Annotated in this window: 49 protein-coding genes and 1 pseudogene (1 of these 50 running past the window's edge); 16 read left to right on the top strand and 34 right to left on the bottom strand. The window is 73.1% G+C overall.

What is annotated here, in order from left to right; all coding sequences use genetic code 11:
- Positions 1-247 precede the first annotated feature (247 nt).
- The 3 genes and pseudogenes from ACFY4B_RS31715 to ACFY4B_RS31725 all read right to left on the bottom strand — a co-directional run bounded on the left by ACFY4B_RS31715 (position 248) and on the right by ACFY4B_RS31725 (position 2,166).
- The gene (locus tag ACFY4B_RS31715; protein ID WP_387973805.1) at positions 248-1,054 is read right to left on the bottom strand and encodes a DUF3710 domain-containing protein; all 807 of its coding nucleotides are present in this window, start codon (positions 1,052-1,054) and stop codon (positions 248-250) included.
- Positions 1,055-1,056: 2 nt separating this feature from the next.
- Positions 1,057-1,591, bottom strand: a pseudogene (dut, locus tag ACFY4B_RS31720) (dUTP diphosphatase).
- Complete coding sequence (locus ACFY4B_RS31725) at positions 1,588-2,166, bottom strand: PaaI family thioesterase (RefSeq protein ID WP_049657100.1); 579 nt, start codon at positions 2,164-2,166, stop codon at positions 1,588-1,590. The pseudogene dut and the gene ACFY4B_RS31725 overlap by 4 nt, the downstream one beginning before the upstream one ends.
- 134 nt (positions 2,167-2,300) lie before the next feature.
- On the opposite strand from ACFY4B_RS31725, the gene ACFY4B_RS31730 reads away from it, so the two are divergent.
- Positions 2,301-2,750 carry a DUF3093 domain-containing protein gene (locus ACFY4B_RS31730; protein WP_049657093.1) on the top strand — a complete coding sequence of 150 codons (450 nt, stop codon included), beginning with the start codon at positions 2,301-2,303 and terminating at the stop codon, positions 2,748-2,750.
- A gap of 269 nt (positions 2,751-3,019) precedes the next feature.
- Here the strand turns inward: ACFY4B_RS31730 and ACFY4B_RS31735 are convergent, their stop codons facing one another.
- From ACFY4B_RS31735 to ACFY4B_RS31750, 4 genes are all read right to left on the bottom strand, one after another.
- Complete coding sequence (locus ACFY4B_RS31735) at positions 3,020-3,319, bottom strand: DUF4193 domain-containing protein (RefSeq protein WP_030285479.1); 300 nt, start codon at positions 3,317-3,319, stop codon at positions 3,020-3,022.
- A gap of 472 nt (positions 3,320-3,791) precedes the next feature.
- Positions 3,792-4,775, bottom strand: a complete 984-nt coding sequence (locus ACFY4B_RS31740; RefSeq protein WP_074005648.1) for an acyl-ACP desaturase — start codon at positions 4,773-4,775, stop codon at positions 3,792-3,794.
- 229 nt (positions 4,776-5,004) lie between these two features.
- Positions 5,005-6,303 (bottom strand): cell wall metabolism sensor histidine kinase WalK, encoded by a 1,299-nt coding sequence (locus tag ACFY4B_RS31745; RefSeq protein WP_074005649.1) that lies wholly within the window; start codon positions 6,301-6,303, stop codon positions 5,005-5,007.
- A 73-nt stretch (positions 6,304-6,376) separates the two neighbouring features.
- Entirely contained in the window at positions 6,377-7,030 is a 654-nt protein-coding gene (locus tag ACFY4B_RS31750) for a response regulator transcription factor (protein ID WP_049657097.1), read from the bottom strand.
- 444 nt (positions 7,031-7,474) lie between these two features.
- Between ACFY4B_RS31750 and ACFY4B_RS31755 the strand changes: the two genes are divergently transcribed.
- Entirely contained in the window at positions 7,475-7,660 is a 186-nt protein-coding gene (locus tag ACFY4B_RS31755) for a hypothetical protein (RefSeq protein ID WP_030057688.1), read from the top strand.
- A 190-nt stretch (positions 7,661-7,850) separates the two neighbouring features.
- Here the strand turns inward: ACFY4B_RS31755 and ACFY4B_RS31760 are convergent, their stop codons facing one another.
- On the bottom strand, positions 7,851-8,669 hold the full coding sequence (locus ACFY4B_RS31760) for an inositol monophosphatase family protein (RefSeq protein ID WP_387973808.1): 819 nt from the start codon (positions 8,667-8,669) through the stop codon (positions 7,851-7,853).
- A gap of 78 nt (positions 8,670-8,747) precedes the next feature.
- Positions 8,748-9,905 carry a ferrochelatase gene (locus ACFY4B_RS31765; RefSeq protein WP_387973811.1) on the bottom strand — a complete coding sequence of 386 codons (1,158 nt, stop codon included), beginning with the start codon at positions 9,903-9,905 and terminating at the stop codon, positions 8,748-8,750.
- A 131-nt stretch (positions 9,906-10,036) separates the two neighbouring features.
- On the opposite strand from ACFY4B_RS31765, the gene ACFY4B_RS31770 reads away from it, so the two are divergent.
- Complete coding sequence (locus ACFY4B_RS31770; protein ID WP_074005651.1) at positions 10,037-11,305, top strand: MFS transporter; 1,269 nt, start codon at positions 10,037-10,039, stop codon at positions 11,303-11,305.
- Positions 11,306-11,408: 103 nt separating this feature from the next.
- A complete protein-coding gene (locus ACFY4B_RS31775) occupies positions 11,409-12,731 on the top strand; it encodes a D-arabinono-1,4-lactone oxidase (protein ID WP_387973814.1) in 1,323 nt (440 codons plus the stop codon).
- Here the strand turns inward: ACFY4B_RS31775 and ACFY4B_RS31780 are convergent.
- Positions 12,728-13,609 carry a hypothetical protein gene (locus ACFY4B_RS31780; protein WP_387973817.1) on the bottom strand — a complete coding sequence of 294 codons (882 nt, stop codon included), beginning with the start codon at positions 13,607-13,609 and terminating at the stop codon, positions 12,728-12,730. The genes ACFY4B_RS31775 and ACFY4B_RS31780 overlap by 4 nt on opposite strands.
- A 517-nt stretch (positions 13,610-14,126) precedes the next feature.
- Between ACFY4B_RS31780 and sepH the strand changes: the two genes are divergently transcribed.
- Positions 14,127-15,209, top strand: a complete 1,083-nt coding sequence (sepH, locus tag ACFY4B_RS31785) for a septation protein SepH (protein WP_074005654.1) — start codon at positions 14,127-14,129, stop codon at positions 15,207-15,209.
- Positions 15,210-15,265: 56 nt separating this feature from the next.
- Here the strand turns inward: sepH and ACFY4B_RS31790 are convergent, their stop codons facing one another.
- Positions 15,266-16,144, bottom strand: coding sequence for a sulfurtransferase (locus ACFY4B_RS31790; RefSeq protein ID WP_387973820.1), 879 nt, complete (start codon positions 16,142-16,144; stop codon positions 15,266-15,268).
- A gap of 251 nt (positions 16,145-16,395) precedes the next feature.
- Between ACFY4B_RS31790 and ACFY4B_RS31795 the strand changes: the two genes are divergently transcribed.
- The gene (locus tag ACFY4B_RS31795) at positions 16,396-17,139 is read left to right on the top strand and encodes a VOC family protein (RefSeq protein WP_310593192.1); all 744 of its coding nucleotides are present in this window, start codon (positions 16,396-16,398) and stop codon (positions 17,137-17,139) included.
- 11 nt (positions 17,140-17,150) lie between these two features.
- On the opposite strand, the gene ACFY4B_RS31800 is transcribed toward ACFY4B_RS31795, so the two are convergent.
- The 4 genes from ACFY4B_RS31800 to ACFY4B_RS31815 form a co-directional block, all read right to left on the bottom strand.
- Positions 17,151-17,807, bottom strand: coding sequence for a thymidine kinase (locus tag ACFY4B_RS31800; protein WP_074005657.1), 657 nt, complete (start codon positions 17,805-17,807; stop codon positions 17,151-17,153).
- Between the two features lie 61 nt (positions 17,808-17,868).
- A complete protein-coding gene (locus ACFY4B_RS31805; RefSeq protein ID WP_049653320.1) occupies positions 17,869-19,056 on the bottom strand; it encodes an alkaline phosphatase family protein in 1,188 nt (395 codons plus the stop codon).
- Positions 19,057-19,100: 44 nt separating this feature from the next.
- On the bottom strand, positions 19,101-19,700 hold the full coding sequence (locus ACFY4B_RS31810; RefSeq protein WP_049653318.1) for a DUF5998 family protein: 600 nt from the start codon (positions 19,698-19,700) through the stop codon (positions 19,101-19,103).
- Between the two features lie 91 nt (positions 19,701-19,791).
- Positions 19,792-22,608 carry a GNAT family N-acetyltransferase gene (locus ACFY4B_RS31815; RefSeq protein WP_387973823.1) on the bottom strand — a complete coding sequence of 939 codons (2,817 nt, stop codon included), beginning with the start codon at positions 22,606-22,608 and terminating at the stop codon, positions 19,792-19,794.
- Positions 22,609-22,835: 227 nt separating this feature from the next.
- Between ACFY4B_RS31815 and ACFY4B_RS31820 the strand changes: the two genes are divergently transcribed.
- On the top strand, positions 22,836-23,117 hold the full coding sequence (locus tag ACFY4B_RS31820) for an HPr family phosphocarrier protein (protein WP_049653316.1): 282 nt from the start codon (positions 22,836-22,838) through the stop codon (positions 23,115-23,117).
- 88 nt (positions 23,118-23,205) lie between these two features.
- On the opposite strand, the gene ACFY4B_RS31825 is transcribed toward ACFY4B_RS31820, so the two are convergent.
- The 3 genes from ACFY4B_RS31825 to ACFY4B_RS31835 form a co-directional block, all read right to left on the bottom strand.
- Positions 23,206-24,399, bottom strand: a complete 1,194-nt coding sequence (locus ACFY4B_RS31825; RefSeq protein WP_117489766.1) for an RtcB family protein — start codon at positions 24,397-24,399, stop codon at positions 23,206-23,208.
- Positions 24,400-24,720: 321 nt separating this feature from the next.
- The gene (locus ACFY4B_RS31830; RefSeq protein WP_387973939.1) at positions 24,721-26,085 is read right to left on the bottom strand and encodes a M16 family metallopeptidase; all 1,365 of its coding nucleotides are present in this window, start codon (positions 26,083-26,085) and stop codon (positions 24,721-24,723) included.
- Between the two features lie 20 nt (positions 26,086-26,105).
- Positions 26,106-27,455, bottom strand: a complete 1,350-nt coding sequence (locus tag ACFY4B_RS31835; protein WP_049653313.1) for a pitrilysin family protein — start codon at positions 27,453-27,455, stop codon at positions 26,106-26,108.
- Positions 27,456-27,752: 297 nt separating this feature from the next.
- Between ACFY4B_RS31835 and ACFY4B_RS31840 the strand changes: the two genes are divergently transcribed.
- The 6 genes from ACFY4B_RS31840 (at position 27,753) to ACFY4B_RS31865 (ending at position 34,754) form a co-directional block, all read left to right on the top strand.
- The gene (locus ACFY4B_RS31840) at positions 27,753-30,203 is read left to right on the top strand and encodes a DNA topoisomerase (ATP-hydrolyzing) subunit A (RefSeq protein ID WP_387973826.1); all 2,451 of its coding nucleotides are present in this window, start codon (positions 27,753-27,755) and stop codon (positions 30,201-30,203) included.
- 191 nt (positions 30,204-30,394) lie between these two features.
- Positions 30,395-30,688: a type VII secretion target gene (locus tag ACFY4B_RS31845; protein WP_147409165.1), complete on the top strand. Its 294-nt coding sequence runs from the start codon at positions 30,395-30,397 to the stop codon at positions 30,686-30,688.
- A 30-nt stretch (positions 30,689-30,718) separates the two neighbouring features.
- Complete coding sequence (locus ACFY4B_RS31850) at positions 30,719-31,981, top strand: WXG100 family type VII secretion target (protein ID WP_387973829.1); 1,263 nt, start codon at positions 30,719-30,721, stop codon at positions 31,979-31,981.
- A gap of 12 nt (positions 31,982-31,993) precedes the next feature.
- Complete coding sequence (locus ACFY4B_RS31855; protein ID WP_387973831.1) at positions 31,994-33,064, top strand: hypothetical protein; 1,071 nt, start codon at positions 31,994-31,996, stop codon at positions 33,062-33,064.
- A gap of 17 nt (positions 33,065-33,081) precedes the next feature.
- The gene (locus ACFY4B_RS31860; RefSeq protein WP_387973834.1) at positions 33,082-33,813 is read left to right on the top strand and encodes a hypothetical protein; all 732 of its coding nucleotides are present in this window, start codon (positions 33,082-33,084) and stop codon (positions 33,811-33,813) included.
- 38 nt (positions 33,814-33,851) lie between these two features.
- Positions 33,852-34,754: a sucrase ferredoxin gene (locus ACFY4B_RS31865; protein WP_049650779.1), complete on the top strand. Its 903-nt coding sequence runs from the start codon at positions 33,852-33,854 to the stop codon at positions 34,752-34,754.
- 57 nt (positions 34,755-34,811) lie between these two features.
- On the opposite strand, the gene ACFY4B_RS31870 is transcribed toward ACFY4B_RS31865, so the two are convergent.
- Genes ACFY4B_RS31870 through ACFY4B_RS31880 form a run of 3 tightly spaced genes read right to left on the bottom strand, consistent with a single transcriptional unit; the run spans position 34,812 to position 37,625 of the window.
- Entirely contained in the window at positions 34,812-35,873 is a 1,062-nt protein-coding gene (locus ACFY4B_RS31870; RefSeq protein WP_074005667.1) for an ABC transporter substrate-binding protein, read from the bottom strand.
- A 35-nt stretch (positions 35,874-35,908) separates the two neighbouring features.
- A complete protein-coding gene (locus tag ACFY4B_RS31875) occupies positions 35,909-36,826 on the bottom strand; it encodes an ABC transporter permease (RefSeq protein WP_387973837.1) in 918 nt (305 codons plus the stop codon).
- Entirely contained in the window at positions 36,816-37,625 is an 810-nt protein-coding gene (locus ACFY4B_RS31880) for an ABC transporter ATP-binding protein (protein ID WP_049650781.1), read from the bottom strand. Before ACFY4B_RS31880 ends, ACFY4B_RS31875 begins: the two co-directional genes overlap by 11 nt.
- Positions 37,626-37,906: 281 nt before the next feature.
- Here ACFY4B_RS31880 and ACFY4B_RS31885 point away from each other — a divergent pair, with 281 nt between their 5' ends.
- Positions 37,907-39,502, top strand: a complete 1,596-nt coding sequence (locus tag ACFY4B_RS31885; protein ID WP_375876179.1) for an ATP-binding protein — start codon at positions 37,907-37,909, stop codon at positions 39,500-39,502.
- The gene (locus tag ACFY4B_RS31890; RefSeq protein WP_074005669.1) at positions 39,502-40,188 is read left to right on the top strand and encodes a response regulator; all 687 of its coding nucleotides are present in this window, start codon (positions 39,502-39,504) and stop codon (positions 40,186-40,188) included. The genes ACFY4B_RS31885 and ACFY4B_RS31890 overlap by 1 nt, the downstream gene beginning before the upstream one ends.
- 95 nt (positions 40,189-40,283) lie before the next feature.
- On the opposite strand, the gene ACFY4B_RS31895 is transcribed toward ACFY4B_RS31890, so the two are convergent.
- The 6 genes from ACFY4B_RS31895 to ACFY4B_RS31920 form a co-directional block, all read right to left on the bottom strand.
- Positions 40,284-42,065, bottom strand: coding sequence for a cation acetate symporter (locus ACFY4B_RS31895; RefSeq protein WP_234348313.1), 1,782 nt, complete (start codon positions 42,063-42,065; stop codon positions 40,284-40,286).
- Complete coding sequence (locus tag ACFY4B_RS31900; RefSeq protein ID WP_181970691.1) at positions 42,062-42,511, bottom strand: DUF485 domain-containing protein; 450 nt, start codon at positions 42,509-42,511, stop codon at positions 42,062-42,064. The genes ACFY4B_RS31895 and ACFY4B_RS31900 overlap by 4 nt, the downstream gene beginning before the upstream one ends.
- A 320-nt stretch (positions 42,512-42,831) precedes the next feature.
- Positions 42,832-43,524, bottom strand: coding sequence for a response regulator transcription factor (locus ACFY4B_RS31905; RefSeq protein WP_049650785.1), 693 nt, complete (start codon positions 43,522-43,524; stop codon positions 42,832-42,834).
- A complete protein-coding gene (locus tag ACFY4B_RS31910) occupies positions 43,521-44,717 on the bottom strand; it encodes a sensor histidine kinase (protein WP_387973840.1) in 1,197 nt (398 codons plus the stop codon). Before ACFY4B_RS31910 ends, ACFY4B_RS31905 begins: the two co-directional genes overlap by 4 nt.
- 9 nt (positions 44,718-44,726) lie before the next feature.
- Positions 44,727-45,212, bottom strand: a complete 486-nt coding sequence (locus ACFY4B_RS31915) for a DUF1453 domain-containing protein (protein ID WP_387973843.1) — start codon at positions 45,210-45,212, stop codon at positions 44,727-44,729.
- Positions 45,213-45,368: 156 nt separating this feature from the next.
- Entirely contained in the window at positions 45,369-47,480 is a 2,112-nt protein-coding gene (locus ACFY4B_RS31920) for a type IIA DNA topoisomerase subunit B (protein ID WP_049650787.1), read from the bottom strand.
- Positions 47,481-48,018: 538 nt separating this feature from the next.
- On the opposite strand from ACFY4B_RS31920, the gene ACFY4B_RS31925 reads away from it, so the two are divergent.
- Complete coding sequence (locus ACFY4B_RS31925; protein WP_049650788.1) at positions 48,019-48,252, top strand: hypothetical protein; 234 nt, start codon at positions 48,019-48,021, stop codon at positions 48,250-48,252.
- A gap of 311 nt (positions 48,253-48,563) precedes the next feature.
- Here the strand turns inward: ACFY4B_RS31925 and ACFY4B_RS31930 are convergent, their stop codons facing one another.
- The 7 genes from ACFY4B_RS31930 to ACFY4B_RS31960 form a co-directional block, all read right to left on the bottom strand.
- Positions 48,564-49,364 carry a trypsin-like serine protease gene (locus ACFY4B_RS31930; protein WP_049650795.1) on the bottom strand — a complete coding sequence of 267 codons (801 nt, stop codon included), beginning with the start codon at positions 49,362-49,364 and terminating at the stop codon, positions 48,564-48,566.
- A gap of 302 nt (positions 49,365-49,666) precedes the next feature.
- Positions 49,667-51,319, bottom strand: a complete 1,653-nt coding sequence (locus ACFY4B_RS31935; protein WP_387973846.1) for an RNA polymerase sigma factor — start codon at positions 51,317-51,319, stop codon at positions 49,667-49,669.
- Between the two features lie 587 nt (positions 51,320-51,906).
- The gene (locus ACFY4B_RS31940; protein ID WP_049650790.1) at positions 51,907-52,839 is read right to left on the bottom strand and encodes a FadR/GntR family transcriptional regulator; all 933 of its coding nucleotides are present in this window, start codon (positions 52,837-52,839) and stop codon (positions 51,907-51,909) included.
- 189 nt (positions 52,840-53,028) lie between these two features.
- Entirely contained in the window at positions 53,029-53,934 is a 906-nt protein-coding gene (locus tag ACFY4B_RS31945; RefSeq protein WP_387973849.1) for a hypothetical protein, read from the bottom strand.
- Between the two features lie 3 nt (positions 53,935-53,937).
- Complete coding sequence (locus ACFY4B_RS31950; protein ID WP_387973852.1) at positions 53,938-55,572, bottom strand: ATP-binding cassette domain-containing protein; 1,635 nt, start codon at positions 55,570-55,572, stop codon at positions 53,938-53,940.
- Positions 55,573-55,891: 319 nt separating this feature from the next.
- Positions 55,892-56,170 carry a hypothetical protein gene (locus ACFY4B_RS31955; RefSeq protein WP_387973855.1) on the bottom strand — a complete coding sequence of 93 codons (279 nt, stop codon included), beginning with the start codon at positions 56,168-56,170 and terminating at the stop codon, positions 55,892-55,894.
- Positions 56,171-56,377: 207 nt separating this feature from the next.
- On the bottom strand, positions 56,378-56,834 hold the 3' portion of the coding sequence (locus ACFY4B_RS31960; protein ID WP_049659772.1) for an NUDIX domain-containing protein. 302 nt of this gene lie beyond the right edge of the window; 457 of the gene's 759 nt are visible here — the last part of the coding sequence; its start codon lies off the right edge, out of view — the gene reads right to left on this strand; its stop codon occupies positions 56,378-56,380.

A 56,834-nucleotide genomic window follows, 5' to 3' on the forward strand; every position in this document is an offset into this window, starting at 1 on the left:
TCGGACCGCCTTCCAGCGGACCCTCCGGGCTTCGTTCTTTCGTGTTTCCAGCTTATCAGATGTTTTCCGCTCCGTTTTCCGGAGTTTCATTCATCGGATTCACTTTCCGTTTTGCCGCCCCGGTCTCCCGCGGCGACTCCGGAACTGTACGGGCACCGGCACGTCACATGCAAATCGCCCCTGCCCGGGCTCCCGGGCAGGGGCGATCAGTGCCGATCAGGGCCGACCGAAGCCGGCCCGAGCCGGGTCAGCGAACCTCGGTGATCTCCGGGCCGCGCGCGAACGGGTCGAGCGCGGTACCGCCGAAGCGGTTCTCGCCCTCACCGGCGGCGGCGGCGGTCGCCCCGCCACCGTCGGCGACCATCTGGGCGTCCTCGGGAAGCTTCAGGACGATCGGGTCGCGGGGAGCCATCGGGGACTCGCCGCGCACGACGACCGTCTGCCGGAAGACCTGCTCCAGGATCCCGGCCATCTCCGGCTGCACGGCGGCCTGGCCCGAGATCACGCCGCGCAGGAACCAGCGCGGACCGTCGCAGCCGACGAACCGCACCAGCTGCACGCCCTGGGTGCCGTCCGGCAGCTGCACGGGGACCCGGGCGCGGAGGTGCCAGCCGAGCGGGCCCTCCTCCTCCTCGATGAGGCCGCCCTGCGAGGTGATGCCGTTGGCGATCTCCTCCCGGACCTCCCCCCAGATGCCCTCCGACTTCGGGGCCGCGAAGGCCTGGAGCTGGATGGCGCTGTTTCCGAGCACAAGGGTTGCTGCCACGATCGCGTCACCGGCGACCTCGACGCGCAGCTCCATGCCCTCGACGCCGGGGACCAGCAGACCCCCGAGGTCGACGCGCCCCTCCTCGGGGTTCTCCAGCTCGGAGTGGTCCCACGGACCGTCCGGCCGGGGGGCCGGCGGCAGGCCGACCCTGTCGGCCGGGTCCAGCTCGGTCACGTTCTCGCTCTCGGCGGAACCTTCGACGTCATCGGCCGTCTCGTCGGCGCTGATGGCGTCGTCGGCGAGCTGCTCGACAGCGTCCTCGCTCTTCTGGCGACGACGGAACACGGTCACTGCCCTTCCCGGTCCAAGACCGATGCGAATGCCTGCTCGGCTTCCTGCGAGGCCGCGGGCATGCTAGACCGCGGCATGGCCGCCGGTCGACCCGAACCCGCCCTCGGCGCGTGCCGACCCAGGCAGCTCCTCCACCTCGTGGAAACGGGCCTTCTCGACCTGCTGGATCACCAGCTGGGCGATTCGGTCCCCTCGGCGGAAGCTGACCCCCTCGCGCGGGTCCAGATTGACGACGATCACCTTGATCTCTCCACGGTACCCGGCATCGACCGTCCCCGGGGCGTTCACGAGGGCAACACCGCAACGAGCTGCCAGGCCCGACCGGGGGTGGACGAAGGCCGCGTAGCCGTCCGGCAGGGCGATGGCGATGCCGGTGGGCAGCATGACCCGCTCGCCGGGGGCCAGCTCCGCGTCGACGGTGGTGCGCAGGTCGGCACCGGCGTCCCCGGGCTGCGCGTAGGCGGGCAGCGGCAGCTCGGGGTCGATGCGCTTGATCAGGACGTCCAGCTGCGGGCGGGGGGTGTCGCTCAAGGGTTCACCTCAAAGGCTCGTGCGCGCTTCATCAGATCCGGGTCGTCGAGGACCTTCTCGATGTCCTCGGGACGACCGTGCGTGGTGAAGTGTTCCAGCTTTACCTGGATGAAGAGGGCCTGGGACCGGACGGCGACCGGCCCGTCCGGTCCGCCGATCCGCGCCTCGGCGGCGCTGTAGATCTTGCGGCCGTGCACGCCGGTGATCCAGGCGCGCAGGTGCAGCACCGAGTCGACGGGCACCGGGCTGAGGAAGTCGGTCTCCAGCCGGCCGGTCACGGCGGGGGCGTGCAGCAGCCAGTTGAGCGTGCCGAGGGTCTCGTCCATGGCGGTGGTCAGCAGCCCGCCGTGGGCCAGGCCGGGGCCGCCCTGGTGGGCGTCGCGGACGGCGAACTCGGCGGTGACGTCGAGTCCCTCGCCGGCGACCGCGTCGATCCGCAGGCCGCCGGGGTGCTGCGGGCCGCAGCCGAAGCAGTGCTCGTAGTGGGAGCCGAGCCGGGTGCCGGGGGCGGGCGCCTGGGGGTGGCGCTCCGGCAGGACGGCGTCCGGCGGCGGGGTGGTCGGGGACGGCGGTATGGCGGGCGCCGGCCGGTCGGTGGGGGTGCTGGGGGCTGTCGTACCGGTCACGGGGCCCCAGCCTACCCAGGGGTAGCGGGCCTCCGGTGGGGGTGGCGTCCCGGGCCGGACGTCAGGGCGACCACAATGGAGGCATGTACGACGAACGCCTCACGGTGCCGCGCTCCTGGTGGCTGCTCCCGATCGCGCTGGGTCTCACGTTCGCGCTGATCCTGATCCGGGTCAGCGGTCCGGCCGCGCTGATCGGACTGGTGGTCGGCATCGCCGCCGGCGCGGTCGCGATCAGCAGCTACGGCTCGGCCCGCATCCGCGTGGTCCAGGGCTCCCTGGTGGCCGGCCCGGCCCGGATCCCGGTGGACGCGCTCGGCGACGCGCAGGCGCTGAGCCCCGCCGAGGCGGCGGCCTGGCGCGGCCGGAAGGCCGATCCGCGCGCCTTCATGCTGCTGCGCAGCTACGTCCCGACGGCGCTGCGGGTCGAGGTGACCGATCCGACCGACCCGACGCCGTACCTCTACCTGTCGACCCGCTCGCCGATGAAGCTGGCGGAGGCGCTGGAGGACGCCCGGCGCGGCGCCCGCACCTGAGGCGGACCGGGCCGGGCCGCGAGGCGGTCGGGCCCGGACACGGGCCGGACGGAAGAGGCCGGACAAACGGAGAGGGACGGTTCCGCTGCTGCGGGACCGTCCCTACGACTTTGTCCTGACCGGTCGACCGGCCGACTCCGTCCTCCCGGGCCCGTCCAGACGGACGATGCCCGGACCTGCCGTCCGGCCCCGCTGCCCGGGGCCGGAAGGAGCGGTGTACCGGTCCCGCGGGCGCAGCCGCGGGCACCGGGTCCTGTCCGCCGCGGTGCTCAGGCGCCGCAGTCCCGGCAGATCGGGTTGCCGTTCTTCTCGCTGTAGAGCTGGCTGCGGTGGTGCACGAGGAAGCAGCTCATGCAGGTGAACTCGTCCGCCTGCTTCGGCAGGACACGGACGGCGAGCTCCTCGTTCGAGAGGTCGGCACCGGGGAGCTCCATGCCCTCGGCGGCGTCGAACTCGTCGACGTCGACAGAGCTGCCGCCCTTGTCGTTCCGCCGAGCCTTGAGCTCCTCGATGCTGTCTTCGTTGAGCTCGTCGTCGGTCTTGCGTGGGGTGTCGTAGTCGGTTGCCATTTTTCGCTCTCCCCCTCCGGGTTGTGCGGTGTGTGCGGTATCTCCAGCGCACGTAACGCATGGGGGGTCGGTCTTGTGCCCGACCCGAGGCGGAGATTTTGCCTTACTTCAAGCCCTGTTACTCAATCGACACTCAGCCCGGGCTCCATCGGGGTGATCCCCAGGGCTGTGGAAGGCCTCACGCTGGGCCATCACCAGCCTTCCGGGGACCCGGTAAACCGACCACGCACAGTGAGCACAATCGGTGTGGATGTCTGGGGAATCCCTTGTCCATCAGGGATGCCGACCGATTCCGCGGACCGACCGGTGACCGGAATCCGGTCACGGACGGCGATCGACACCCCTGATCAGGTGATCACTCTCCGGGGTTGCCCGGAATCGTGGAGCGACACGGTGTGAGCTTGGTCACGTTCAGAATCATCCAGGGCAAACCGCGGGAAATCCACCCACTCCGACCGCTCGGTCCAGCATCTCAGCCGGCGTTCTTCCGGGCCTCCCGGCGTGCCAGCAGGGCGGCCTGGCGCTCCTCGAACTTCCGGGCCTGGCCGTCCAGCCCGTCGAGGAAGACGCCCAGCTCGTTCTGCGCCAGCAGGCCCTCCGGGCCGAGCCCGCCGATCTCCATCACCTTGAGGTGGCGCAGCACCGGCTGGAGCACGTCGTCGTGGTGGATGCGCAGGTTGTACACCCCGCCGAGGGCGATCTGCGCGGCGGCGCGCTCGAAGCCGGGGATGCCGTGGCCGGGCATCCGGAAGTCGGTGACCACGTCGGCGACGGCCCGCATGGCCTGGTCCGGGGCGATCTCCAGGGCGGCCTTCAGCAGGTTCCGGTAGAAGACCATGTGCAGGTTCTCGTCGTTGGCGATCTTCGCCAGCAGCTGCTCGCACAGCGGGTCGCCGGCGTACCTGCCGGTGTTGCGGTGCGCGATGCGGGTGGCGAGCTCCTGGAAGGCCACGTACGCGACGGAGTGCAGCATGCTGTGCGCGTTGTCGGACTCGAAGCCCTCCGACATGTGGCTCATCCGGGCCCGCTCCAGCTCCACCGGGTCGACCGCGCGGGTGGCGAGCAGGTAGTCGCGAATGGCTATTCCGTGCCGGCCCTCCTCGGCCGTCCAGCGGTGCACCCAGGTGCCCCAGGCGCCCTCGCGGCCGAACATGGTCGCGATCTCGTGGTGGTAGCTGGGCAGGTTGTCCTCGGTCAGCAGGTTGACCACCAGCGACACCCGGCCGACCGGGGTCACCTTGGAGTGCTCCAGCGACCAGGCCTCGCCGCCCAGCACGCCGTCGAAGTCGCGGCCCTGGCTCCACGGGACGAACTCGTGCGGCATCCACTCCTTCGCCACGCCCAGGTGGCGGTTGAGCTCCTTCTCGACGACCTCTTCGAGGGCGAGGATCAGCCGCGCGTCGGTCCAGCCGCTCGCGACGAGCGGGGAGCTGCTCTGCACAGGGGCGATGGTCACGGTGGTGCTCCTGAGGGGACGGCACGCGCTGGGACGGGCGCGCTGGACGGGGACACGTCGTGGACCCGTCGGCGGGGCGCCGACGGACTCACCTACGGTTGCGTAGGTTACGACACCGTAAGTTGCTCGGGCCGGAAAAGACAAGCCGCCCCCGCCAGGCCTTATGTCGTCTTGACGGGCCTGGCGGGGGCGGCTGGAAACGGTCGCCCGCGGAAGGGGCGTTCGACCCTTACGGCGAGGGGATGCGGACCCTCATGGTGAGGCCGCCGCCGGCGCGCGGCGTGGCCTCGATGGTGCCGCCGTGGGCGCGCACCACCGAGCGGACGATGGACAGGCCGAGCCCGACCCCCTTGTCGCTGCGGGTGCGGTCGGCGCCCTTGACCCGGCGGAACGGCTCGAAGATGTGCTCCAGCTCGTACCCGGGCACCACCGGGCCGGTGTTGGAGACCACCAGCTCGCCGCCGCCGGGCACCGCGGTGGTGGCCAGCTCGACCCAGCCGCCCGGGGTGTTGTACCGGACGGCGTTCTGCAGCAGGTTGAGCGCGAGCCGCTCCAGCAGCACGCCGTTGCCGGCGGCCATCGCCGGATCGAGTTTCGAACGCAGCTCGACCTCGCGCTTGTCGGCCTCGCCCCGGGTCTGCTCCAGCGCCCGGGTGGCCACCTCGGACAGCTCCACCGGGCGCCGGTCGGTCAGCTCGTTCTCGCTGCGGGCGAGCAGCAGCAGGCCCTCGACGAGCTGCTCGCTGCGCTCGTTGGTGGCCAGCAGGGTCCTCCCCAGCTGCTGGAGGTCGGAGGAGGTCGCCGGGTCGGAGAGCTGGACCTCCAGCAGGGTGCGGTTGATCGCCAGCGGGGTGCGCAGCTCGTGCGAGGCGTTGGCGACGAAGCGGCGCTGGGAGTCGAAGGAGCGGTCCAGCCGGTCCAGCATGCCGTCGAAGGTGTCGGCGAGCTCCTTGAGCTCGTCGTCCGGGCCGTCCAGCTCGATCCGGCGGTGCAGGTCGGAGGAGGCCACGTCGCGGGCGGTGCGGGTGATCCGGCCGAGCGGGCGCAGGACCCGGCCGGCCATCGCGTAGCCCGCCGCGAAGGCGATCACGGCGAGGCAGAGCAGCATGGTCAGCGACTTGCGCAGCAGGGTGTTGAGCGCGGAGTCGGAGCGCGCCAGGAAGTCGGCGGCCTGCAACTGGTTGTAGCTCGTGCTGTTCATCGTGGAGTGGACGCCGTCCGGGCCGGTGACCTGGATGCTGCCGTCGAAGACCAGGTTGCGCGGCGCCAGGTACGAGACGGCGTCCTGGAAGAACACGTACATCAGCAGCAGCAGCACCACGCCGGCCATCAGGAACATCCCGCCGTAGAGCAGGGTGAGGCGCATCCGGATGGTGGGGCGGAAGGGGAACCAGGCGAGCATGCCGTCGCCGGGGACGTAGGGCCCGGGGCGGTGGACGCGCGGCGGGGTCAGGGGCTTCGGCGGGACGGCACGCGGGCCGCCGGCGGGCGCGCCGGAGGCCCCGCCGGCCGGGGGCGGGGTGGTCATGATGGTCCTCTCGGGGCGTCCGCCGGGGCGGGCGCTTACGGCGGGGAGTCTCGGGGTGGGCGGACTCCGGTCGTCAGATCCGGTAGCCGGAGCCCGGCACGGTGACGATCACCGGCGGGTCCCCGAGCTTGCGGCGCAGCGTCATCACGGTGACGCGCACGACGTTGGTGAACGGGTCGGTGTGCTCGTCCCAGGCCTTCTCCAGGAGCTGCTCGGCGGAGACGACGGCACCGCCGGCCCGCATCAGCACCTCCAGGACGGCGAACTCCTTGGGGGCGAGCTGGACGGTGCGCCCGTCGCGGATCACCTCGCGCCGGCCGGGGTCGACCGAGATGCCGGCCCGCTCCAGTACCGGGGGCAGCGGGATGGTCGCGCGGCGGCCCAGCGCCCTTACCCGGGCGACGAGTTCGCTGAAGGCGAACGGCTTCGGAAGGTAGTCGTCCGCGCCGATCTCCAGGCCCTCGACCCGGTCGCTGATGTCGCCGGAGGCGGTCAGCATGATCACCCGGGTGGCCAGGCCCTGCTCGACCACCTTGCGGCAGACGTCGTCCCCGTGGACCAGCGGAAGATCGCGGTCCAGGACGACGACGTCGTAGTCGTTGACCGCGATGCGCTGGAGCGCGGCCTCCCCGTCGTACACAACGTCGACGGCCATCGCCTCGCGGCGCAGACCGGTCGCGACGGCCTCTGCAAGCAGCTGCTCGTCCTCGACGACGAGAACCCGCACGGTCGTTGTCCCTTCTCCAGGCCGGCCCCGGAAGCGGACGCACGGCTCCGACGGTGCCTCCATCCTGCCTGGTCGGGCGGTAAAGCAGCGATAAGCTGCCCCTCGGGCACGGAACCCGGGTCCGCGGCGGTCACTGTTCGCATCCGCACCACTCCGCTTGGACTGTGACACGGGCAACTTTCTCGCGCCGAAAGGTTTCCCCGCCCTGGGGGCGGGGAGGACAGCTGCACACCCGCGATCTGGCTGACGGCCGATCGCACCCACCCGCCGTGCGTTCATCCGCGCCGGCCCTGGGGCTGGGACATCACCGGGAGCGGCCGAAGGGCCGTCTCCGCACCCGTCCGGACTGCCACCACCTTCCGGCCTGGGTGCTTTCACCGGCTGGACCTTCCCCGGGGCGGAGAGCGCACGACCGTGCACGTCCGACACAGTAAGGGGGCCCGTATGGACGCCTTCAAGGCCGGAATCCTGCAGCGCATAGCCAACGCCGAGCAGGACCTGCACCGCGCGATCGAGGCCGGGGACGAGTTCCTCGCCGAGGTGGAGCAGTCCGAGCTGGACGACCTCCGCCGACTCGCCGCCGAGCACGGCGTGGACACGGTGCTGGAGCGCCACCGCACCGCTGCCTGACCCGTCCGGCACACCGACCCGTCGCCGGACCTCCGGCACCAGCGGCCCTACGGGGGCCGTGCGAAACCCAGGCCCTGGCATCCCCCGTATGTCAGGGCTCTTCGCATGTCCGGGAGCCTTCGCACCCGGGCCCGTCGCACGTCCGGGCCGTCCCGCCGCCGGGGTTCCGGCGGCGGGACGGCGGAACCGGTCAGTCCGCCCAGGCGCGCAGCGCGGCCAGCCGCTCCTGGAGCGGCTGGTACACGCCCGGAGCAGCGGCCACGGTCAGCTCGCCGTCCGGCCCGTGCCCGGGCCGGCCGCCGACCAGGGCGCCGGCCTCGGTGGCGATCAGGCAGCCGGCCGCCCGGTCCCAGGGGGCCAGGCCGCGCTCGTAGTAGCCGTCCAGCCGCCCGGCGGCGACGTCGCACAGGTCCACCGCGGCCGCCCCGCCCCGGCGGATGTCCCGCACCTCCGGCATCAGCGCCAGCAGCACCTCGGCCTGCCGGACCCGCACCGGCTGGACGTAGTTGAAGCCGGTGGCGATCAGCGCCTGGCCCCAGGGCGGGGCCGGGCGGGCCGAGAGCGGGCGGCCGTCGAGGCGGGCGCCGCGGCCCAGGACGGCGTGGAACAGCTCGCCGCGGGCCGGCGCGTACACCACGCCGACGACCGCCCGGCCGTCCACCTCGGCGGCCACGCTGACCGCCCAGGAGGGCAGCCCGTAAAGGTAGTTGACCGTTCCGTCGAGCGGGTCCACGACCCAGCGGACCCCGCTGGTGCCCGACCGCTCGGCGCCCTCCTCGCCCAGGTAGCCGTCCTCGGGGCGGCGGTCGGTGATCAGCTCCAGGACGAGCTTCTCGGAGGCGAGGTCCATCTCGGTGACCACGTCGACCGGACTGCTCTTGGTACCGGCCACGCCGAGGTCGGCCGGGCGGCCGTCGCGCAGCAGGGCGCCGGCCTGCCGGGCCGCGTCCAGGGCGACCTCCAGCAGGTCGTCGAGGAGGCCGTCGTCGGGCAGGGCGGGGGTGGGCACGGGGGTTCTCCTCCGGGGCGACGGGACGAGCGGGACGGGCAGGACTGGCGGGACGGGTGGAGCGGGTGGAGCGGGCGGTCAGCGCTCGGCGACGGCCGGACGCGGGGCCCGCGGATTGGCGCAGCAGGCCACCGCGCACACGTCGTGGCTGGGGCCGAGGGCGCCCAGGGCGCAGCGGGTCACCGGCTCGCCGCGCTCGGTGGCGGCGCGCTCCAGGACGAGCTCGCGCACGGCGGCGGTGAACCGGGGGTCGGCGCCGACGGTGGCGGCGCGGGAGACCGGCAGGCCGATCTCCGCGGCCTTGGCGACGGCCTCGGTGTCGAGGTCGTACTTGACCTCCATGTGGTCGGAGACGAAGCCGATCGGGACCATGACCACGGCGGGCGCGCCGTCGGCGTGCTGGGCCTCCAGGTGGTCGCAGATGTCGGGTTCCAGCCACGGGATGTGCGGGGCCCCGCTGCGGCTCTGGTACACCAGCTCCCACGGCCGGTCGGCCACACCGGTGCGCTCGGCCAGCGCGGCGGCGATCAGCCGGGCCACGTCCAGGTGCTGGGCGACGTACGCGCCGCCGGGCTCACCGCGGGCCGGGTCGTCCGGGGCGCCGGAGGACTCGGCCATGGAGTGCGGGATGGAGTGGGTGGTGAACGCCAGCCGGGCGCCGGCGCGGACGGCCTCGGGCAGCTCGTCCAGGGCGGCCAGGGCGGCGTCGACCATCGGCTCGACGAAGCCCGGGTGGTTGTAGAAGTGCCGCAGCTTGTCGACCCGCAGGGCGGGCCCGCCCTCCTCGGCGAGCGCGGCCAGCGCGTCGGCCAGGTTCTCCCGGTACTGGCGGCAGCCCGAGTAGCCGGCGTACGCGCTGGTGGCGAGCACGGCGATCCGGCGGTGCCCGTCGGCGGCCAGCTCCCGCAGGGTGTCGACCAGGTAGGGCGCCCAGTTCCGGTTGCCCCAGTAGACCGGGAGGTCCAGCCCGTGCTCGGCGAAGTCCTCGCGCAGCGCGGCGAGCAGCTCGCGGTTCTGCCCGTTGATCGGGCTGACCCCGCCGAACATGAAGTAGTGCTTGCCCACCTCCTTCAGCCGCTCCTTGGGGATGCCGCGGCCGCGGGTGACGTTCTCCAGGAACGGGACGACGTCCTCGGGGCCCTCGGGCCCGCCGAAGGACAGCAGCAGCAGGGCGTCATACGGCTGCGGCGCTGCCGGGGCGGCGCCGGACGGGGAGGGTTTGCGCGCGTCGGACATGGAACCGATCCTGCCACTGAGGGACCGGGCACCGTCGCCGGGGCCGCGCGAGTGCCCGGAAAATACCGTTTGCCAACGTACGTAAGCTGTGTTTGCCAGCCTTGTTCCTTACTCCCCCGCCCGGAGCTCCCGTGCTGTCCAGCTACCGCCAGATATTCGCCTCCCCCGGCACTCTGGCCTTCTCCACCACCGGCTTCGTCTCCCGACTGCCGATCTCCATGACCGGGATCGGCATCGTGACCATGCTGTCCCAGCTCCGGGGCTCCTACGGGGTCGCCGGCCTGGTCTCGGCCTGCCTCGCGGTCTCCGCCGCGATCCTCGGCCCGCAGGTCTCCCGGCTGGTGGACCGGCACGGCCAGCGCAGGATCATCGTCCCCGCCATGGCGCTCACCATCGTCGCCGTCACCGGCCTGCTGCTCTGCGCCCGGCTGGAGGCCCCGGACTGGACGCTGTTCGTCTTCGCCGCCGGCATGGGCGTGATGCCGAGCACCGGCGCGATGGTCCGCGCCCGCTGGGCCCACCTCTACCGCGAGGACACCGGCAAGCTGCACACCGCCTACTCCTTCGAGGCCGTGGTCGACGAGGTCTGCTTCATCGTCGGCCCGATCCTCTCCATCGGCCTGGCCACCTCCGTCTTCCCCGAGGCCGGCGTGCTGCTCGCCGGGATCTTCCTCGCCGTCGGCGTCCTGCTGTTCGCCGGGCAGCGCTCCACCGAGCCGCCGGTCCATCCGGCCGCCCGGCAGGAGGGCGGCTCGGTCATCCTCAACCGCGGCCTCCAGACGCTGATCCTGACCTTCGTCGCCACCGGCGCGATCTTCGGCTCGGTCGAGGTGGTCACCGTCGCCTACGCCGAGGCCCAAGGCCACAAGTCGATCTCCAGCGTGATCCTCGCCCTGTGGGCGCTCGGGTCCTGCCTGGCCGGGGTCGTCTTCGGCACCCTCAAGCTCACCGGCTCGATGGCGGTCCGCTTCCTCGTCGGCGTCCTGTTCATGGCCGTCAGCATGGTGCCGCTGCTGCTGGTCGCCCACGCGGTGCACGGCATCGGCGGGCTGGTCGTGGTCGGAGCCGCGCTGCTGGTCGCCGGCATCGCCATCTCCCCCACCCTGATCACCGCGATGGCCCTGGTCGAGCGGCTCGTCCCGGCCGCCCAGCTGACCGAGGGCATGACCTGGACCACCACCGGCCTGGCCCTCGGCGTCGCGGCCGGCTCCTCGGCCGGCGGCTGGGTGATCGACGCCTCCGGCGCCGCCGCGGGCTACTGGGTGCCGCTGGCCGCCGGCCTGCTCGGAGTGGTCGCCGCCCTCGCCGGCCTCGGCCGGCTGCGCGCCGGCCTGACCGCCGAAGCCGGCGCCGGGACGGCCGCCGAAGGGGCCGGACGGACCGTAGACGCCGAACGGTGAACTGACTAGCCTCGCCCTACCCACGGGGCTACCCATGGGTAGGGCGGCTGCGCCGCCCCGGACCGCGCCGAACCCGTTCGGCCACGGAGCAGGAGGCAGCGCAATGCCCCAGGCCAGTACCGCGACCCCCACCCGGTGGACCAACTGGGCCGGCAACCAGAGCACCCGGCCCGCCCGGGCCGCCGCCCCCGGCACCGTGGAGGAGCTGGCCAGGGAGATCCGGCGGGCCGCCGAACAGGGCCGCACCGTCAAGGCCGTCGGATCCGGCCACTCCTTCACCTCGATCGCCTCCGCCGACGACGGCGTCCAGATCCGCCCGCACGCGCTCACCGCCGTCCGCGAGATCGACCGCGAGGCCGGCACCATCACCGTCGAATCCGGCCTCCCGCTGCACCGGCTCAACCGCGTCCTCGCCGCCGAGGGCCTCTCGCTGACCAACATGGGCGACATCGAGGTCCAGACCGTGGCCGGCGCCACCAGCACCGGCACCCACGGCACCGGCCGCGACTCCGGCTCATTGGCCGCCCAGATCCGCGCGCTGGAGATCGTCCTCGCCGACGGCACCGTCCGGCACTGCTCCCCCACCGAGAACCCCCGGCTCTTCCAGGGCGCCCGGCTCGGCCTCGGCGCCCTCGGCGTGATCACCGCGCTCACCTTCGGCGTCGAACCGGCCTTCCTGCTCACCGCGCACGAGCAGCCGATGGGCTTCGACGAGGTGCTGGAGCGCCTGGACGACCTCACCGCCGTCAACGAGCACTTCGAGTTCTACTGGTTCCCGCACACCGACCGCTGCTCCACCAAGCGCAACAACCGCAGCCAGGGCCCGGCCGCCCCGCTGCCCCGGTTCAAGGAGTGGCTGGAGGACGACTTCCTCTCCAACACCGTCTGGGAGGGGGCCTGCCGGGTCGGCCGGCGCTTCCCCGGCTCGATCCCCTCGATCGCCTCGCTGGCCAGCCGGGCCTGGTCCGAGCGCAGCTTCACCGACACCGCGTACAAGGTGTTCACCAGCCCGCGCAAGGTCCGCTTCGTGGAGATGGAGTACGCGGTGCCGCGCGCGGCCGTCGGCGAGGTGCTGCGCGAGCTGAAGTCCCTGGTCGAGCGCTCCGACTGGAAGGTCGGCTTCCCCGTCGAGGTGCGCTTCGCCCCCGCCGACGACCTCTGGCTCTCCACCGCCTCCGGCCGGGACAGCGCCTACATCGCCGTCCACCTCTACCGGGGCACCGCCGACCAGGGCTACTTCACCGGCGTGGAACAGCTGATGACCGCCCATCAGGGACGGCCCCACTGGGGCAAGCTGCACACCCGCGACGCCGCGTACCTGGCCGACGTCTACCCGCACTTCGGCGACTTCACCGCACTGCGCGACGAGGTCGACCCGCGGCGGCTGTTCGGCAACGACTACCTGCGCCGGGTGCTGGGCGACTAGGGCGTCGCCGCGTTGTTGCCCTCGGCCGGCGGCGGGACCACCGGCGCCTTCGCCGGTTCGTTCGCCGGGGCGCTGTTCGGCGCCGTCGGCTGCGGGGTCGCTCCGCCGGTGGGCTTCCCGCCGCCCGCCGACGGGGAGGCGCCGGCCGACGGGGTCGCGCTCGGGCCGGCCGAGGGCGAGCCCGTTCCCGCGCCGGTGCTCGGCGTGTCGACCGGCTCCCGGCTCGGCCGGGTGGTCGACGGGGCGGAGGCGCCGCCGGAGGGCGCGTTGTCCTGCCCCTGCTTCCCGTTCCCGCCCGGGGACGGCCGCTCCGGCGGGGCGTCCTGTTGCCGGGAGGACTTGGGCGCCACCGAGCCGCCGAAGGACGTGCCGTTGCCGGACTCGCCCTTGACCGTCGCCGACACCGGCTGCCCGGTGGCCAGTTCGAACACCACGATCGGCGTCATCGCCAGCACGAAGACCAACCCGGACACCGCCGCGTACGTCTTCCAGCCCCACCGGCGACGCGCCCGGACCACCTGCGGCTCGTTCCACTCCGAGGTGATCACCGGCGGCTGCACCCGCGTCTGCGGCAGCTCGGACTCGACCGGCACCTGGCGCAGGGTGTTGGCGGCCTGGTTCGGCCCCCGGTCCACCGCCTCGCGCAGCTGCTCGCCGGTCCGCTTGAAGATGTGCTGGAACACCGCGCCGCCGGTGGTGGCCCCGATGCTCACCACCGCGGCGCCCAGGATCGTGCCGTACACCCCCAGTTCGGAGGCCAGCAGCGCACCCACCACCGTGGCCAGCGCACTCGCCGCGACCTGAGCCACACTCAGATCGATGCGCCTGCGCTCCTCCTTGGCCTTGCCGCCCTCCTCGGCGGGGCTCCGCTCCGGCATCAACATCCCTCGGTCCCTACGGCTGTTCTTCGTACAAGGCTCTCCATCTTGCCCAAAGAAGGACACAAGGGACGAAAATGCGGTTCTCGGCGCCCGGATTGTGTGAAGATGATCACCGTCCGTCCGGCGGTGGTCCGCCATCGGGGGAGCACGCTCTTGAGATTCCCGTGAATCGCGGGAGACTTGAGCGGCGAGCCGCCCCTGTGGATGCCACGAATGGAGTACTGTTCGTAAAGCCCGAGCCTTGGGTCGACTTGTCGACTGCGCCCCCACCGGCAGCTTGACAAGGAGACACGGACCGGGCACGCACGGCGACGCCCGTCCCGGAACGTCGCGTTCACTGCGCGTGCGAGGACGGCCGGGACACCCAGGCGCGACGTCAACCGATGGCGTGGCAAAAAGGCAACCGTGCCACAGCGGCGTGCGCGGGCGTAAGCCCGACACGCCGGGGAACTCAGCAAGGTTGTGGCCAGTCGCGAGTGGGCAGGCCACACTCAGTACGGGAGCAGCGACGCAGGTGACGTCGGCAGGCACCACCCGGGAGGTAACCGTGCCCGAACTGCGGGTTGTGGCCGTCAGCAACGACGGCACACGGCTGGTGCTCAAGGCTGCCGACAGCACGGAGTACACCCTTCCCATCGACGAACGGCTGCGCGCCGCCATCCGTGGCGACCGGCCGCGCCTCGGCCAGATCGAGATCGAGGTCGAGAGCCACCTCCGCCCCCGGGACATCCAGGCGCGGATACGAGCCGGTGCCTCCGCGGAGGAGGTCGCCCAGGCCGCCGGGATCTCCGTCGACCGCGTCCGCCGCTTCGAGGGCCCGGTGCTCGCCGAGCGCGCCTTCATGGCCGAGCGCGCCCGCAAGACCGCCATCCGCCGCAACGGCGAGTCCCCCGGCCCGCAGCTCGGCGAGGCCGTCGCCGAGCGGCTCGCGCTGCGCGGCGCCGAGAAGGAGACCGAGCGCTGGGACTCCTGGCGGCGCGACGACGGCACCTGGGAGGTCATCCTCTCCTACCGGGCCGACGGCGAGGGCCGCAGTGCCTCCTGGACGTACGACCCGCCCCGGCGCCTGGTCCAGCCCAACGACGACGAGGCCCGCGCGCTGATCGGCGAGAACGTCGAGCGCGAGGAGGAGTCGGTCTTCCCGTTCATCCCGCGGATCGCCCGGCTCCCCCAGGACCGGCCGCCCCGCCCGATGATCGACCGGCCCTCGGCCGACCGCATCATGTCGTCCCGCGAGGTCCGCGAGTCGCGGGAGGCCACCGCCGACGCCCGGGACTCGCTGACCAGCCTGCTCGACGTGGTCCCCGCCTTCCGCGGCGACCTCGCCGTCGGCGCCCCCGCCCCGATCGAGCCGGTGCCCGCCGAGGTCGCCGAGGAGACCGAGGAGTCGGCCGCTGCGGCCGCCGCCCCGGCGGTCGGCGCGGGCTCGGCCTACGCCGACATCCTGATGCCGCGCGCCGTCGCCCCGCACCGCGAGCGCCTGGTCGGCACCACCGACCGGCAGGCCGAGGCGGACGGCGTCCGGCCCGGTCGCCGGGCCACCGTGCCCAGCTGGGACGAGATCGTCTTCGGCAGCCGGCGCAAGAAGCAGGAGTAGCGACGTCGAAGGGGCGGGAGGCTCGGCCTCCCGCCCCTTCGGCATGCCCGGGGAGATCAGCCCGGCTGGTCGGTGACCGCCACCGGCCGCGCCCCGTCGCTCGACCACTCGCTCCACGAGCCCGGGTACAGCGCGGCCGGCAGGCCCGCCACCTCCAGCGCCAGGACCTGGTGCGCCGCCGTCACGCCCGAGCCGCAGTACACCGCCGTCTCCCGCTCCCCCGCGCCCAGCCCACGGAACCGGGCGGCCAGCTCGGCGGACGGCCGGAACCGGCCGTCCGGGCCCACGTTGTCGGCCGTCGGCGCCGAGACCGCGCCCGGGATGTGCCCGGCCCGCGGGTCCACCGGCTCGGTCTCGCCCCGGTAGCGCTCCCCGGACCGGGCGTCCAGCAGCAGGCTGCGGCGGGCCCAGGCCGCGGCGCCGTCCCCGTCCACCGTCGGCAGCTGCCCCGGCACCGGCTTGAAGTCGCCCTCGCCGGGCTCCGGCAGCTCGGCCGTCACCGGCAGCCCGGCCACCTGCCAGGCCGCGAAGCCGCCGTCCAGCACCCGGACGTCCCGGTGCCCGGCCCAGCGCAGCAGCCACCAGGCCCGGGCCGCCGCCATCGAGGCCGCGCCGTCGTACACCACGACCGGGCGCCCCGCGCTCACCCCGAAGCGGCGCATCGCCGCGCCGAACTCCTCCGGGTCCGGCAGCGGGTGGCGCCCGCCCCGGCCGGGGGCGCCGGGCGGGGCCGCCAGGTCCCGGTCCAGCTCCACGAAGTGGGCGCCGGGCAGGTGGCCGGCCCGGTACTCCTCGGCCGCGGTCGGGCCGCCCGGCGCGGCACCGACCAGCTGGTAGCGCACGTCCAGCAGCACCGGCGGCAGCGCGGAGGCCAGCGCCTCCCGCAGCCCGGCCGCGGAGATCAGCGGGGAACCGTCGTTGTAGGTGGTGGTCATGGCGGCCATTGTCGCGCAGCGCCGCCCCGGCGGTGGGTGATCGGGATTCCCGCCGCCCCCGGACCCGACGGAATCCGACGCGAATCCGGCGGGAATCCGCGGGACACGCCCGACCCGTCGCTCTTTGTGGGGTCTTTGCCGGACTTTCCGCGCGGCCCGAGGGTTGGGCGCCCGCCAGGGTGGAAGCATCACCCTCGCGCGCGAGGATTTCCGTGCGCCAACCACCCACGAGGAGGCCCGCATTGCCCGCGGTGGAACTCCGACTGGCCCAGGGCACGCCCTGCTGGGTCAGCCTGCTGACCGACGACCTGCCCGGCGCCCGCGCCTTCTACGGCGCCCTGCTCGGCTGGACGTACACGCCCGGGCCCGGCCAGCTCGGCGACTACGTCCGGGCCGAGCTCGACGGGGCACCGGTGGCCGGCCTCGGCGTCTCCACCGCCACCGGCTTCCCGGTGCAGTGGACCACCTACTTCGCCGTGGACGACGCCGACCGCACCGCCCAACTGGTCCGCGAGTGCGGCGGAACCGTCGCCGTCGGGCCGCTCCAGGCCGAGCGCGCCGGGCGGATGGCCATCGCCGCCGACGTCTCCGGCGCGGTCTTCGGCCTCTGGCAGGGCGAGGAGCACCTCGGCCGGGAGGCCGGCCGCGAACCGGGCGCCCCGGCCTGGGCCGAACTGCTCACCCCCGACGCGGAGGGCGCCGCCGGCTTCTACTCCACCGTCCTCGACCGCCCGGTCCGCTCCGGCCCGGAGGAGACCGCGCTGCTGGTGGACGGTCGGCCGGTCGCCGGCATCCGGCACCGCGCCGAGCTGCGCGGCCACCCGCCGCGCTGGCGCACCCACTTCGTGGTCCGCGACGCCGAGCTGACCGCCCGGCACACCCTCGGACTCGGCGGCCGGGTCCTGGTCGAACCGCACGACACCGCCCGCGGCCGCGCCGCCCGGCTGGCCGACCCGCAGGGCGGGCACTTCTCCGTCCTGGAGGTGCTTCCCTAGGGCCCCGGCTCTCAGGCCTGCTGCTCCTCGAAGGGCAGCACGTCCGGGGAGAGCACCGAGGCGTGCGCCGTCGCGGCGGTCAGCCGGCGGCGGTGGTGGCGGCGGCACAGCACCTCGTAGCCGACCTCGTCCCGGTCCACCGAGATGTCGCCGATCACCACCTGGGCGCCCTCGACCACCATCACCCCGCCGACCGTCCGGGCGTTGTGGGTGGCCCGCGCACCGCACCAGCAGAGCGCCTCGACCTGGAGCACCTCCACCCGGTCGGCCAGCTCGATCAGCCGCTGCGAGCCCGGGAACAGCCGGGTGCGGAAGTCCGTGGTGATCCCGAAGGTGTAGACGTCGATGTCCAGTTCGTCCACCACCCGGGCCAGCTGGTCGACCTGCTCGGCGGCGAAGAACTGGGCCTCGTCGCAGATCAGGTAGTCCACCCGGCCGCCGGCCGACAGCCGGTGCACCACGTGCGCGTGGAAGTCGAAGTCGTCCGTCACCTCGACCGCGTCGGCGCGCAGGCCCAGCCGGCTGGAGATCGTCGCCGCGCCCGCCCGGTCGTTGCGGGTGAGGATCACGCCCTGCCGGCCGCGCGCGGTGTGGTTGTGGTCCATCTGCAGCGCCAGCGTCGACTTGCCGCAGTCCATCGTGCCCGAGAAGAACACCAGTTCAGCCATGGGTGGAGCAAGGGCCTTTCACATCAAGGGAATTCGGGCGCAGAAGAGTCGATCGAGCGGCTCAGCCGCGGACTTCGAGCAGCGGCACGAACTGCTCGACCGGGGTCATCGAACCGTGCAGACCGATCATCGCGGACTCGCCGGGCTCGTTGCGGGAGGCGGTGATCGCGATGTCGTCGCGCGCCGCGGCGACCACGTCGCCGATCCGCGCGTACACCCGCTCGTCCACGGCCGGGCCGAACCAGCCCGCCGCGATCGCCTGGTCCCGGGTGGCCACCCACATCCGGTCGCCCAGCACCTCGCTCCAGACCGCGTGCACGTCGGCCGCGGCCCCCGGCACCGCGTACACGTGCCGGGCCCGGCCCTCGCCGCCGAGCAGGGCGACGCCGGCGCCCAGCTCCCAGTCCTCGTCGAAGTCGATCCGGTCCTCCGGGGCGATGTCGATCATGCCGTGGTCGGCCGTCACGTACATCGCCGAACGCGGCGGCAGCTGCGCGGCCAGCCGGCGGGCCAGCCGGTCCACCGCGTCCAGCGTCATCCGCCACTCGTCCGAGTCCACGCCGAAGCGGTGGCCCGCCCCGTCCAGCTCGCTGACGTACGTGTACACCAGCGCCCGGTCGTGCTCGGCCAGCCAGGAGGCCGCCAGGTCCATCCGCTCCTCGCCCGTGGTGCGGCCGAGGAAGGTGCCGCCGGACAGCGCCACCCTGGTCAGCGGGGTCTGGGCGAACAGCGGGGAGGAGACCTGCGCGGTCGCCACCCCGGCCTGGTGGGTGCGCTCGAAGACCGTCGGGTACGGCTGCCAGGCGTGCGGCTCGGTCGGCGGCTGCCAGCGCAGCTGGTTCATCAGGTAGCCGGCGCCCGGCACCGCCACCGTGTACCCGGCCAGGCCGTGCAGGCCCGGCGGCGTACCGGTGCCGACCGAGGCCAGCGAGGTCGCCGTGGTGGACGGGAAGCCCGCGGTCAGCGGACGGCCGCTGCCCCCCATCGAGCTCCCGGCCAGCGAGGACAGGAACGGCGCGTACTCGGGGTGGCGCAGCAGCAGCTCCCAGCCCAGGCCGTCCACCAGGAACACCACCACCCGGTCCGCCGGGGCGATCGGGAGCGTCGCGGTGAACCCGGGGACGCCCAGCCCCGCCGCCACCGAGGGCAGCAGGTCGCACAGCGAACCACTGCCATACGGGGGCGCGGGGGCCGTGGCCGGGTCAAGGATCTCGAAGGCGTCGTAGCCGTCGGCAGGAACGAAGGACATGGAACCGGATTCGTAGCGGTGCGGTCGGTCGGAAGCGGCGGAACTCAGACCCGCGGGCCGGTGCTGATCGTCGCGTCGGACAGCGCCCGGGCGAACACCAGCGCCTGGGACACCGTCTCCGGGCCGTCGCCGGCCTCGCTCACCCGCAGGGAGAGGTCGTCGGCCGTGGCCGAGCCGGTGTAGCCGTGGTCGGCCTCGCAGTTCGGGTCCGAACAGCCGGCCGGCTCCAGGTCCAGGCGCTGCACCGCGCCCCAGCCGATCGTCAGCACCACCTCGCGCGGCAGGGTGCCCGGGGTGTACGTCTCCGGGTTCGCCACCATCCGGCTCACCACCACCGAACCGATCCGGTCCAGCCGGACGCTCTCCGTCGAGGTCGTCGCGAACGGCACCGCCGGGCTGCCCTCGGCCCCGGACTGCTCGTCCGTGTGGCTCACCACGAACCGGGTCGGGGTGAGGACCAGCACCGTGACGTGCCGGCGCACCTCGTTGGCGTCGAAGGTCGTCTCCTGGTGCACCAGGTAGGAGCTGATCGGCTCCGGGCCCACCGCGGACTCGACCGCCTCGGACACCAGGGCCGGGTAGTAGCCGCTGCGCTCGATAGCCGAGCGCAGGTCCTGAGTGGTGGTGGTACCGGTCTTCGCCATATCTCCATCCTGGCATGGTCCGCCGACGAAGCGGGCGGCACGGCGCCGAGCTTCGGACAACAGCGCCCGGGCAGGGCGCAACCAAGGAAGGTTACAGCGTGCTCATCGCGCGCGGGCCCAGATCGCTGCGGACCGGCAGCGGCGCCACCCGCACCCGCGCCCCCAGGATCGCCAGTCCGTGCGGGGCCACGACCACCGGTTCGAGATCCACCGAGGCGATCTCCGGCACGTCGTCCACCAGCTGCGACACCCGCAGCAGCAGTTCCTCCAGCGCGTCGGTGTCCACCGACTCGGCGCCGCGCCAGCCGAACAGCAGCGGCGCCGCCCGCACCTCCCGGATCAGCCCGGCGACGTCCTGGTCGGTGGCCGGAACCAGTCGGTGCGCGGTGTCGCCCAGCAGTTCGGCCGGGGCGCCGGCCAGGCCGAAGGAGAGGATCGCGCCGACCGCCGGGTCCACCGTGGCGGCGATCACGGTGTCCACCCCGCGCGGCGCCATCCGCTGGACCACCAGCTCGGCCTGCGCGGCGCCGCCGAGCAGCGCGTCCAGCTCGCGGTGGGCGCGGCGCAGGCCCGCCTCGTCGGTCAGGTCCAGCCGGACGCTGCCCAGGTCGGGGCGGTGGCGCAGGTGCGGGGCGGTCGCCTTGAGGGCCACCGGGTAGCCGAGCGCCGAGGCGGCCGCGACGGCGGCCTCCTCGTCCGGGGCCGGCCGCACCGGCGAGACGTCGATCCCGTAGCGGGCCAGCAGCTCCTGCGCCTCGGCCTCGGACAGGGTGATCCGGGCGCCGCCGGGCTGGGTGCGTGCGGCGACGGCGGCCCGGGTGCTCAGCGCCGCCTCCACCAGCCGGCGGGCGCCGGGCTCGTCGATCCGGTCCAGCTCGGGGACGCGCGCCGTCTCCTCCGCCGCGGCCGTGCGGCGGCGCCACTGCGCGTAGTGCACGGCGTGGGCGAGGGCGTGCACGGCCCGCTCGGGCGCCGCGTACGCGGGGATGCCGCCGGGGCGCAGCCGGACCGGCAGGTCGGTCAGCGCCAGGTGGGTGAGCAGCAGCGGCTTGCCCAGCTCCCGGGCGCGGCCACCGGCTTCGAGCAGCGCGGCGGCGATCTCCGGGTCGTCCGAGCCCATCGCGGGGTCGTCCTCGCCGGTCAGCCGGCCGCCCATGAAGGCGTGGGCGGAGGTGCCGATCGGCGGGATGGCGACGGCGATCACCGCGTCCACGGCCGGGTCGGCGAGTGCGACGTCCAGGGCGATCCGGAAGTTCTCGCCGGTCGCGGCGGTGGTGAGGTCGACGGGCGTGCACGGGCGCAGGCCGGCGCTCAGCAGGGCGTCGTAGGTGAGCAGGCCGAGCGAGTCGGAGTTGCCGACCACCGCGACCCGGTTCCCCGGCGGCAGCGGCTGCTGGGCCAGCAGCTCGCCGGTGTCGTACAGCTCGGTGATGGTCGACACCCGGATGACGCCCGCCTGCTCGAACAGCGCGTCCACGGTGGCGTCGCGCAGGCCGGTGGCGGTGGCGGGGACGGCGTGGCCGGGCGGCAGGCTGCCGGTGTGCCGGGCGCCCTTGACCACCACGACCGGCTTGACGGCGGCCAGCCGGCGGGCGATCCGGGTGAACTTGCGCGGGTTGCCGAAGGACTCCAGGTACAGCAGCACCACCTGGGTGGCCTCGTCCTCGGCCCAGTACTGGAGGAAGTCGTTGCCGGAGACGTCGGAACGGTTGCCGACCGAGGCGAAGGAGGAGACGCCGAGGCCGCGCTTGTGGGAGGCCTCCAGCAGGGCCACGCCGATCGCGCCGGACTGGCAGAAGATCCCGAAGCCGCCGCGGCCGGGCAGGCGCGGGGCGAGCGAGGCGTTCAGCGGGCGCTCGGGGTCGGTGTTGATCAGGCCGAAGGCGTTCGGGCCGATCACCCGCATGCCGGCCGCGCGGGCCTGGCGGACCAGCGCGCGCTGCCGGTCCCGGCCCTCCGGACCGGTCTCCGCGTAGCCGGCGGTGACCACCACCAGGCCCTGCACCCCGTGGGCGCCGCACTCGGCGACGGCGGCCGGGACGGCGCCCTCGGGGACGGCGATCACCGCGAGGTCCACCGGCCCGGGAATGTCCAGAATCGAACGGTGGACCGGGACGCCGTCCAGCTCGGTGCCGGGCGCGGCGTTGCGGTTCACCGCGTACACCGGGCGGTCGGCCGGGGCCTCGTCCCCCAGCAGGTCGCGCAGGATGGCCCGGCCGACGGTCTGCGGGGTGCGGGAGACCCCGATCACCGCCACCGAGCGCGGGGTGAGCAGGCGCTGCACCGACCGTGCCTCGGCGCGGTGCTCGCGGGCGCGCATCACGGCGAGCGAGCGGTCGGTCTGCTCCAGGTCGAACTCCAGGTGCACCACGCCGTCGGCGAAGCTGCGGTGCTGGGTGTAGCCGGCGTCGGTGAAGACCTTCACCATCTTCCGGTTCTCCGGCAGCACTTCGGCCTGGAAGCGGCGGATGCCGCGCTCCTGCGCGACCGCCGCGATGTGCTCCAGCAGGGCGGAGGCCACGCCGCGGCCCTGGTGGGCGTCCTGCACCAGGAAGGCCACCTCGGCGTCGGTGCCGGTCTCGGAGGGGCGGCCCTCGGCGTCGATCCGGTCGTACCGGACGGTGGCGATGAAGCGGTCCCGGACCACCACCGCGAGGCCCACCCGGTTCACGAAGTCGTGGTGGGTGAAGCGGCGGACGTCCTTGTCGGAGAGCCGCGGATAGGGGGCGAAGAACCGGAAGTACTTGGACTGGTCCGACACCTGCCCGTAGAACTCCACGAGCCGTCCGGCGTCGTCGGGGGTGATCGGCCGGATCCGGGCCGTACCTCCGTCACGCAGCAGGATGTCCGCTTCCCAGTGCTGCGGATAGTCGGGTTGCGCGGGGTTCGCCACCGCGGGGTCTTCCACATTCGTCAGGTTATCCGGCGGCGAGCCGAATGGCGCCGGGCGCGTGCTCACGGCAGGGTGGACAGGGCCGTCGACCGGGGTTTATGCCCCGAAAAGAAACAATCACAAGTCCTGAACGCTGCGGTTCCCAGGGGCCGCCTGCGTGCAACACTGGTCTAGACAACATGGCCGTTTCCCCCCGCTCACCGAGCACGGCCGTGACCAGCTTCACCGGAAAGGCACGTCTCATGGCTGAGCGCCGCGTCACCATCGGTTGGGCCGAGGGCCTGCACGCCCGTCCCGCCTCCGTCTTCGTCCGGGCCGTCACGGCCACCGGCGTGCCGATCACCATCGCCAAGCCGGGCGGCAACCCGGTCAACGCCGCCTCCATGCTCGGCCTCCTCGGCCTGGGCGCCCAGGGCGGCGACGAGGTCATCCTCGCCTCCGACGCCGAGAACGCCGACGACGCGCTCGACCGCCTCGCCAAGCTCGTCTCCGAGGGCCTCGACGAGCTCCCCGCCGCGGCCTGAGCCTCGCAGCACGCACCCGATCGGGGTGCCGCCGGATTCCGGCGGCACCCCGATCGGCTTTCCGGCCGCCGTGCTCCGGCCGGCCTGGTCAGCCCTTGACGCAGACGACCTGCTTGAGGTGCGCGACCACCTCGACGAGGTCCTTCTGCTGCTCGATGACCTTCTCGATGTTCTTGTAGGCGCCCGGGATCTCGTCCACCACGCCGCCGTCCTTGCGGCACTCCACGCCCTTGGTCTGCTCGACCAGGTCCTGGGTGGTGAACCGCTTCTTCGCGGCGTTGCGGCTCATCTTGCGGCCGGCGCCGTGCGAGGCCGAGTTGAACGACGACGCGTTGCCCAGGCCGCGGACGATGTAGGAACCCGTCCCCATCGAGCCGGGGATGATCCCGAGGTCGCCGGAGCCGGCCCGGATCGCGCCCTTGCGGGTCACCAGCAGGTCGACGCCGTCGTACCGCTCCTCCGACACGTAGTTGTGGTGGCAGCTGATGACCTCGTCGAAGGTCACCCCGGCCTTGGTGAACTCCCGACGGACGACGTCCTGGAAGAGCGCCATCATCAGCGCGCGGTTGAGCTTCGCGTACTCCTGGGCCCAGAACAGGTCCTGCCGGTAGGCACCCATCTCCGGGGTCTTCGCGAGGAAGACCGCGAGGTCCTGGTCGATCAGGCCCTGGTTGTGCGGCAGCGAGCGGGCGACGCCCATGTGGTGCTCGGCCAGCTCCTTGCCGATGTTGCGCGATCCGGAGTGCAGCATCAGCCAGACCGCGTCAGTCGTATCAACGCACAGTTCTATGAAGTGATTTCCTCCGCCGAGCGTCGCCATCTGCTGCATCGCCCGCCCGCGCCGCCACTTGACGTCCTCCGCGATGCCGTCGAAGCGCTGCCAGAAGTCGTCCCAGCCCGCCGTGCGGAAGCCGTGCAGCTTGGACGGGTCCACCGGGTCGGTGTGCAGGCCGCGGCCGACCGGGATGGCCCGCTCGATCTCGCGGCGCAGGCCGGAGAGGTCGTCCGGGAGGTCCTCGGCCGTGAGCGAGGTCTTCACCGCGCTCATCCCGCAGCCGATGTCGACGCCGACGGCCGCCGGGCAGACCGCGTCCTTCATCGCGATGACGGAGCCGACCGTCGCGCCCTTGCCCAGGTGGACGTCGGGCATCACGGCGAGGCCGTGCAGCCAGGGCAGCGAGCTGATGTTGCGCAGCTGCTGGAGGGCCTGGCCCTCGACGGTGGCCGGGTCGGTCCACATCCGGATCGGGACGCGGACGCCGGGTACCTCGGTGTACGACATGGGTGAACGACCTCCAGGGGTCGGGTGGTTCGGGGAAGGTGGTGCCGCGCGAGGAATCCCGGCACGGCTCGGGGAAGTTCAGGGGGGTGGGGCTCAGGCGCCCGGGGCGACGGTGCAGGGGGAATACGGCCTCGGGGAGCGTCGTATGGCTTGCTCGACCCGCATGGTGACCGCCTCCCTTCCTTCGTCGCAGTTCGCACGTGCTGTGAGTCGGGGAACATCTATCCACGGAACGGGCGCGGCCCGCAACGGATTTAAAAACGCGTCCGGCCCGGTGGAGCGGGTGCTCCACCGGGCCGGAGGGTGTTCCGGGAGGGGCCGTCAGCTGACGACGGTGACCTCGCCGATGCCGAGCGCCCGCACGTCGTCGGCGATCACGGCGGCGTCGCCGACCAGGACGGTGACCAGGCGGTCCGGCGGGAAGGCCGCGACGACCGCCTCGGTGGCGGCGGCGGTGGGCAGTTCGGCGAGCTGCCGGTAGACCTCGGCCTGGTAGTCGTCCGGCAGGTACTGCTCGACCTGGTCGGCCAGGGTGCCGGCGACCGAGCCCGCGGTCTCGTACTTCAGCGGGGCGACGCCGACCAGGAACTGCACGGCCTCGTCGCGCTCGGCGTCGGTGAGGCCCTCGGCGGCGAGGGTGCGCAGGATGACCCAGGTGTCGGCCAGCGCGGGGGCGGTGGAGGCGGTGTCCACCGAGCCGCTGATGGCGAGCATGGCGCGCCCGCTGCCGTCCGCGGCCGAGCGCAGCGGCTGGGCGAAGGCGCGCACGCCGTAGGTGTAGCCCTTCTCCTCGCGCAGGACGCGGTCCAGGCGGGAGGTGAGGGTGCCGCCGAGGCAGTAGGTGCCGAGGGTCTGGGCGGCCCAGACCGGGTCGTGGCGGTCGGGTCCGATCCGGCCGATGAGCAGCTGGGTCTGGACGGAGCCGGGGCGGTCCACGATGACGACGCGGCCGTGGTCGTCGCCGGTGACCGGGGCGTGGACGGACGGCTCGGCGGCCGTTCCGGTCCAGGTGCCGAGGGTGCTCTCCAGCAGCGCGGGCAGGTCGACGCCGGTGAGGTCGCCGACCACCACGACGGTGCTGGTCGCGGGGCGCACGTGGCCGTCGTAGAAGGCCTTGACGGCGGCGCGGTCGATCGACTTGACGGTGTCGGCGGTGCCGGCGCGGGGCCGGGAGAGCCGGTCGGCGGCGTCGAAGAGCTCGGCGTACAGGGCCTTGGCGGCGCGCCGGGCGGGGTTGGCCTGCTCGTGGACGATCTCGTCCAGGCGGTTGGCGACCAGCCGCTCGATCTCCGCCTCGGGCAGGGCCGGGGCGCGCAGGGCGTCGGCGAGCAGGGACAGGCCGCGCTGGAGCCGGGAGGCGGGGACCTCCAGGGAGATCCGGATGCACGGGTGGTCGGCGTGCATGTCGAGGGTGGCGCCGGCGCGCTCCAGCTCGGCGGCGTACTCCTCGGCGCTGAGGGTGTCGGTGCCCTCGCTGAAGGCGCGGGCGAGGATGCCGGCGACGCCGTCGAGGCCCTCGGGCTCGGCGGCGAGCGGTACGTCGAGCAGGACCTCGACGGCGACCAGCTGCTGGCCGGGCCGGTGGCAGTGCAGGACGGTGATGCCGTTGCCGAGGGCGGCCCGCTCGGGGGCGGGGAAGTCCCAGGGGCTGGGCGTGCCCGGCCGGGGCTGCGGGTGGAAGGTCATGGCGGGGACGTAGTCGGTGCTCATACGGCGGCACCCTCCTCTTCGGAAGCGGCGTCGGAGTCGGCGTCGGTCTCGGCGGCGGCGGTCGGCTCGTAGGCGAGGACGGCCCGGTTGTCGGGGTGGAGCCGGGCCTTGGCGATGGCCTGGACCTCCTCGGCGGTGACGTCGAGGACCTTGGGGAGGGCGTCGTTGAGCAGCTCCGGGTCGCCGAACAGGACGGCGTAGCGGCACAGTTCGTCGGCCCGGCCGGCGACGGTGGTGAGCCGGTCGAGCCACTCGCGCTCGATCTGGGCCTGGGCGCGTTCGAGCTCCTCGGCGGTGGGGCCCTCGGCGGCGAAGCGGGCGAGCTCCTCGTCGACGGCGGTGCCGATCTGCTCGATGGTGGCGTCGCCGGAGGTCTTGACGTCGAGCCAGCCGAGGCTGGGGGCGCCGGCCAGCCGCAGCAGGCCGAAGCCGGCGGCGACGGCGGTGCGGTCACGGCGGACCAGCCGGTTGTAGAGGCGGCTGGACTCGCCGCTGCCGAGGATGGTGAGGGCGAGGTCGGCGGCGTCGGCCTCGCGGGTGCCGTCGTGCGGGAGGCGGTAGGCGGCCATCAGGGCGCGGGAGGGGACGTCCTCGTGGACGTCCTCGCGGATCTCGCGGCCGATCGTCTCGGGGAGCTCGCCCGAGCGCGGGGGCTGCTTGCCGTCGTGCGCGGGGATGGAGCCGAAGTACTTCTCGACCCAGGCGACGGTCTGCTCGGGGTCGATGTCGCCGACGATCGAGAGGACCGCGTTGTTGGGCGCGTAGTACGTCCGGAAGAACGTGCGGGCGTCCTCCAGGGTGGCCGCGTCGAGGTCGGCCATGGAGCCGATCGGGGTGTGGTGGTACGGGTGGCCGTCGGGGAAGGAGAGCGCGGTGAGCTTCTCGAAGGCGGTGCCGTACGGGACGTTGTCGTAGCGCTGGCGGCGCTCGTTCTTGACGACGTCGCGCTGGTTCTCCATGGACGTCTCGTCGAGCGCGGCGAGCAGCGAGCCCATCCGGTCGGCCTCCAGCCAGAGCGCGAGCTCCAGCTGGTGGGTGGGCATGGTCTCGAAGTAGTTGGTGCGCTCGAAGCTGGTGGTGCCGTTGAGCGAGCCGCCGGCGCCCTGGACGAGCTCGAAGTGCCCGTTGTTGGTGACGTTGGCCGAGCCCTGGAACATCAGGTGCTCGAAGAGGTGGGCGAGGCCGGTGCGGCCCTTGACCTCGTGCCGGGAGCCCACGTCGTACCAGAGGCAGACGGCGGCGACCGGGGTCAGGTGGTCCTCGGAGAGGACTACGCGCAGGCCGTTGGCCAGGCGGTGCTCGGTGATGGCGATGCCTCGGCTGGAGGCGGGGGCCGGGTTGGCCATGCGCTCGGGTCCTTCCCGTCGTCGATGTCGGGGGTTCGTGTGGCGTCCCCCATTGTGGTGCAACGTGCGGGAGCCGTGTTCGTGTCCGCGCGGACGGGGCCGTTCGCCAGGGGCGGAAGAGGGCCGCTGACCGGGAGTGTCGGCCCGAGGGTCCACAATGGGGGCGCCGCGCCCTGTCGACGGCGCCCGGTTGACGGGTCCGGCGGCGGGACGGTGCGGAGACGAGCGACGACCGCCCCCCGGCGTTCGGCGACCGACCGAGACACAGCCAGCGACACGTAAGGGAGCCCCGCCGCGATGGCCCGCCGCAGTTCGCAGACCCCGCCGCCCGGAGACTTCGAGGAGCGGATCCTCGACGTCGACGTCGTGGACGAGATGCAGGGCTCCTTCCTGGAGTACGCCTACTCGGTGATCTACTCGCGTGCACTGCCCGACGCGCGGGACGGCCTGAAGCCGGTGCACCGCCGGATCCTGTACCAGGCCAACGAGATGGGCCTGCGCCCGGAGCGCGCGCACGTGAAGTGCGCCCGCGTGGTGGGCGAGGTGATGGGCCGGCTGCACCCGCACGGCGACCAGTCGATCTACGACTCGGTGGTGCGCATGGCGCAGCCGTTCTCGATGCGGCTGCCGCTGATCGACGGGCACGGCAACTTCGGTTCGCTGGGCAACGACGACCCGCCGGCCGCGATGCGCTACACCGAGTCGCGGCTGACGGCCGCCTCGATGGCGATGGTGGAGTCGATCCACGAGGACACCGTCGACTTCGGCCCCAACTACGACGGCAGCGAGCAGGAGCCGCTGGCGCTGCCGGCCGCGTTCCCCAACCTGCTGGTGAACGGCGCGACGGGCATCGCGGTCGGCATGGCGACGAACATGCCGCCGCACAACCTGTCCGAGGTGGTGGCCGCGGCCCGGCACCTGATCAAGCACCCGAACGCGGACCTGGACACGCTGATGCGGTTCGTGCCCGGTCCTGACCTGCCGACCGGCGGACGGATCGTGGGCCTGTCGGGCATCCGGGACGCGTACGAGTCGGGCCGCGGCACGTTCAAGATCCGGGCGACGACGACGGTGGAGGCGGTGACGGCCCGCCGCAAGGGCATCGTGGTCACCGAGCTGCCGTACAACGTCGGCCCGGAGAAGGTCATCTCGAAGATCAAGGACCTGGTCAACGCGAAGAAGCTCCAGGGCATCGCGGACGTCAAGGACCTGACCGACCGCGAGCACGGGCTGCGGCTGGTCATCGAGGTGAAGAACGGCTTCGTGCCAGAGGCACTGCTGGAGCAGCTGTACAAGCTGACGCCGCTGGAAGAGACCTTCGGCATCAACAACGTGGCGCTGGTGGACGGGCAGCCGCTGACGCTGGGGCTCAAGGAGCTGCTGGAGGTCTACGTCGACCACCGCTTCACCGTGGTGCGCCGGCGCAGCGACTTCCGCCGCCGCAAGCGCGAGGAGCGGCTGCACCTGGTCGAGGGCCTGCTGGTCGCGCTGCTCGACATCGACGAGGTCATCGCGATCATCCGGTCGAGTGACAACGCCCAGCAGGCGAAGGAACGCCTGATGGAGCACTTCTCGCTGTCGGAGACGCAGACCGCGTACATCCTGGACACCCCGCTGCGGCGGCTGACCCGCTTCGACCGGGTCGAGCTGGAGCAGGAGAAGGAGAAGCTGACCTCCGAGATCGCGGACCTGACCGAGATCCTGGAGTCGGACACCAAGCTGCGCAGCGTGGTGTCGTCCGAACTGGGCGCGGTGTCCAAGCAGTTCGGCACCGAGCGGCGCACGGTGCTGCTGGAGGCGGGGGCGGTGCCCTCGGCCGCGCTGGCGGTGCCGCTGGAGGTCGCGGACGACCCGTGCCGGGTGCTGCTGTCGTCGACAGGCCTGCTGGCGCGGACGGCGGACGGCGAGCCGTTCGAGGAGTCGGAGAAGCGGGCGAAGCACGACGTGATCGTCTCGGCGGTGCACGCGACGGCCCGGGCGGACGTCGGCGTGGTCACGTCCGCGGGCCGGGTCCTGCGGCTGCCGGTGATCGACCTTCCGGCGCTGCCGCCGACACCGTCGCCGACGCTGGCGGGCGGGGCCGCGGTGGGCGAGTTCCTGCGGCTGGAGGACGGGGAGCGGGCGCTGGCGCTGACCACCCTGGACGAGTCCTCGCCGGGGCTGGCGCTGGGCACGCTGCAGGGCGTGGTGAAGCGGGTGGTGCCGGAGTGGCCGGCGAACAAGGACGAGTTCGAGGTGATCGCCCTCAAGGAGGGTGACGAGCTGGTGGGCGCGGTCGAACTGCGCACCGGCGAGGAGGACCTGGTCTTCATCGCCTCCGACGCCCAGCTGCTGCGCTACCCCGCGGCCCAGGTGCGTCCGCAGGGCCGCCCGGCGGGCGGCATGGCGGGCATCAAGCTGTCGGACGGCACGCGGGTGCTGTCCTTCACGGCGGTGGACCCGGCGGCGGACGCGGTGGTGGTCTCGGTGGCCACGGCCACGGGCACGCTCTCCGACGGCGAGCAGACCAGCTGGAAGGTCACCCCGTTCGAGCAGTACCCGCGCAAGGGCCGCGCCACCGGCGGCGTGCGCTGCCAGCGCTTCCTGCGCGGTGAGGACGCCCTGGCCTTCGCCTGGGCCGGCGCCGCCCCGGCCCGCGCCGCCACCGCCAAGGGCGCACCGGTCGACCTGCCCGAGCGCGACCCGCGCCGCGACGGCTCCGGCACCCCGGTCACCACCCCGATCGCGGTGGTCGCCGGCCCGGCGTAACGGCTCCCGCCCGAGCGGAGGGGCACCGGACATCGTCCGGTGCCCCTCCGCTTTTTCGTACCCGCCCGGCCGGGGATGCGGAACGGTGATCACCATTTCCCGGCCATGGCCCGAACTTTGCCCTCCCATGGGTTAGGTTCACCGAACAGGTGTGCTCGACACCTCGTCACCAGCCTTGGGGGGCATGGCAGTTGGCTGAAGAATTCAAGATCGACATGGGCCGGATGAGAACGGTGTCCAAACAACTCGACGAATGCGGCACCCGCATGGGGGCGGTCGCCAAGAGCCTCGAGAACCTCGGCAAGGGAAAGCAGTTGGGCACCGCACGGCTCGACGCGGCGTGCAAGGGCTTCGAGGACCACTGGCACGGCGGCATCGGCCGGATGGCCAAGCTCGCCCACGGCCTGCGCGAGGGCCTGGACGCGACGCTCAAGAACTACGGGGAGAACGAGCAGGGCACGGCCAAGGGATTCGGCGCGACCTGAGCCGACCAACAGGGGGACTGACTTTCCACCATGAGTGACAAGAACTGGCCGGGCCTCGGCTTCTGCCCGGCCCCGGGGGACCTTCCGGCCATCGCCAAGATGTACGCGGACGTCGACGCCGTCGCCCGCGAACTGGAGGAACTGCGCCACACCCTCGCCGACCTCGGCTCCGACGGCAGCGCCTGGCAGGGCGAGGCGGCCCGCAACTTCGCGGGAAAACTGGGCGAACTGCCCAAGTACCTAACCCAGGGCCACGATTCGATGGCCGCCTGCTCCCGGGCCCTCAAGGCCTGGCACACCCAGCTCACCGGCCTGCTCGCCAACGGCCGGACGATGGAGGCCCAGGCCGTCGAACTGCGCTCCCGGCTGGGTGACATGAACGTCCAGTGCGACGCCGCGGGCAAGGCCCTCGACGCCTCCGCACAGTCCACCGACGCGGCGACCCAGTCGAAGGCCAAGGCCGACTTCGAGGCCAAACTCCAGGCCCAGCAGCAGCTCGCGCACCAGCTCGACGAAGTGATCGCGAACGGCCACAAGCAGCTCGCCGACCACAAGAACAAGGCCGAGGCGGCCGCCAAGGCGATCATGGAGGCGTCCCGCCACCACCCGCCGGACCCGAGCTTCCTCAAGCGGATGCTGGACAAGGTGGAGCACGCCTGGCAGAAGTCACTGGACTTCCTCGCCGAGCACGCGGACGCCCTGTCCAAGATCTCGGCCGTGCTGGCGATCGCCGCACTGGCGGTCCCCGTGGCCGGCCCACTGCTGGGCGCCGCGGCCATGCTGACCAGCGCGGCCGCGATGGCCGGGCACGGCATCGCCAAGTCCCGCGGCCAGGACGTCTCCTGGCTGAAGATCGGACTGGACGGACTCGGGGTGATCCCGGGTGTCGGCGCCATCAAGGGCTTCGCCACCGCCGGGAAGTCGATCACGAAGGTCCAGGGCGTCGGTGTCGTCAACAAGGTGATCCGGGCCCCGATCCGGAACGTCAGGACCTCGGTGGCGGCCGAGGGAGCCGGCGCCGCCGAACGCACCTCGGCCGCCGGCGCGGGCCTGTTCGAGAAGACCATGAACCCGATATCGACCAAGCTCATCGTCGGCGGGCTCAAGAAGGCGGGCGTCGCAGTGGACCCCCGCACGGTCACGATCACGAACAAGGCGAACGGGCTCGCCTACGGTTTCTACCAGGACGGCGAGAAGGAGAAGGCCCGGGCGTCCCACGTCGAGGCCCCGGGACCGCTTCCGAAGCCCGCGTACCGACCGGCGTCCGCGCCGTTCCTGAACGCCGTCGGCTGAGAGGACAGGCGCATGGTCAAGGACGTCAACGTGACGCTCCCCGTCTCGGGCGGACAGCTCGCCGGCGTGCCCGAGGTGGCCGAGGCGGCACGGCGGGCCGAGGGCCTGTACGGGGTCACCCTGCTGAACGATGATGTGGCCCGCAATGTGGTGATCCGGCACCTGCGGATGCGGGACCAGCAGGACTGGCACGACGAGGCCGGGGCCATCCTCGTCCTCGGGGGGATCGTGGTCGCCGCGATCATCGGCTTCTCGATGAAGTCGCCGGTGGAGCCGCGGGAAGTGGTCGGCATCGTGGCGGCGATCCTGGCGATTCCGGCCGGAATCGCGATCTGGGTGCGGGGCCACGACCACGGACACAGCAAGCAGACTGCCTCGGTGCACTTCACCGCGTACCTCGGGCTGCTGAACCAGGCCAGGCGCGCGGGGCTGACGGTCCGGATCCCCGCCGAGTGGGGATCCGATGCCGAACGGGCCTCGTGGGACGCGGACGCCCAGCCCGCTCCGCAACCGCAGCCACCGGCCGCGTATCCCACCGGTCCGGGCCCGTACACCCCCATTCCCCCGCCCTCTGTCGCTGCGCGGCCCGGCTCGTGGTGGCCGCCCGACGCGGTGATCGACCCCGCCTTCCCGGTACTGCCGCCCGCCGCGCTCGCACAGCACTGGCCGCTGGCCACCCGGGCCCGTGAACTCGGTGCCCCGCACGGCCTCGACTTCCTGGACGAACAGGCGGTCCGGGGCCTGCTCACCGCGCAGCGGCGCACCGTCCGCCGGAGACTGGTGTGGACCAATGTCTCCGCCCTGGTCTTCTGCCTGGCCGTGCTGGTCGGCTTCCTCGGCTCGGACTTCAGCTATTCCGAGCAGCGCCGGCAGTCCATCCTCGTCATCGGCGGCCTGGTGGCCTTCTGCGCGCTCACCGCCCTCCCCGCGCTGAGGGCGCACTGGACCTGGCACCGCTCCGGTCTTCGCGACCGTGCCGCCGCCTACCTCGACCTGCTCGTCGAAGCCCGCGCGTACGGCGTCCCGGTCCCCGTCCCACCGTCCTGGCTGGACGTCCGCAACCGGATCCGCAAGCCGTCATGACCTCCCAGGAAAGCTCGATGCCCGACATACCGACGGCCTACCGTCCCGCCGAGGACGCGCGGCTCCAGATCCGCTTCGTCGTCCCGCCCGCCTTCCACGAGGTCCCGGTGCTCGGCACCGACGACCAGGTGGCCGAGGAGCTGTGGGAGCTGGCCTGCGAGGTGCTGGCCTCCCAGCCCGAGGAGGTGCGGGTGCGCTGGGCCGTGGCACTGGCCGGGCTGATCCCGTCGATGGCCGAGGCCGGGGTGATCCACGCCGGGATGTGCCTGGTGGACGTGGACGGCCGACCGAGCACCGCGTCGATCACGGCCTCGGTCTGCCCGCTGGTCGGCACCGACTACCCCGGCGCGGTGGACTTCCTGCTCACCCGGCTGGCCCTGTCCCGTCCGGAGGCGGAGGTGACGGCGGTCGAGCTGCCGGCCGGGCGGGCCGTCGCGGTGATCGACGCGGTGGCGACCGCGGTAGACGACGGGTCGACCCCGCTCGACGGCCTGGCGGTCCCGCTCGTCGACGGGGTGCTGACCACCTCGGTGATCCAGGTGCACCTGCCGCTGCCGAACGAGTCGCAGCTGCTCTCGCTGGAGCTGAGCACCCCGTGCCCGGAGGACTGGGTGCTGTACTCGGAGCTGTTCGCGGACGTGGTCCGCAGCATCCACCTGGAGTTCGCCGACCTCCCGACCGTCTCCGAGCCGATGTACGACACGGTGGACGAGGAGGTCGCGCAGCGGGTGAAGGCCGCCTTCGGGTGATCGAGTGAGGGTGATCAGCTGAGGGTAGCCTTGCCGGCGTGAGCACTTGTGCGACCGTGTCGCGTGAACTTTCGGAGCCGCTGGCCGCGACGGCGGCGGTGGCGAGCACCTGGCTGCTGGTGGAGCAGAACGGGCCGTGGGGCGCGAAGGCGCTGGGCGAGAGCCATCTGGACGCGGCGGTGGGGCGGGCGCTGGAGGCGGCCGCGGCCGGGACGGGTGTGCGGGTGGCGCTGATCCGCCGGCCCGGTCGGCACGCCGACTGCCTGCCGACCCCGCGCCACGAGGTGCTCGTGGCGCACACGGTGCCGGGCCGCGACTGGGTGCGCCGGGCGGCGGTGGCGGATCCGGCGGAGCTGCTGGGCCTGGACTTCGCGGCGCTGGGCGCCGGGGACCACACCGGGTTCGGTGCGGAGCACGTCGGCGGCCCGGTGGCCCTGGTGTGCACCAACGGGCGGCGGGACCGCTGCTGCGCGCTGCTGGGCCGTCCGCTCGCGGCGGAGCTGGCGGCGGCCGGGCACAGCGAGGTGTGGGAGGTCACCCACCTGGGCGGGCACCGCTTCTCCCCCACGATGCTGGTGCTGCCGTACGGCTACGCGTACGGGCGGCTGACGCCGGAGACCGCCAAGGAGGTGCTGGCGGCGACGGCGGCCGGGCACACGGTGCCGGAGTGGTCGCGCGGCTGCTCGGGCTGGGAGCGTCCGGGCCAGGCGGCCGAGCACGCGGTGCGGCTGGCGACCGGCGAGACCGGGGTGGACGCGTTGACGCTCGTCCAGCGGCCGGACGGTGAGCGCCGCTGGCTGGTGACGGTGCTGCACCGGGACGGCCGGTCCTGGGAGGTGGACGTGATCGAGACGGTGAGCGAGCCGGCGCGTCCGGAGAGCTGCGGCAAGGCGGCGGGGACGCCGTCGCGGATGGACGTGCTGTCCGTACGAGGGCTCTGACGCACAGCGGCCCCGCGCCCGTGGGGGTGGGCGCGGGACCGCTGTCGGCGGCGGGGCTCAGCCGGCGGCCTTGGCGACGAACTCCGTGGTGTAGGTCTTCGCCAGGTCGATCGACCCCTCCTTGCCCTTCACGTCCGGGTGGAACGCGGCGAGCACCGAGAGCACCGTCTTCGGCCCGTCGGCCGGCATCACGCCGTCCGTGGTGAACATCGGCAGCGTCGCCTTGATCGCCGCCGCGTACTGCTCGGCACCGCCCTGGGCGTAGTCGGCGGGCATCTTCGCGGCGATCTCCTCGGGGCTGTGGGTGGACATCCACGTGAGGGTCTTCACGAAGGCGTTGGCGAGCTTCTGGGTGGTGTCCTTGTTCTTCTCCACCCAGTCGGTGTTCATGTACAGCGACGAGGACGGGTAGAGCCCGCCGAGCGCCTCGCGCGAGCCCTCGGGGGTGCGCATGTCGTAGAGGACCTTGCCGAGGCCCTTGTCCAGGACGGCGGCGACGGTCGGGTCGGTGGTCATCCCGGCGTCGATGCTGCCCTGCTGGAGCGCGGCGATGAAGGTCTGGCCGGCGCCGACCGCGATCGGGCTGAACTCGCTGACGGCGGTGCCGTTCTTGACCGCGAGGTACTTGGTGAGGAAGTCGGTCGAGGAGCCGAGGCTGGTGACGCCGAGCTTCTTCCCCTTGAAGTCGGCGCCGGACCTGATCGCGTCGGCCTGCTTGCTGGAGACCACCTCGACCTCGCCGGGCGCCTGGGCGAACTGCACCACGGACTCGACCTTCTTGCCCTTGGCCTGGAGGTCGATGGTGTGGTCGTAGAAGCCGACGGCGCCCTGGACGTCCCCGGCGAGCAGCGCGGTGGTGGCGTTGACGCCGGCCGGTTCGGTCATCAGCTCGACGTTGACGCCGGCCTCGGCGAAGTAGCCGAGCCGCTGGGTGAGCATCGCGGGCAGGTAGATGACCTTGTCCAGGCCACCGACCATGATCTTGACCTTGGGCCCGTCGACCTGCTGCCCGGCGGGGGCGGCGACCGCGCCGTGTCCGGCGGTGGCGGCGTCGTTGGCGCAGGCGGAGAGCGGGAGGAGCAGGAGGGCGGCGAGGGCGGCGGCAGCCGTTCTACGCATGGGTGGGGGCCTCTCTTCGTACGGGCGGGGGAGGTTCAGCGGCCGTCGCCCGCGTCGGCGGGCTTCCAGCGGAACAGCTTCTTCTCGGCGAAAGTCAGCAGCCCCTCGGTGAGCAGCGCGACGACGGCGAGGATGGTCATGGCCGCGTACACGCCGGCCGCGTTGAAGGTGCCCTGGGCGGCCGCGACGAGCAGGCCGAGGCCCTTGGTGGCGCCGATGTACTCGCCGACGATGGCGCCGATCAGCGCGAAGCCGAAGCTGACGTGCAGGCTGGTGAAGATCCAGGTGGTGGCGGCGGGGATGACCACCTGGAGGGTGACCCTGCGGTTGTCGGCGCCCAGGATGCGGGCGTTGGCGACGAGGTTGCGGTCGACCTCGCGGGCGCCCTGGAAGGCGTTGAAGAACACCGGGAAGAACACCAGCACCACCGCGGAGGCGACCTTGGAGGCCGGGCCGAGGCCGAACCAGATCAGGAAGATCGGCGCGAGCACGATCCGCGGGATCGCGTTGAGCACCTTGATGTACGGCCCGAACACGTCGGCCAGGAAGCGGATCCGGCCGAGCGCGATGCCCAGCAGCACGCCGCCGATGACGCCGATCACCCAGCCGGCGAGGGCCTCGTACAGGGTGAAGGCGATCTGCTCGCCGAGCGAGCCCTGCGCGGTGCCGTGGGTGACCCACTGCCAGATCTGGTCCCAGATCCTCGACGGCTGGGAGAAGTTGAACGGGTCGATGACGTCGGTGCGGGCGCAGACCTCCCAGAGCCCGAGGAAGGCGAGCAGCACCGCGACCCGGGCGCCGTAGACGACCAACCGGCGGTTGCGGGCGGCCCGTTCGCGGGCCTCGGTCCTCGTCGTGACGGCCGGGGGCTTCCCGGCGCCGGCCGGCGCGGCTCCCGGCGCGGCTCCCGACACGGACTCGGGCACGGAATCGGACGCGGTCTCAAGCGGCACGACCCGCTCCTCTCTCCCGGGTGATGCGCACCTCTTCGCCGAGCGAGGCCCAGATCTCGCGGTACAGCTCGACGAACCTCGGTTCCAGCCGGACGGCCTCCACGGTGCGCGGGCGCGGCAGGTCGACGGTGAAGACCTCCTTGACGGTGGCCGGTCCGGCCGTCATGACGACGACCCGGTCGGCGAGCGCGATGGCCTCGTCCAGGTCGTGGGTGACGAAGACGACCGACGAGCCGGTACCGGCCCACAGCTCCAGCAGCTGGTCCGACATCAGGGCCCGGGTCTGCACGTCCAGGGCCGAGAACGGCTCGTCCATCAGCAGGATCGCCGGGTCGTTGACGAAGGTCTGGGCGAGCGCGACGCGCTTGCGCATGCCGCCGGACAGCTGGTGCGGGTAGCGGTCCTCGAAGGCGGCCAGGCCGACCCGGCCGAGCCAGTCCCGGGCCCGTTCCCTGGCCTCGGCGGCGGGCACGCCGCGGAAGCGCGGGCCGGCCATCACGTTGGACAGGACGGTGCGCCAGGGGAAGACGGCGTCCTGCTGGAAGACGAACCCGACCTTGGGGTCGATCCCGCGCACGGGCTCGCCGTACACCCGGACCTCGCCCTCGGTGGGCTCCTCCAGGCCGCTGACCAGGGTCAGCGTGGTGGACTTGCCGCAGCCGGTGGGGCCGACGACGGCGACGAACTCGCCCTGGGCGACGGTCAGATCGAGATCGCGGACGGCGGTGTGCAACGCCCCCGAGGGGGTGCGGAAGCGTTTGGTCGCGCCGGTCAGCTCGATCGCCGGGGTCTCGGTCATGCATTCCTCCCGGTTCTGTGCTTGCCCCGGAAAGGTAGGAGCGGGCCCGGCCCCGGCGGGAGCCTTCTTCGCGTAGTGCGACTTCTCCGCATAGAGGGGTGTTCTGCTCGTTTTGCTTGCGCTACAACTGCGGGGACGCGGCTGACAGAAACAGCGCGGAAACATAGGGTGTCCCGACCCACCCCACCGGAGGCGCCCCCACCCCGCCCCCGCTCCCAGCCCCGCTCCCATCCCCGCTCCCGGACATCCGATTCCCCCGCAGCCGCCGAGAGGAGGCCCGGATGAAGCTCGCCCGCCGGCCCCGCCGGGTCTTCGCCCAACTGCTGCTGAGCCAGACCGTCGTCACCGTCGGTGTCACCGCCGTGACCGCCGGGCTGTTCCTGGCCCCGGTCAGCAGCGAGCTGGACCACGACGCGATGCAGCGGGCGCTGTCGATCGCCCAGGCCACCGCCACCGACGAGAACATCGCCCGGGCCGCCGCCGGCCGCGACGTGGTGGCCGCGCAGCGCAACGCCGAGCAGATCCGGCTGGCCACCGGCGCCAGCTTCGTGGTGGTCACCGACCTGGACGGCATCCGGCTCTCGCACACCGACCCGGGCCGGATCGGCCAGCGGGTCAGCACCGACCCGGAGCCCGCCCTCAGCGGCCGCAGCGTCACCGCCATCCAGCAGGGCACCCTGGGCCGCACCGCCCGGGGCAAGGTGCCGCTGCGGATGGCGGACGGCCGGATCGTCGGCGAGGTCTCGGTCGGCATCAGCGACGACTCGATCCGCCGCCGGCTGCTGAAGATGCTCACCGGGATCCTGCTGTGCGCGGCCGCCGGCCTCGCCGCCGGGACGCTCGCCACCCTGCTCCTGGCCCGCCGCCTCAAGCGCCGCACCCACAACATCGCGCTGGCCGACATCTCCGCGCTGCTGGTGGAGCGGGAGGCGATGCTGCACGGCATCCGCGAGGGCATGGTGGCGCTGGACGAGCACGGCCGGATCCGGCTGGCCAACGACGAGGCGTTCCGGCTGCTCGGCCTGCCCGAGGACTGCGCCGGCCGCCCGATCGGCGCGGTGCTGCCGCCGGGCCGGCTGGCGGACGTGCTCGCCGGGCGGATCGCCGGCGCCGACCTGCCGGCCGTCCGGGACGACCGGGTGCTGGTGGTCAACCGGACGGCCACGCCCGAGGGCGGCGCCGTGGTGACCCTGCGGGACCGCACCGAGCTGGAGTCGCTGGTCCGCGAGCTGGACACCACCCGCAGCCTGACCGAGGCGCTGCGGGCCCAGGACCACGAGCACGCCAACCGGATGCACACCCTGCTGGGCCTGCTGGAACTGGGCCGTCACGAGCAGGCGGTGGCGTTCATCTCGGAGCAGTCCGGCTCGCACGCGGTGGTCGCGGCGCGGATCGCCGAGCAGGTGCAGGACCCGCACGTGGCGGCGCTGCTGGCGGGCAAGAGCGCGGTGGCGGGCGAGCGCGGGGTGCGGCTGGCGCTGGCCCCGGCGGCGCACCTGCCGGACGCCGTGGTGGACGCCCGGGCGCTGGTGACGGTGCTCGGCAACCTGATCGACAACGCGGTGGACGCGCTGGCCGCGGGCGGCGGGGGCCGGGTGGAGGTGAGCCTGGCGGCGGCCGGCCCGACGCTGCTGCTGCAGGTCGCGGACAGCGGCCCGGGCGTGCCGGAGGAGCTGCGCGAGCAGGTCTTCGAAGAGGGGTGGAGCAGCAAGGACGCGCCCGCGCACCGTCCGCGCGGGCTGGGGCTGGCGATGGTGCGGCGGCTGGTCGAACGGACCGGCGGCCGGATCGTGCTCGACACCGGGCCGCTCGGCGGCGCCCGGTTCACCGTCGAGCTGCCCGAGGCCCTGCTCACCACCCAGCTCGTGGAGGCGTGATGATCGACGTACTCGTGGTGGACGACGACTTCCGGGTCGCGGACGTGCACGCCGCCTACGTGGCCAAGGTCCCCGGCTTCCGGGTGACCGGCACCGCGCACTCGGCCGGGGAGGCACTGGCCGCCCTGGAGCGCCGACCGGTGGACCTGCTGCTGCTCGACCACCACCTGCCGGACGAGACCGGCCTGGCCCTGGTGCGCCGGCTGCGGGAACGCCAGGTGGCCTGCGACGTGATGATGGTGACGGCCGCCCGGGACGTGTCGACGGTGCACGCCGCGATGCAGCACGGCGCGCTCCAGTACCTGGTCAAACCGTTCACCTTCGCCGGGCTGCGGGAGAAACTGGTGGCGTACGCGCAGCTGCGGCACGCGCTCGCCGCCCCGGCCCGGGAGGCCGGCCAGGACGAGGTGGACCGGCTGTTCGCGACCCTGCGCAGCGCCGCCGCCCCGGCCGGGCCGCTCCCCAAGGGCCACTCGGCGCCCACCACCGACCTGGTGATGGGCGTCCTGCGCCGGGCCGGCCGGCCGCTCTCCGCCCAGGAGGTCGCCGACGCCACCGGGCTGAGCCGCTCCACGGCGCAGCGCTACCTCAAGCAGCTGGAGCGGGACAACCGGCTGCGGCTGACCCTGCGGTACGGCGACACCGGCCGCCCGGAGCACCGTTACGGCCTGGCGGCCCGGGCATAGCCGCTCCGGTCGGGGCCGATGACCGCCGGACCGGGCCCGGACAGGGGGGAACCCCGGCGGCCCCAGGCCCGCCGGGGTTCCCCGGGCGCGACGGCTCAGGCCGCGCCCGCACCGGTGAGAGCGCGTACCTCCAGCTCGGCGAACCGGTCCGGGTCGGCGGGCTCGGACGAGGTGACCGTCCCGAGCCACCCGGCGAGGAAGCCGAGCGGGATGGAGACGAGGCCCGGGTTCTCCAGCGGGAACCAGTGGAAGTCGAGGCCGGGGAAGAGCGCCTCGTGGGAGCCGGACACCACCGGCGAGAAGAACACCAGCACGATCGCCGGGACCAGCCCGCCGTACACCGCCCAGACCGCGCCGCGGGCGGTGAACCGCGACCAGAACAGGCTGTACAGCAGCACCGGCAGGTTCGAGGAGGCCGCGACGGCGAAGGCCAGGCCGACCAGGAAGGCGACGTTCAGCTGCTGGGCGAAGAGGCTGATCACGATCGCCGTCGCACCGATCCCGGCGGCGGCGAACCGGGCGACCACCACCTCCTGCTGCTCGCTGATCCCGGACACCGACTCCTCCGACCGGGAGGCCGGGACGGTCTCGCCCCGACGACGGCGCCCGCGACCGTTCTTCGCCTGCTCGCGGGCGGGCCGGGCGCGCCAGGCGCCGGCCCAGACGTCGTGGGCGAAGGCCGCCGAGGAGGCCAGGGTGAGCCCGGCGACCACGGCGAGGATGGTGGCGAAGGCGATCGCCGAGATCAGGGCGAACAGCACCACCCCGCCGGTGCTGCCGTTGCCGCCGCCGAGCACCAGGGCGAGCAGCGGAACGGCGGTGTTCCCGGCCGAGTTGGCGTGCCGCACCTCGGCCGAGCCGATCAGCGCGGTGGCGCCGAGGCCGAGCACGATGGCCATCAGGTAGAAGCTGCCGACCAGGCCGATCGCCCACATCGTGGAGCGGCGGGCGGCCCGTGCGGTGGGCACGGTGTAGAAGCGGGACAGGATGTGCGGCAGGCCCGCGGTGCCGAGCACCAGGGCGAGGCCGAGGCTGACGAAGTCCAGCCGGCTGGTGAGGCTGCCGCCGTACTTGAGCCCGGGCTCCAGGTAGCGGTGCCCGGCACCGCTGTGGTCGGCGGCCTGGCGCATCAGCTCGCCGAGGTCCCCGTGGAAGCGGACCACCAGCAGCACCGTCAGCAGCACCGAACCGCCGGTCAGCAGGAAGGCCTTGATGATCTGGATCCAGGTGGTGGCCCGCATCCCGCCGATGGTGACGTAGACGATCATCAGGGCGCCGACCGCGATGATGGTCCAGGTGCGGGCGTGCGGGCTGCCGGTGCCGAGCAGCAGGGCGACCAGCGAACCGGCGCCGACCATCTGGGCCACCAGGTAGAGCAGGGTGACCACGACGCTGGCGCCGCCGGCCGCGGCGCGCACCTTGCGGCGGCGCAGCCGCAGCGCGAGCACGTCGGCGAGGGTGTACCGGCCGGCGTTGCGGACGAGTTCGGCGACCAGCATCAGCACGACCAGCCAGGCGACCAGGAAGCCGATGCTGTAGAGCACGCCGTCGTAGCCGTAGAGCGCGATCAGCCCGGCGACGCCCAGGAAGGAGGCCGCGGACAGGTAGTCGCCGGAGAGCGCGAAGCCGTTCTGCAGCGGGGTGAAGTCGCGGCCGCCGGCGAAGAAGTCCTCGGCGGCGTTGCCCTGGCGGCCGACCCAGAGGGTGACCCCCAGGGTGACCAGGACGACGACGGCGAACAGCGCGATGGCGAGCGAGTGGTGGTCGCCGGTGGGGGCGACCGGGGGCGGGGTGGCGGTCGACACCACGGTCCGCGCGGCGGTCCTCACGGCGGCCACGGCCGCGTCGGTGGGCACGGTGGCCATCAGGGTCGTCATCGCAGCTGGTCCTGGGTGTCCCAGCGCAGGCCCAGGGCGGCGCGGTCGCGCTTGGTCCGGGCGTTGCGGGCGTAGAGCCAGGCGAGCAGGAAGGTCGAGGCGAACTGCAGAAGTCCCAGCAGCCAGGCCACGTTGAGCGGGCCGGCCACCGCGCGGCGCATCAGGTCGGGGGCACCGGCCTGGGCGGCGACGTACAGCAGGTACCAGGCGAGGAAGCCGCCGGTGATGGGGAAGACGAAGGTCCGGTAGCTGCGGCGGATCTGCCGGAAGGCCGCGCTGGCCTGGACCTCCCGGTAGACCTCGGTCCGGTCGGCGACCGGTTCCTCGTCTCGTGGCGCGAGGGACCCGAGGGGTGCGTGCGGTGCGGCCGGGGCCGCTTGGTCGACGGGGGTGCTCTGGGCGAACGGCTCGACGGCGGGCCCGTGGATCGGTGCGCCGACGGCCACAGGCTCGCCGACTGCCTCTGCCGACCGGTCCGGACGGGTGTGCTCCGTACGGATGGGGCCCGACTGCGCCGGTACCGCCGACCGGCGGTGCGCAGCCGATGGCTCGGCGGGCTCAACGGGGGTGCCGGCGGCCGGAGCGGCCCACCAGTCGAATCGCTGCCCCTGGCCGGGGCTGCTCGTCTGCTGCTGTGGCACTGATGCTCCTGGACGGCCGGATGTTCTGACCCGAACCATGATGGCGGCCCTAGGACAACGCCTCTGACCATCGCAGATACGTTCACTCGATGAGGTGATCGATCATCCGACAGACACTCATCGGACTACTGCTGCGTCCCGGTGATTCCGTGTCGGAAGGCGTAGGCGACCGCCTGAGCCCGGTCCCGTACGGCGGTCTTGGCGAACAGATTGTTGATGTGGGTCTTCACGGTGGCCTGGCTGACGAACAGCCGTTGGGCGATCTCCGCGTTGGACAGCCCCTGGGCGATCAGCGCCAGCACCTCGGCCTCCCGGACGGTCAGCCCGTCGGGCAGCTCCCCCGGCCGGCCGACGGGCGGCCCGGCGGCCGGTCCGGAGCCGCCGGGCTGCTCCGAAAGCCTTTCCAGCAACCGGAGTTGGATCTGCGGGGAGAGCCCGGCGGCGCCCGAGCGGACGTCCGCGATGGCCCGGGCGATCTCCTCGCCGCCGGCGTCCTTGGTGAGGTAGCCGCGCGCCCCGGCCTGGAGCGCCGGGAACAGCGATTCGTCGTCGGCGTAGGTGGTGAGCACCACCACCTCGGTCTCCGGGTGCGCCGTGCGGATCCGCCTCGTCGCCTCGACGCCGTCGCAGCGCGGCATCCGCAGATCCATCAGCACCACGTCCGGGTGATGACGCTCCACCAGGGCGACGGCCTCCTCCCCGTCCCCCGCCGCACCGACCACCTCGATACCGGGCAGCAGCCCCAGCAGCATCACGATTCCCTCGCGCACCACCGTCTGGTCGTCGGCGACCAGCACCCTGATCGCCGGTTCCGTCATGCCGGCACCCGCAGCAGCACGCGCCACCCTCCGTCCTCCGGGCCCGCCAGCAGCGTGCCGCCGAGCAGTTCCGCGCGTTCGCGCATCCCCAGCAGACCGTACCCGCTGCCGCTGGCCGCCAGCTCCCCCGACGCCGGCTCGGCCGCGGACGGGCCGCGCGGCGGCCGGGTGTTGCGCACCTCCAGCTCCACCGCGCCGTCCAGGTAGCGCAGTTCGACGGCGCAGCGGGCGCCGGACGCGTGCTTGCGGACGTTGGTCACCGCCTCCTGCGCGGTGCGCCGCACCGCGAGGGCGGCCTCGGCGGCGAGCGGCCGGGGCGTGCCGGTGACGGTGAGGGCGGCCCGCTCCCGTCCGGTCAGCTCCACCAGGAACTCCCCGACCGGGGTGAACTCCCCGCGCAGCGCGGACAGCGCCTGCCGGGTCTCGGCCAGCCCGTCCTGCGCCATCCGCCGGGCGGCGACGACCCGTTCGCGGACCTGCTCGCGGTCCGTCCCGGCGTCCAGCATCAGCCGCGCCGCCTCCAGGTGGACGAGCTGCGCGGAGAGGCTGTGGGCGAGCACGTCGTGGATCTCCCGGGCGATCCTGGCCCGTTCGGCGAGCGCCGCGCTCTCCGCCTCGGCGGCCCGGGCGGCCCGCTCCTGGGCGAGCAGCAGGCGGGCGGTGCCGCGCGCCTCGATGTCCAGCCGCAGCAGGAAGCCGACCAGGACGGACCCTCCGATGGTGGCGGCGATGCTGAGCCAGCTCGCCGGGGAGGCCGCCGTGTACGAGCCCAGCGCGACCGCCGCGGCACACAGCGCGGGCGCGGGCGGCAGCCTGATCAGGGCCGTCACGGCCAGCCCGATCCAGAGGAAGTCGGCCAGCGTGTAGGCCAGCCCCTGGTTGGCGAGCCAGCCCGCGCCGACCAGGCCTGCGGCCAGCAGGTACGAGGCCGCCGGGCGCTGCTCCCGGGTGACCCGCAGGTACCCCGCGCTGAGGGCGAAGGCCGCGGCCAGCCCGGCCGCCGCGGCGGCCGCGGCCCAGCCGGTGTACCGGCCCCCGGAGAAGGTCCCCCAGCCGACGACGACCACCAGGACGGTCCGGCCGAACACGGTGAGGACCCGCCGCGGCCGGCTCTCGTCCTCACGGCCGATCCCTTCCCGGGACGGCCAGCGGGTCCAGTACCACCCGGCCACGGGGGCCTCCTCGATGCTCACGGCGGCGGGTCAGCGCAGTCCGGCGGCGGTCCGCGCGGGCTCCAGCGTGCGGGCCCTCCAGTTCACCACGACGGAGCGGACCAGCAGCAGGACCGCCATGCCCAGCAGCAGCGTGCTGCCCGCCTGGTGGACGTGCAGGGCCGAGCCGACCGCGTACAGGCCGATCCGGATGGCGATCATCCCGCACCAGGCGGCCACGGTGGCCTTGGTGCCCTTGACCAGGACGCCGCCGTCGGGGGCCCGCCAGATCCGTACGGTCCAGCCCCAGACCGTGCCCATCGCGAGCACGGCGACGAGGCCGCCGACCAGCAGCGTGGCGGAGACCGCGGTGTGCTGGTGGTCGACGAGCTGCGGGTCGCGCAGCGCGAGCGCGCCCAGGACCAGCGGCAGCAGCCAGAACCGGCGCTCGGTGTCCAGCCGCTGGACGCGCATCTGGCGCTGGACCACCAGGACCACCACCGCGATGACCACGAGGATGTTGGCGATGGAACTCATCGGATTCTCCGTCCCGAGGAGAGGCTTCTTGCTGACCTCTCCGACGCTACGGATCCGGCGCTTCCCGCTGATCGGAGCCGGGGTGGAGCACGGGTGGAACCGGCGGCGCGAGGGCCCTCCACCCGTGGGTGGAGGGCCCTCGCGTACGGCCGGGAATCAGGCGTCGATGCGGGAGCGGTCCAGGGTGGCCGCCGAGTCCACGATGAACTCCTTGCGCGGGGCGACGTCGTTGCCCATCAGCAGGTCGAAGATCCGCTCGGCCTGCTCCAGGTCGCCCAGGTTGATCCGGCGCAGCGTGCGGTGGCGCGGGTCCATGGTGGTCTCGGCCAGCTGGTCGGCGTCCATCTCGCCGAGGCCCTTGTAGCGCTGCACCGGCTCCTTCCAGCGCTGGTTCTTGCGCTGGAACTCCAGCAGCGTGGAGCGCAGTTCGGCGTCGGAGTAGGTGTAGTGGTACTTCTCCTGGCCGCGCTTGGGACTGGTGAGCTCGATCCGGTGCAGCGGCGGCACGGCGGCGAAGACCCGGCCCTGCTCGACCATCGGCCGCATGTAGCGGTGGAACAGGGTGAGCAGCAGGGTGCGGATGTGCGAGCCGTCGACGTCGGCGTCGGCCATGAAGATGACCCGGCCGTAGCGGGCCTGGTCGATGTCGAAGGTGCGGCCGGAGCCGGCCCCTATCACCTGGATGATCGCGGCGCACTCGGCGTTCTTGAGCATGTCGCTCACGGACGCCTTCTGCACGTTGAGGATCTTGCCGCGGATCGGCAGCAGCGCCTGGAACTCGGAGTTGCGGGCGAGCTTGGCGGTGCCGAGCGCGGAGTCCCCCTCGACGATGAACAGTTCGCTGCGGTCGACGTCGTCGCTGCGGCAGTCGGCCAGCTTGGCGGGCAGCGAGCTGGTCTCCAGCGCGGTCTTGCGGCGCTGGGCCTCCTTGTGCTGCCGGGCGGCGACCCGGGTGCGGGCGGCCGCGACGACCTTGTCCAGCACGGCCCGGGCCTGGAGCTTCTGGTCCTTCTTGGCCGAGGTGAGGAAGGCCTTGAGCTCCTTGGCGACGACGGCGGCGACGATCCGGTTGGCCGCCGACGTGCCGAGCACCTCCTTGGTCTGGCCCTCGAACTGCGGCTCGGCGAGCCGGACGGTGACGACGGCGGTGAGGCCCTCGGTGGCGTCGTCCTTGGTGATGTCGTCCTCGGCGACGCGCAGCAGCTTGCTCGCGCGCAGCGCCTCGTTGACCGTCTTGGCCAGCGAGCGCTCGAAGCCGGTGATGTGGGTGCCGCCCTTGGGGGTGGCGATGATGTTGACGAAGGAGCGCAGGGTGGTGTCGTAGCCGGCGCCCCAGCGCAGCGCGATGTCCACGCCGAGGTGGCGGGTGACCTCGGTGGGGGTCATGTGGCCGAGGTCGTCCAGGACCGGCACGGTCTCCTTGAAGGTGCCCTCGCCGCGCAGCCGCAGCACGTCGCAGACCGGCTTGTCGGGGGCCAGGAACTCGCAGAACTCGGCGATGCCGCCGTCGTAGCGGAAGACCGTCTCGTCGATCTGCTCGCTCTCGGTGAGCCGCTCGTCACGCACCACGATGGTCAGGCCGGGGACCAGGAAGGCGGTCTGCCGGGCGCGGCTGTGCAGCGTCTCCAGGGAGAGCTTGGCGTCCTTGAGGAAGATCTGCCGGTCGGCCCAGTAGCGGATCCGGGTGCCGGTGCGGGTCTTCGGCACCTTGCGGGTCCTGGTCAGGCCGTTGCCGGCCTCGAAGGGCGCGTCCGGGCTGGTCTCGGTGAAGATGCCGGGGGTGCCGCGGCGGAAGCTGATCGCGTGGGTGTGCCCGCTGCGGTCGACCTCGACGTCGAGGCGGGCGGAGAGCGCGTTGACGACCGAGGCGCCGACGCCGTGCAGGCCGCCGGAGGCCGCGTAGGAGCCGCCGCCGAACTTGCCGCCGGCGTGCAGCTTGGTCATCACGACCTCGACGCCGGACAGCCCGGTCTTGGGCTCGACGTCGACCGGGATGCCACGCCCGTTGTCCCGGACCTCGACCGAGGAGTCGGGGTGCAGCACGACGTCGATGCGGTCGCAGTAGCCTCCGAGCGCCTCGTCGACGGAGTTGTCGATGATCTCCCACAGGCAGTGCATCAGACCGCGGCTGTCGGTCGAGCCGATGTACATGCCGGGGCGCTTGCGGACCGCCTCCAGGCCCTCCAGGACGAGCAGGTGCCGCGCGGTGTAGTTGGAACCGTCGTCGCCGGCCAGCAGCGCGGACGGCACGGTCGTTTCGGCACTCACGCGGCACTCTCCTCGGTGAAGATCTGTCTCATCGGTCACATCCGGACGCATCCGGACCAAACGCCAGTGCAGCACGCCGCACCGACACCCGTCGCCCTGCGTGCCCGAACCCGTGCGCCGGGTGCACAGCACGACGGACCGGCCCCGCGCAGCTTGTACGCGCTGCGCGAACAAGCACCGCACCCGGGTGTGGGCCCCGGGGGCGCCATCTCCTCCCGGTACCACCGGTCCTGGCGGATCGTGGGGCCCGGCGCAGGCTCCGGAACTGCCGTTATGCAGGCTACCGGGGCCCGGGACGGGGCTTATGCTCCAACCCGGCAGAGGATTATGCTACGCGGACCTCGCACCCGATCCCGATCGGGCGTTCGAGCGAAGGGCGGATCCCGGAATCCGGCACGCATGAACCACCGGCGCCCGGGGCACGTCCTCATCAACACAGCAGAATCCTCAGAGAAGAAAAGCCACGAGCGGGAACGTTTTCGGCCTGGTTGGATGTTGACCCTGGTACGACAGCTCGTCGAGCTAGAGAAGAGGCGACGTGACTACTGTTCTGACCCCTGCGAGCCCGCTCACCGCGGCTGACCGCTGCGACCGCTGCGGCGCCCAGGCCTACCTGCGCGTCGTACTCGCCAGCGGCGGAGAGCTGCTCTTCTGCGCCCACCACGGCCGGAAGTTCGAGCCCGAGCTCAAGAAGATCGCCGTGGAGATACAGGACGAGAGCGGCCGTCTCACCACCGCGACCACCGTGACGGCCACCGACGACGAGCGCTGATACAGGGCGCCACCAACAGCAGCCGGCCTCGAGCTGTGTCCGGTCGCGCACCACGCGCGACCGGTGAGCCGGGCGACGGACCCCTTCGGGGGCCGGTCGCCCGGCTCTGCTGTACCCCGGGCCGCCCTCCTGACCCCCGCCGTTGCCCCGGGCCGTGGCCCCGGCGGCGTCCGACGCGGCGTCAGAACCCGGTGCCGGCACGTGACCGGCCGCTCACCCGCCGCGACGTCCGCGGCACCGGAGGCGCCTCGTCCGCGGCTGCCACCGGCGTTCGCGGGCGTTCACCGGCGGTTGCGGGTGGTCGCGGGTGGTCACAGCACCGAGCGCACCGCGTCCGCGACCGAGGACACCCTGGTGTAGACGCCCGGGTGGGCCGCCTCGGCACAACCCGTCCCCCAGGACACCAGGCCCACCAGCCGACCGTCGACGATCATCGGGCCGCCGCTGTCGCCCTGGCAGGCGTCCTTGCCGCCCCTCTCCTCGCCCGCGCAGACCATGCCCCGGGCGTCGAACCTCCCGTCCTGCCCGCCCGGATAGGCCTGCGCACAGACCTGGTCCGGCACGACCGGCACGGACACCCCGCGCAGCACGGGCGAGTAGTCGCCCCGCCCGGTGGTGTCACCCCAGCCGTACACCTGGGTCGTGGTCCCGGCCGCGTACGGTTCGGTCTCGCCCTGGCCGACCAGCTCGACCACCGGCAGGGCGCCCTGGGACTCGGCGAGGGTGAGCACCGCGACGTCGTTCATGTTGGCGGCGAAGGAGTAGTCGGGGTGGATCCAGACCGACCGCACCGCCACCTCCCGGCCGGACGTGCCGCGCATGTCGTCCCGGCCGACGATCACCTTCAGGCCCGGCCGGTCCACCCGGCCCCTGGCCTCGTCGTAGAAGCAGTGCGCGGCCGTCACCACCTTGGTCGGGGTGACCAGCGCACCCCCGCAGAACTGGCCGGAACGGCCGCTGCCGAACTGCTGGCGGCTGGACAGCGCCACGATCCACGGGTGGTCCGCGGTGCTCACCGCGCTGCCGCCGACCACCCGGCGCTGCGCCTCGGCCGGCGCCGCGGTGCCGAGGGCGACCAGCGGAACGGGAACGGCGGCGAGCAGCGCCAGCACGGCGGCCCTGCGGCGGCGGCCCGCCCGGTCGGCGGCCGGGTCGGCGGGGTCCGCCGGGAACGGGGCGGGCGTCGGCAGGTCTGTGCGGTCCGGCTCGGTCGGCACCGTGACTCCAGGAGGCTCGGAAGCGGGCAACCGGCACAGCGTAGGTGACCGGCTACACGGTGCGACCGTTTCCCGCCGCGCCGCCACCCGGACGAGGGACAACCACCACCCGTACGCTGACGCGCCCGGGCCCGGACAGCCGCGAAGGCCCGGAGCCGTGCGGCTCCGGGCCTTCGCGTGGAACGACTGCCGTCGAATCAGTCCAGGTAGTCGCGCAGCACCTGGGAGCGCGACGGGTGGCGCAGCTTCGACATGGTCTTCGACTCGATCTGGCGGATGCGCTCACGGGTGACCCCGTACACCTTGCCGATCTCGTCCAGCGTCTTCGGCTGGCCGTCGGTCAGGCCGAAGCGCATCGAGACCACGCCCGCCTCGCGCTCGGACAGGGTGTCCAGCACCGAGTGCAGCTGCTCCTGGAGCAGGGTGAAGGAGACCGCGTCGGCCGGGACGACCGCCTCGGAGTCCTCGATCAGGTCACCGAACTCGCTGTCGCCGTCCTCGCCCAGCGGAGTGTGCAGCGAGATCGGCTCACGACCGTACTTCTGGACCTCGATGACCTTCTCCGGGGTCATGTCGAGTTCCTTGGCCAGCTCCTCCGGGGTGGGCTCGCGGCCCAGGTCCTGGAGCATCTGGCGCTGGACGCGGGCCAGCTTGTTGATGACCTCGACCATGTGCACCGGGATACGGATGGTGCGGGCCTGGTCGGCCATGGCGCGGGTGATCGCCTGGCGGATCCACCAGGTGGCGTAGGTCGAGAACTTGTAGCCCTTGGTGTAGTCGAACTTCTCGACCGCACGGATCAGACCGAGGTTGCCCTCCTGGATCAGGTCCAGGAAGAGCATGCCGCGACCGGTGTAGCGCTTGGCCAGCGAGACCACGAGGCGGAGGTTGGCCTCCAGCAGGTGGTTCTTGGCCCGGCGGCCGTCCTCGGCGATGATCTCCAGCTCGCGCTTGAGCTTCGGGGCGAGCTTGTCGGCGGCCGAGAGCTTGTCCTCGGCGAACAGGCCGGCCTCGATGCGCTTGGCGAGCTCGACCTCCTGCTCGGCGTTGAGCAGCGGGACCTTGCCGATCTGCTTCAGGTAGTCCTTGACCGGGTCGGCGGTGGCACCGGCGACGGCGACCTGCTGGGCCGGCGCGTCGTCCTCGTCGTCGTCGGAGAGGACGAAGCCCTCCGACTCCTCCTCCGGAGCGGTGCCCTCGGCCTCGGTCTTGTCGCCGGGCAGCGCGACGTCCTCGAGCAGCTCCTCCTCGCCGAGCAGCTCCTCGTCGCCCTTGGCGGTCTTGCCGGCGGTGGTCTTCTTGGCAGCGGTCTTCTTGGCCGGCGCGGCGGTCTTCTTCGCCGCGGCCTTCTTGGCCGGCGCGGCCTTCTTCGCGGGAGCCGCCTTCAGCTCGGAGCCGACCGCGGTCCTCCCCTCGGCGGTGATCTCGGCGGAGACGGTGGGAGCCGAGGCCGTGGCGGCCGCGACGGCCGGAGCCGCGACGGGAGCGCCGGGGGCGATCCGCACGGGCGGCTTGGTCGGGGCCGACGGGGCGGCCGGGGTCCGGGTGGTGACAGCCTTGGTGGCGGTGCGCTTGGTGGGGCTCTTGGCAGCAACGCTCTTGCGCTTGGCGCCGGCCGGTTCGGCCGCGCTGACCATGAGGTCCACCCCCTCCTCAATCAGCACCTGGTTGAGGCTGCGCATGACGTTCTTCCACTTGGTGACCGGGATCTGGTCCGCCTCGAACGCCTGGCGCACGTCGTCACCGGCGATCTGCCCCTGGGCCTTGCCCCGCTCGATGAGCGCCAGCAGAGCCGCGGACTCGGCGATCTCGGGGGGAAGCGAACGGGATGTGCTGGCCGACACGAACAACCTCTCGGACGATGAGTGGATCTCGAACCCGTACCGGCCGCCCGAGCGGGCGGGGAAGGAGATCGCGCGTCGGACGCGCGGTGTCGATTCCGACCGACTCGGGCTTGAGGACTGGGTTTGCAGGACGGCAGCAGCGCCGCGGACCAACACAGCATTCTGACATGTTGGAGTATTCCGGAGCTGCTTCCGCTCAGGACACATCGCTGCTACTCGTCAAGTGTTACGCATGGCCTTCGTGTCGCGGGTCACACCGACCCGGCGCCCGCAACCCGGGGCCGCTTCCATCATCGCGCACTCGCGAGGTGAACTGTTGTCATGGACAAGCCGCGAAATGGGCTCGCCTTTCGCCGGGCCGCCCTCCCGGGCCCGGCGACCCCTCCCGGGCGCGGCCGGCAGGCCCGGCTCCCCCAGCTCCGGCTTCCCCGTCCTTCTCCCGCCCCCGGCGTTCCCCACGTTCTCCCGGCTCCGGTCGACCCGAGGGGTGACGGCATGCGGAGGCCCCCCGGCTGCGCCGCACGATGCGACCGGAGGGCCCTGGCGGAGCGGACCGCCGCCAGCCGGCGCCTCCGCTCGTGGAAACAGCCCGTTCAGTGCTCCCTGGGCGCGGGGACGGACGGCTCGACCTCGGGATGGACGGTGAGCAGCGCCCGCATCGCGACCTCGCCCGCGGTGCCGTCGCCGGCGCCCAGCGCGTCCACCAGCCGGGCGTGCAGGCCGACCGAGGACTCGGAGGGCCGCTCGCAGGAGATCGCCGGGCCGCCCGAGACCTGCAGCGCGCAGGCGACGATCCCGGACAGGTGCTCCAGCATCCGGTTGCCGGCCATCTGGAGGATCAGGCCGTGCAGCTCGGCGTCGGCCCGGGTGTACGTGGAGAGGTCGGCCTGGGAGGCGGCGTGGCCCATGATCTCGACCAGCTCGACCAGGCGCTGCTGGACGTCCTCCCGGCCGTGGCCGGCGGCGAGCCGGGCGGCCAGCGGCTCGATCGCCCAGCGGAGCTCGAACAGCTCCCGGCGCTGCTCGTCCCGCTGCGGACCGAAGGCGCGCCACTCGATGATGTCCGGGTCCAGCAGGTTCCAGTCGCCGACCGGACGGACCCGGGTGCCGACGTTCGGCCGGGCGCTGACCAGGCCCTTGGCCTCCAGCACGCGCAACGACTCGCGGACGACGGTCCGGGAGACCTCGAACCGCTGGCCGATCTCCTCGGGCACCAGCGGGCGGTCGGCACCGAGATCGCCGGAGACGATCATCTGGCCGAGCTGCTGGACCAGCTGGCCGTGCAGACCGCGGCCGCGGCTGCTGGTGGTCTTGCGGCCGACCCGGCCGATGTCGGACTCGGCGCCCTCCCAGCGGGGCGCCGGCGGGGTCGGCCGGTCGGCGTACGAGAAGCGGTCCAGGTCGCCGGGACCGTGGATGGGCCCATCGGCGGAACGGGCGGGGGTCATGGTGGGGTGCGCAAGGGTACTCACGCCTCCTTTGTCGGCGATCCGCAGGCGTGGCTTGAGAATTCTCGTGAAAAGCACACGAAAGGGTGATCGACCGTGACTGGATAATTGACTTCTTATCAGGAAGAACCGCGCATTACGGTCACTGCTGGTCGATCTTGGTAGCCACGGGCAGGGCCGCACCCCGGGGGCTTCCGCAGGACCGGACAGGGCCGCCCACGGGTGCGGCTCCGTGCGGGAGGCCCTGCGCGATGCGCAGCCACGGGTCTACAGGGCGCGGCGGCGGGCCTGGGCCAGCAGGGCGGCGAGCAGCAGGAGCCCCGCGGGGGCCGCGACCGCGGCGAGCAGCGCCGGATCGGTCAGCGCCGCGCTCCCGGCCACCGCCTCGTGCGCACCGCCGTACACCCAGCCGTAGGCCCACTCGATCCCGGACTGGAACGGCAGCAGCTCGGCCGCCCGGGCCGGCCACGGCCTGCCGGTGTGACGCAGCAGCAGGGCGACGCCGGACTCCAGCAGCGGCGGCAGCGCGCACAGCAGCAGCACCCCGGCCGCGGCGCTGCGGGTCAGCGAGGCCGTCAGCACCCCGGTCCAGGCCGCCACCACGGTGAGCAGGACGAAGGCCAGCAGGGCGGCGGGCACCCCGTGACCGGCCGTCAGGCCGAGCGGGGAGAACACGCCCGGCAGGTCGGACAGCCCGGACAGCCCGGCGCCGGTCACCGCCGCGGACACCCCGTCCGACAGCGCGGCCGGGTCCGCCCAGGCCGCCACGGTGACGCCGTCCGGCAGCGCGAGGTGCACGGCCAGCGTGTCGAGCAGCAGGGTGGTCAGCGCCAACAGGGCCGCCACCGGCCCGATCACCACCAGCTTGGCCAGCAGCAGTCGCACCCGGCGCGGGTACGACACCTGCGAGGCCGGCAGCCCCGGGTGGCGCACCTCGTGCCCGTACGAAAGCGCGCCCAGCACCCCGGCGCCGAGCGCCGCGAAGGGCAGCGGGACCAACGGGACGGCGGCGGTCAGCAGCCGCACCCCGGCCGGGGCGGCCAGCGGGCCGTCCGGGGCCTGGTCCGCCAGGACGGCGGCCACGACGGCGTCGCCGAGCAGCACGGCGGCGAGCAGCAGCCAGGTGGAACGCAGGCCGCGCAGGCGGCGCAGCTCGTAGGCCAGGACACGCACGGTTCACTCGCTCCGGTGGTCGTCGGGGGTGGCGGGGGCAGGGGCTGCGGGGATGGCGGGGGCCGTGGGGGCGGCGGGGGGCTGGGCGGTGGAGACCCGGACGGCGCTCGTGCCCGAGACGGGGCGACGGAGGCGGACGGTGTCGTCGGTGAGCAGGTCGTCGGCGCTCAACCGGCGGCCCGGCGGCCGGACCCGGGCGGGCGGATGCGGCAGGACCGGGGCCGGGTCGTCGCGGAAGAGCCGGTCGACGGCGACGATGGGCGCGGGGGCGGGCTTGGCGGGGGCGTCGGACCCGGCCTCCGCGGTCGGCTCCGGCCGACGGCCGACGGGCCCGGGGCGGCGGCCCGCCGAACCGAGGACGGGGAGCGCGGCGGCGGGGAGCGCAGCGGCGATTGCCACGGCGGGCAGGGCGCGGGTGGGCAGGGAGCCGTCCTCCCGGCGGCGGGGGGCGTTGTGCTTCGGGGCGGTGGCGGCACGGGGGACGGAGGCGGTGGCTTCGGGCGCGGTGGCTTCGGGGACGGACGCTTCGGGGGCGGAGACGGTGGCCGGTTCGGCCGGAGTCGTCACGGCTCCGACCGGGGTGGGCTCGGCGGCCGGCTCGGGGATCCGCTCGGCGGCCGACTGCGGGCCTGGCTCTGACTTCGGTTCCGGGTTCGGTGCCGGGTTCGGTTGCTCGGCCGGCTCCGGGCCCGGCCCCGCCCCGGGTTCCGGGTGGAGGCGGAGGTGGCCGGAGCGGCCCGAGCCGGCCGGCAGGACGACCCGCGGCGCCGGCTGCTCGACCACCCGGTCCGCCAACTCGTGCAACAGGATCCCGTGGCGGTAGGCGAGTTCGCCGATCTCGGTGCGGTCGATGCCGGCCACCGCGAGGCCCACGCTGCCGTCCCGTCGGACGTCCGCGCCCTGGCTGACCAGCAGGTCCGCCAGCCGTGCCATCTGCGGCCCCCGGACGGCCACTTCGGGGCTGAGCCTGGTCCGCCGGAACTCCGCGACCGGCTGGTCGGCCACCAGTCGACCGCGGTCCAGGGTGACCACCCGGTCCGCGAGCTGCGAGGCCTCCTGCGGCGTGCGGGTGGTCACCAGGACCGTTCCGCCGGCGGCCCCGAAGGAGCGCAGGAAGGAGTGGAACCACTCGACGTTGCGCGGTGACAGACCGTCGGCGGGCCCGTCCAGCAGCAGCGCGCCGGGGTCGCCGAGCAGGGCGGCGGCAAGGGCCAGGCGGCGGTGCATGCCGGGCGAGAAGGTGCGCAGCCGCTGCCCGGCGACGGCGGCCAGCCGGGTCTGCTCCAACAGTTCGTCGGCCCGCCGGGCCGGGACGCCGACGGCCGCGGCGAGCATCCGCAGGTGGCTGCGCGCCTTGCGGCCCGGATGTCCGGCCACCGCGGCCTCCCCGGTGCCGGGCAGCAGCACCCCCACCTCGCGCTCGGGGTGGCGCAGCCGACGGTAGCGGCGGCCGTCGAAGAGCGTGACGCCCTGGCCGCGTTCGAGTTCGAGCATCAGCCGCAGGGCGGTGGACTTGCCCGCCCCCTCGGCGCCGAGCAGCGCGGTCACCGTGCCGGGCCGGGCGTCGAAGGTCAGGTCGAGCACTGCGGGCGGAGCGCCCTTGCGGTAGACCTTGGTCAGTCCGGTGATCTGGATCATCGCTGGTTGCTCCCGTGCCCTCGGCCGAGCTGTTCGACGCGGAGCACCCCTGACGGGCGGGCATGCACCCGCGCGGCTCCGCGCCAGCACATTAGGGGGCGGCGACGGCTATTCCGGGCATTACGGGAACGGCACGGGCCCACCGGCTGCCCACCTCACCCGATCAGGGGACAATCCGATCCTGCGATTCACGGTCGACCGGTCCGTTCCGGGTCCCGGCAGAGTCGGTTGCTTCGGCGGCTCCGGTGGCTTCGGTGACTCCGGTGGCTTCGGCGGTGCCGGACGGGCGGGGCTCCGTGTCCGATGACGGGTGCGGCTCCTATCGGGAAGGCCAGGGCGGTGGCGGGAGCTGCTCACCGCCGCACTCCGCGTGGAAGTCGTCGACGGCGGCCTGGCCCTCGACCACGATCTCGCCCAATCGCTCCCGCTCGGCGGCCAGCCGTTCCTCGACGGCGGCGATCGCCTCGGGCGCCGCGTGCTCGGCCTGCAGTTCGGCCAGTTCCTTCTCCGTTGCGGTGGTGGTCCTGTCCAGGCTCTGGTAGTCCGCCGCCAGCCCCTCGATGAGGATTCGCTGGTTGGCGCAGTCCTTGATGGCCATCGCGGGACTCCCTGGGCCGGAGGCCTCCGGCCCGGGCGGTCGGAGCGTCCACTGACACTCTGCGCCGACGCCCCCGGGTCCGCAGCCAGGCCAGGCCATTCGGCTACCCGATGCCGCGCAACGGCGGGTCGGTACCGGGTCCGGGCGGACCGGGCACAGGGCTTGGCGGAGGGCTGGGGACAGGACCGGGCACAGGGCCCGCGGGGGTCAGGACTCCGGGCGGAGCATGGGCGGGTTGAGGACGGTCGCACCGCCGGCGGTGAACAGCTGGGCCGGACGGCCGCCCTGACGGGTCGTCGTGCCACCCGAGGGCAGCAGGAAGCCGGGGGTACCGGTGACCTTGCGGTGGAAGTTCCGCGGGTCCAGCACCACACCCCAGACCGCCTCGTAGACCCGGCGCAGCTCACCGACGGTGAACTCGGTCGGGCAGAAGGCGGTGGCGAGGGAGGAGTACTCGATCTTGGAGCGGGCGCGTTCCACACCGTCGGCGAGGATCAGGCCGTGGTCGAAGGCGAGCGGGACACCGTCGGCCGGGTTCTCCCCGAGGAGTTCGCCGACCGGGGCCCAGCGGGCGCCGCTGGCGTCGCCGCCGGCCCGGGGCGTCGGCAGGTCGGGGGCGAGCACCAGGTAGGCGACGCTGACCACGCGCATCCGGGGGTCGCGC

It is taken from the genome of Kitasatospora sp. NPDC001261 (assembly GCF_042896795.1).
Classification (GTDB): Bacteria; Actinomycetota; Actinomycetes; order Streptomycetales; family Streptomycetaceae; genus Kitasatospora.

Excerpts from the sequence above, each read along its gene's own strand:
- ACFY4B_RS31730 (WP_049657093.1), top strand. The coding sequence starts at position 2,301 with ATGTACGACGAACGCCTCACGGTGCCGCGCTCCTGGTGGCTGCTCCCG.
- ACFY4B_RS31735 (WP_030285479.1), bottom strand. The coding sequence starts at position 3,319 with ATGGCAACCGACTACGACACCCCACGCAAGACCGACGACGAGCTCAAC.
- ACFY4B_RS31745 (WP_074005649.1), bottom strand. The coding sequence starts at position 6,303 with ATGACCACCCCGCCCCCGGCCGGCGGGGCCTCCGGCGCGCCCGCCGGC.
- ACFY4B_RS31755 (WP_030057688.1), top strand. The coding sequence starts at position 7,475 with ATGGACGCCTTCAAGGCCGGAATCCTGCAGCGCATAGCCAACGCCGAG.
- ACFY4B_RS31765 (WP_387973811.1), bottom strand. The coding sequence starts at position 9,905 with ATGTCCGACGCGCGCAAACCCTCCCCGTCCGGCGCCGCCCCGGCAGCG.
- ACFY4B_RS31775 (WP_387973814.1), top strand. The coding sequence starts at position 11,409 with ATGCCCCAGGCCAGTACCGCGACCCCCACCCGGTGGACCAACTGGGCC.
- ACFY4B_RS31780 (WP_387973817.1), bottom strand. The coding sequence starts at position 13,609 with ATGCCGGAGCGGAGCCCCGCCGAGGAGGGCGGCAAGGCCAAGGAGGAG.
- ACFY4B_RS31790 (WP_387973820.1), bottom strand. The coding sequence starts at position 16,144 with ATGACCACCACCTACAACGACGGTTCCCCGCTGATCTCCGCGGCCGGG.
- ACFY4B_RS31800 (WP_074005657.1), bottom strand. The coding sequence starts at position 17,807 with ATGGCTGAACTGGTGTTCTTCTCGGGCACGATGGACTGCGGCAAGTCG.
- ACFY4B_RS31805 (WP_049653320.1), bottom strand. The coding sequence starts at position 19,056 with ATGTCCTTCGTTCCTGCCGACGGCTACGACGCCTTCGAGATCCTTGAC.
- ACFY4B_RS31810 (WP_049653318.1), bottom strand. The coding sequence starts at position 19,700 with ATGGCGAAGACCGGTACCACCACCACTCAGGACCTGCGCTCGGCTATC.
- ACFY4B_RS31820 (WP_049653316.1), top strand. The coding sequence starts at position 22,836 with ATGGCTGAGCGCCGCGTCACCATCGGTTGGGCCGAGGGCCTGCACGCC.
- ACFY4B_RS31825 (WP_117489766.1), bottom strand. The coding sequence starts at position 24,399 with ATGTCGTACACCGAGGTACCCGGCGTCCGCGTCCCGATCCGGATGTGG.
- ACFY4B_RS31830 (WP_387973939.1), bottom strand. The coding sequence starts at position 26,085 with ATGACCTTCCACCCGCAGCCCCGGCCGGGCACGCCCAGCCCCTGGGAC.
- ACFY4B_RS31835 (WP_049653313.1), bottom strand. The coding sequence starts at position 27,455 with ATGGCCAACCCGGCCCCCGCCTCCAGCCGAGGCATCGCCATCACCGAG.
- ACFY4B_RS31840 (WP_387973826.1), top strand. The coding sequence starts at position 27,753 with ATGGCCCGCCGCAGTTCGCAGACCCCGCCGCCCGGAGACTTCGAGGAG.
- ACFY4B_RS31850 (WP_387973829.1), top strand. The coding sequence starts at position 30,719 with ATGAGTGACAAGAACTGGCCGGGCCTCGGCTTCTGCCCGGCCCCGGGG.
- ACFY4B_RS31855 (WP_387973831.1), top strand. The coding sequence starts at position 31,994 with ATGGTCAAGGACGTCAACGTGACGCTCCCCGTCTCGGGCGGACAGCTC.
- ACFY4B_RS31860 (WP_387973834.1), top strand. The coding sequence starts at position 33,082 with ATGCCCGACATACCGACGGCCTACCGTCCCGCCGAGGACGCGCGGCTC.
- ACFY4B_RS31870 (WP_074005667.1), bottom strand. The coding sequence starts at position 35,873 with ATGCGTAGAACGGCTGCCGCCGCCCTCGCCGCCCTCCTGCTCCTCCCG.
- ACFY4B_RS31880 (WP_049650781.1), bottom strand. The coding sequence starts at position 37,625 with ATGACCGAGACCCCGGCGATCGAGCTGACCGGCGCGACCAAACGCTTC.
- ACFY4B_RS31885 (WP_375876179.1), top strand. The coding sequence starts at position 37,907 with ATGAAGCTCGCCCGCCGGCCCCGCCGGGTCTTCGCCCAACTGCTGCTG.
- ACFY4B_RS31890 (WP_074005669.1), top strand. The coding sequence starts at position 39,502 with ATGATCGACGTACTCGTGGTGGACGACGACTTCCGGGTCGCGGACGTG.
- ACFY4B_RS31895 (WP_234348313.1), bottom strand. The coding sequence starts at position 42,065 with ATGACGACCCTGATGGCCACCGTGCCCACCGACGCGGCCGTGGCCGCC.
- ACFY4B_RS31905 (WP_049650785.1), bottom strand. The coding sequence starts at position 43,524 with ATGACGGAACCGGCGATCAGGGTGCTGGTCGCCGACGACCAGACGGTG.
- ACFY4B_RS31915 (WP_387973843.1), bottom strand. The coding sequence starts at position 45,212 with ATGAGTTCCATCGCCAACATCCTCGTGGTCATCGCGGTGGTGGTCCTG.
- ACFY4B_RS31950 (WP_387973852.1), bottom strand. The coding sequence starts at position 55,572 with ATGATCCAGATCACCGGACTGACCAAGGTCTACCGCAAGGGCGCTCCG.
- ACFY4B_RS31955 (WP_387973855.1), bottom strand. The coding sequence starts at position 56,170 with ATGGCCATCAAGGACTGCGCCAACCAGCGAATCCTCATCGAGGGGCTG.